Below are 57671 nucleotides of genomic sequence, written 5' to 3'. Positions count from 1 at the left end.
AACAAAGGTTCAGAGACACGCGGCCAGCGGGCCGGGCGTCGACAAGAAAAATGGGGAAAACCATGGCACGTATCCTGATCGTCGATGATTCGCCGACCGAAATGTACAAACTGACCGGCATGCTCGAAAAGCACGGCCACGAAGTGTTGAAGGCCGAGAACGGCGCCGATGGCGTGGCCCTGGCCCGCCAGGAAAAACCCGACGCGGTGCTGATGGACATCGTCATGCCCGGCCTCAACGGTTTTCAGGCGACCCGCCAATTGACCAAGGACGCTGACACAGCGCACATCCCGGTGATCATCATCACCACCAAGGATCAGGAAACCGACAAGGTCTGGGGCACACGCCAGGGCGCCAAGGACTACCTGACCAAACCGGTCGACGAAGACACCCTGATCAAGACCCTGAACAACGTACTCAAAGGCTGATTGCGCAATCATGAGCGAATCGCTGACTGCGTTCGAATTGCTCTGGCAGATCGACCAGCGCTGCCGTTTGCTGGCGGCAGACCTGCCGTCGCAAGCGGCACGCGAAGAGCGCTGGAGCGGCATCGGTTTTCGCCTCGGCGAGCACTGGTATGTGGCGCCGATGGGCGAGGTCAGCGAAGTGCTGCACGAGCCGCGCTTCACCCAATTGCCCGGGGTCAAACCGTGGGTGAAGGGCGTGGCCAATCTGCGCGGGCGGCTGCTGCCGATCATGGACCTGTGCGGTTTCTTCGGCCATGAGCTGTCGCCACTGCGCAAACAGCGGCGGGTGCTGGTGGTGGAGCATGAGGACGTGTTTGCCGGGGTGATGGTCGACGAGGTCATCGGTCTGCAGCATTTTGATCAGCACAGCTTCGAACCGCTGTCGATCAGCAAGCGCCAGGGCTCGAAGGCCGAATTCGTCAAAGGCTATTTCCGCCGCGAGCAGAACTGGCGGGTGTTCAGCCTGTTTGCCCTGGCGAAATCGCCGGTGTTCATGAGCGTCGCAATATAGCTGCAACAACACAGATCCCCTGTGGGAGCTAGCCTGCTGGCGATTCAGCCAGCGCGGTATATCAGACACACCGCGTTATCGTTCAATCGCCAGCAGGCTGGCTCCCACAGGTGCTTCGGTAGGCTTCAGACAGGCGAGGACCGATGACAACAGCAAAAACAGGCAAGTCGGCAGAAGCGTCGCGCAGCCGCGCGCAGATCATCGTGCTGTTCATCGCGCTGATCGTGTTCATCATGCTGCTGTTCGCCAACTTCGCCTACCTCAACACCCAGGCGAACTACGACAAACAGTACATCGGCCACGCCGGTGAGCTGCGCGTGCTGTCGCAACGCATCGCCAAGAACGCCACCGAAGCCGCTGCCGGCAAGGCCGCGGCGTTCAAGCTGCTCAGCGATGCGCGCAACGATTTCGCCCAGCGCTGGGGTTACCTGAAAAAAGGCGATCCGAATACCGGCCTGCCACCGGCACCGGCCACCGTGCGCCCGGAAATGCGCGCGGTGCAGCTGGACTGGGAACGCCTGCTGAAAAACACCGACGCGATTCTTTCCAGCGAACAAACCGTGCTGTCACTGCATCAGGTCGCCGCGACCCTGGCGGAAACCGTGCCGCAATTGCAGATCGAATACGAAAAGGTCGTTGAAATTCTCCTGCAACGCGGTGCGCCGGCAGCGCAAGTGGCGATGGCCCAGCGTCAGTCGCTGTTGGCCGAACGCATCCTCGGCGCTGTCAACACGGTGTTGGCCGGTGACGAAAACTCGCAGCAGGCCGCCGATGCTTTTGGTCGTGATGCAACCCGGTTCGGCCAGGTGCTCAACGGCATGCTGCAGGGCAATCCGGCGTTGAAGATCACTCAGGTCGAAGACCGCGATGCGCGTGCGCGGCTGAGTGAAATCTCCGAGCTGTTCCAGTTCGTCTCAGGCTCAGTGGATGAAATCCTCGAAACCTCACCCGAGCTGTTCAAGGTGCGCGAGTCGGCGACCAATATCTTCTCGCTGTCGCAAACCCTGCTCGACGAAGCCTCGCACCTGGCCACCCGTTTCGAAAACCTTGCCGGCGGGCGCAACACCGACACCATCGGCGGTTACGTGCTCGGCTTGCTGGCGCTGGCCTCGATCATCCTCATCGGCCTGGTGATGGTCCGCGAAACCAACCGGCAGCTGCGCGAGACCGCCGAAAAGAACGAGCGTAATCAGAACGCGATCATGCGCCTGCTCGATGAAATCGAAGACCTCGCTGACGGCGACCTCACCGTCACTGCTTCCGTGACCGAAGACTTCACCGGCACCATCGCCGACTCGATCAACTATTCCGTCGACCAGTTGCGCGATCTGGTCGCGACCATCAACCTCACCGCCGGCCAGGTCGCCGCCGCCGTGCAGGAAACCCAGGCCACTGCCATGCACCTGGCACAGGCCTCGGAGCATCAGGCCCAGCAGATCTCCGAAGCCTCGACGGCGATCAACGACATGGCGCAATCGATCGATCAGGTCTCGGCCAACGCCGCGGAGTCGTCGGCGGTTGCCGAACGCTCGGTGGAAATCGCCAACAAGGGCAACGAGGTGGTGCACAACACCATCCACGGCATGGACAACATTCGCGAACAGATTCAGGACACGGCCAAGCGCATCAAGCGTCTGGGCGAGTCGTCCCAGGAAATCGGCGACATCGTCAGCCTGATCGACGACATCGCCGACCAGACCAACATTCTTGCGCTCAACGCGGCGATTCAGGCGTCGATGGCCGGTGATGCCGGGCGCGGTTTTGCTGTGGTGGCCGATGAAGTGCAGCGCCTGGCCGAACGCTCGTCCGCCGCAACCCGGCAGATCGAAACCCTGGTGCGGGCGATCCAGACCGACACCAACGAAGCCGTGATCTCGATGGAGCAGACCACCACCGAAGTGGTGCGCGGCGCGCGACTGGCGCAGGATGCCGGTGTGGCCCTGGAAGAAATCGAAGGCGTGTCGAAAACCCTCGCGGCGCTGATCCAGAGCATTTCCAACGCGGCGCAGCAGCAGACGTCTTCGGCCGGGCAGATCTCGCTTACGATGAACGTGATCCAGCAGATCACCTCGCAGACCTCGTCTGGCTCCACCGCCACCGCCGAGAGCATCGGCAACCTGACGAAAATGGCCAGCCAGCTGCGGCGTTCGGTGTCCGGATTCACCTTGCCGGCGGCGACAGACAAAGCGTGAGTGGAGTGGTTATGGGTGTCCGGCACGACTATGTGGCCCTCGAATGGGTCAAAGGCGCGATCGCCGATACGCTGAAGCAGGCGCATCAGGCGATTGAAGCGGTGTTGGATGATCCGCAGGCTTTTCCGGGACTCGACGAGTGCCTGGACTATGTCCATCAGGTGCACGGCAGTTTGCAGATGATCGAGTTCTACGGCGCCGCGCTGCTCGCCGAAGAAATGGAGCAGCTGGTCGAAGCCCTGCAACACGACCGCGTCAATCACCGCGATGAAGCCCTGCACCTGTTGCTGCAGGCCCTCGGGCAGTTGCCGATCTACCTCGACCGTGTGCAGAACGCGCGGCGTGACCTGCCGTTGGTGGTGCTGCCGCTGATCAATGATCTGCGCAGTGCCCGTGGCGAAAGTCTGCTGTCGGAAACCAGCCTGTTCAGTCCGCAATTGCCCGAACTGGCGCCGCTCAGCGCGCCGGCGCTGGCGCAACTGGAACCGGCTGACCTGCCGAACGTGCTGCGCAAACTGCGCCAGACCCTGCAAATGGCGCTGGTCGGTTTGCTGCGCGAGCAGGATGACCCGACTCACCTCGGTTATCTGGAAAAAGTCTTCAGCCGTCTCGAGGCGCTGAGCGGCGATTCGCCGCTGAGTCCGTTGTGGCAGGTCGCTGCGGCGCTGGTCGAAGGCATGCGCGAAGGCGTCATCGCCAACAGCCCGGCACTGCGCAGCCTGTTCAAGGATGCCGACAAACAGCTCAAGCGCCTGCTCGAACAAGGCATGGCCGGGCTCAACCAGCCCGCGCCGCCGGAGCTGCTGAAAAGCCTGTTGTTCTATATTGCCAAAGCCGAACATCCCACCGGGCAGATGCTGACCATGAAAGATCACTACTCCCTGGACGACGCGCTGCCTGACAGCGCAATGGTCGATGAAGAACGCGCACGCCTGGCCGGGCCCGATCGCGATGCGATGCGCTCGGTACTCACGGCGCTGTGCGAAGAACTGGTGCGGGTCAAGGAACGCCTCGACCTGTTCGTGCGCAGCGACCGTCAGCACACAGCAGATCTGGACAGCCTGCTCGCGCCACTGCGGCAGATTGCCGACACCCTCGCGGTGCTCGGCTTCGGCCAGCCGCGCAAGGTCATCATCGACCAACTGGCGGTGGTGCTCAGCCTGGCGCAGGGCCAGCGCGAACCGAACGACGCGATCCTGATGGATGTCGCCGGCGCCTTGCTCTACGTCGAAGCGACCCTGGCGGGGATGGTCGGCACCGTTGAAACCGAAAGTGCAGAAGACGCACAGCTGCCGACCACCGACCTGACGCAGATTCACCAGATCGTGATCAAGGAAGCGCGCATCTGCCTGCAACAGGCCAAGGACATGATCGTCGACTACATCGACGCCGACTGGGATCGCCAGCAACTGCAAGCGTTGCCGGCGCTGCTGACGCAGGTGCGCGGTGCGCTGGCGATGATTGCCTTGAGCCGGGCGGCGAGTCTCATCGAGGCGTGCAACGGTTTTATCCGTGAACATCTTCTGCTCGATCCGCACGAGCCGGGTTGGCAACAACTGGACGCGCTCGCCGATGTCATCAGCAGCCTCGAATATTATCTCGAGCGCTGGGGCGACGACCCGCTGGCGCCGGGCGAACAACTGTTGGACGTGGCGCAGAAGCGCCTCGCCAGCCTCGGTTTCTTCCCCGACGATCACGCCAACGATGCGCCAGGAGAGCAGCAGGTGCCGGTGCTCGATGAGGTGCTCAGCCCCGGTGAAGCACTGGTGATGCAGGATCTGCAAACGCTGAATGATCCAGAGGTCGTGCAATCGCTGGCCGACGTTCTCGCCAGTCCGGTTTCGGTGGTCAACCCGCCGGCACGCAGCACCCCCGGTAGCCTGCTGCCGCCGCCCGCCGATGAAGACCCGGTCGATGATGAGCTGCGCGAGGTGTTCCTCGAAGAGACCGACGAAGTGCTCGCGGTCTTGCACGAATACCTGCCGCGCTGGAGCGCCGATCCACAGGATCGCGAAGCGCTGAGCGAACTGCGCCGGGCCTTTCATACGCTCAAGGGCAGCGGGCGCATGGTACGCGCGCTGATCCTCGGTGAACTGGCGTGGGCGGTGGAAAACCTGCTCAACCGAGTGCTGGAGCAAAGCGTCGAGCCGGGCTCGGTGGTGCAGCGCTTGCTCACCGACACCGTTTTGTTGCTGCCCGAGCTGATCAGCGAATTCGCCACGCAGCGCCAGCGTCAGCGCAGCGATGTCGATCAACTGGCCGCGCGTGCCCACGCGCTGGCCAAGGGCGACGAGCCGCTGGCCGCCGAAGACGTTGACGATGTCGCCGCGCTCGATCCGCTGCTGCTGGAGATTTTCCGTAAAGAAGCGGAAACCCACCTCGCCAGCCTCAACCGCTTCCTCGACCAGGCGGCCGAGCATGTGCCGCTGCCAGCCAGCGACGAATTGCAACGCGCCCTGCACACGCTCAAGGGCAGCGCGTCGATGGCCGGCGTGGTGCCGATTGCCGAACTCGCCGCGCCACTCGATCAACTGGCCCGCGAATTCAAAGCGCACCAGCTGCCGCTGGACCTCGACGAGGTCGAATTGCTGCTGGAAGCCGAAGGTCTTTTGCGCGTTGGCCTGCGCCAGCTCAAGCACGATCCGCTGGCGCCGATTGTCGGTGCGCAATCATTGATCAAACGTGCGCAAACGCTGCTCGCCGAGCGACTGGCGTCGATCCTCGATGCGCCGGACACCGGCCTGCGGGTCAAGCGTGATCCGCAATTGATCAACAACTTTCTCGCTCAGGGCATGGATATCCTGCTCGACGCCGAAAGCCTATTGCAGCGCTGGCAGCAGCATCCCGGCGAGCGCCAGGAACTCAGCGCCTTGCTCGATGAACTGACGACCCTCGGCGAAGGCGCGCATCTGGCCGATCTGCTGTCGGTCGACGTGCTCTGCGAGGCGTTGCTCGACCTGTACGGCGCCGTCGAAGAAAGCAGCCTGGCGGTCAGCGAGCGGTTTTTCCACGAAGCGCAGCAGGCCCATGAAGCGCTGATCAACATGCTCGACGAACTGGCCGCCGGCCAGGAAATCACCCCGCAGCCCGAGCGGGTGCGTGCACTGCATGAATTGCTCGATGAAAGCCTTGATCCTTCGTCCATGGGCCTGATCCGCAGCGACGGCAGCCGCACCCTGAGCATCCGCGAACTGGGCAGCGCCACCGCCGAATTGCAGCAATCTGCCGCGCCGCTGGCGGCGGACGACGAAATCGTCGAGATCTTCATAGAAGAGGCCATCGACATTCTCGACAGCGCCGGCCAGGCCTTGCAGCGCTGGCTCAGCGAACCGGATAACGGTGCACCGCTGTCGTCGTTGCAGCGCGACCTGCACACCCTCAAGGGCGGTGCGCGGATGGCCGAGGTCGAGGCGATCGGCGACCTCGCGCAAGAACTGGAAAACCTTTACGAAGGTCTGGCTGATCGGCGTTTCAGCCACAGCAGCGCGCTGGCGCAGTTGCTGCTCAACGGCCATGAGCGTCTGGCGTTGCTGGTCGAGCAACTGCAAGCCCGGCAAGCGCTGGAACCGGCGCAGGCCTTGATCGAAGCGCTGCGCCAGGCGCGCCATGGCGCGAGCTCCAGCGAAACGCCGACAGCCAGCGCCGACCCTGACAGCGGCGGCCACGATCCGGAATTGCTGGAAATCTTCCTCGAAGAAGGTTTCGACATCATCGAAAGCTCCGGCGCTGCGCTGCTGCGCTGGCAGGCCGAGCCCGGCAACCGCCAGGAAGTGGAAACCCTGTTGCGCGACCTGCACACCCTCAAGGGCGGCGCGCGGATGGTCGAGATCGGCCCGATCGGCGACCTCGCCCACGAACTCGAATACCTCTACGAAAGCCTGTCCTCCGGCGCCTTGCAGCCGTCGGCAGAGCTGTTCGCTCTGGTGCAGCGTGGCCATGACCGGCTCGCGCAAATGCTCGACGGGGTGCGCGCCGGGCAGCCATGTCCACCGGCGGACCGCTTGATCAATGCGATACAGAATTTCAGCCATCCACTGAGTGCCGAAGCGCCGCCAGTACTGCCATTGCCAGCGAAAACCGAACCGACGCCGGCGCCCGCCGAGGCCGGTGCGGACATGGTCAAGGTCTCCGCCGAACTGCTCGATGAGCTGGTGAATCTGGCCGGCGAGACTTCGATCTTCCGGGGCCGCATCGAGCAGCAGGTCAACGACGCGCAAGTCGCGCTGAACGAGATGGAAACCACCATCGAGCGCATGCGCGATCAATTGCGCCGCCTCGACACCGAAACCCAGGGGCGGATTCTCAGCCGCCAGCAAGTCGACGGCGAACGCCTCGGCTACGAAGAATTCGATCCGCTGGAAATGGATCGCCATTCACAGTTGCAGCAACTGTCGCGGGCCTTGTTCGAGTCGGCGTCCGACCTGCTCGATCTCAAGGAAACCCTCGACCGGCGCAACCACGACGCGGAGAACCTGTTGCAACAACAGGGGCGCGTCAACACTGAATTGCAGGAAGGCCTGATGCGCACGCGCATGGTGCCGTTCGAGCGCATGCTGCCGCGGCTCAAACGCATCGTCCGCCAGGTTGCCGAAGAGCTGCACAAGGACGTCGCTTTCGTGGTCGGCAACGCCGAAGGCGAGATGGATCGCAACGTGCTGGAACGCATGGCCGCGCCGCTGGAACACATGCTGCGCAACGCCGTCGACCATGGTCTGGAGTCCGCCGAAGTGCGGCTCGCGGCAGGCAAACCGGCGCAGGGGCGGATCACGCTTGACCTGTCCCGAGAAGGCGGCGACATCGTTTTCGATATTCGTGATGACGGCGCCGGGGTGCCGCTGGAAGCGGTGCGGCGCAAGGCGATCAAACGCGGACTGCTCGCCCCGGATGCGGAGATCAGCGACCGAGACGTGTTGCAGTTCATCTTGCAGCCGGGGTTTTCCACGGCGGAAAAGATCACCCAGATTTCCGGGCGCGGCGTCGGCATGGACGTGGTCCACGAAGAGGTGCGTCAGCTCGGTGGCAGCATGAGCATCGATTCGGTGGCGGGGCAGGGCGTGCATTTTCGTATCCGGCTGCCGTTCACCGTATCGGTCAACCGTGCGTTGATGGTGCAGTGCGGCGAGGATCAATACGCGATTCCGCTGCACACCATCGAAGGCATCGTGCGCGTGTTACCGAATGATCTGGAAGGGCACTTTCGTCAGGACCCGCCGCGCTATCACTACGCCGGGCAGACCTATGAACTGTGCTACCTCGGCGAGCTGCTGAAAACCGCGCCACGGCCGAAACTGCTCGGGCAGAATCTGCCGCTGCCGGTGCTGCTGGTGCACTGCAACGACCGGCGCATCGCCGTGCTGGTCGACGCGATGGCCGGCACCCGGGAAATCGTGGTGAAGAGCCTCGGCCCGCAGTTCGCCGCGTTGCAGGGCGTGTCCGGCGCGACGATTCTCGGCGATGGCCGGGTGGTGCTGATTCTCGATCTGCTCGCACCGATCCGCGCGATGCAGGCACGGGTGGCGCAGCCGCCAGCCCTGAGCGACCTCGACAGCGAACCACAGAAACCGCTGCTGGTGATGGTGGTCGACGACTCGGTGACGGTGCGCAAGGTCACCAGCCGTTTGCTCGAACGCCACGGCATGAACGTACTGACCGCCAAGGACGGCGTCGACGCCATGCTGCTGCTCGAAGAACACCTGCCTGACGTGATGCTGCTCGACATCGAAATGCCGCGCATGGACGGCTTCGAAGTCGCCACGCAAGTGCGCAGCGATGAACGCCTGCAGCACCTGCCGATCATCATGATCACCTCGCGCACCGGCCAGAAACACCGCGACCGCGCCATGGCCATCGGCGTCAACGATTACCTCGGCAAGCCGTATCAGGAATCGGTACTGCTCGAAAGCATTGCCCACTGGAGCAACAGACATGCATGAACAAGGCCACTCGCTGCGCAGCAGCCAGCTCACCGGCCTGTTGTTGCCGCTGGCGGACCGCAATCTGATCCTGCCCAACGTCGCCGTCGCCGAGCTGATCGACTACCAGGCCAGCGCCTTCGACCTCGACACGCCACCGTGGTATCTGGGGCGGGTGACCTGGCGCGAGCGGCAGATCCCGCTGATCAGTTTCGAGTCAGCGTGCGGGCAGAAAATCGTCATCGGCGAGCGCGTACGGATTGTGATCTTGAATGCGCTGGGCGGGTTGCCGGAGCTCAGGTTCATCGCATTGCTGGTGCAGGGCATCCCGCGCTCGTACAAGCTCGACAGCCAGTTGAGTTATGTCGACGTGCCGCTGTGCGGGCTGGAACGGGCGGCGGTGCAGGTCGGCGAACAGGTGGCGAAGGTCCCGGATCTGTTGGCGCTGGAGCAGTTGTTGGTGGAGGCGGGGCTGGTTCACTGATCCAGAATGGGTGATGCTCAGACGGGCCTCATCGCTGGCAAGCCAGCTCCCACAGGGTTTTGTGTGGTACACCGAATTCGGATACCACTCGGACCCTGTGGGAGCTGGCTTGCCAGCGATGGGGCCAGTTGCATCACCAAATTCTTACAGGAAATTCCTCAATTTCTTCAGTGCAATAAACACCCTTTAACCAAGCTGTTTAAAGACACTCAGTGTTACGGCTCACCAGCCTACAAATCCTTGCGCCGCTGCCTACGCATGCACCAGAATCCGCCGGCTTGTGTGCCTTGGGCTGGCTGCGTAACTTGATTCCGTCGCTGATTTCCAGCGATCGGGTTTAGCAGCCCGTGGTTAATCTAAGGGTGCACATACATCATCGTCAGGCTTCGCCTGCATTCGATGGCGGCTGTGCGCAGGGCGCTTCGGCGCGCCGGCTTCCTTAGGTTCCCCGGTCTGCTAACCTGCGTTCAGCTGCCACCCCTTCTTTTAGCAGAGAAGCGGTTCCAGCTTAATTTCGGAACCTGAAGATGATTAAGCCTACGCCTAACCCCCCGGTCACCGACCCGGCATCCCCCTACGAATCCCCCGACTCAAAGAAATTCCACGAAGCCGCCGAACGCGCGCTCGACCATTACCTCGGTCCGACCAACGCCGACCTCATGGCCACGCCCTACACCCCCAACACGCTGTACATGGCCAACCCGAATGCCGAAACCGAATCCCTGCTGGCCGACGCCAGCGAAACCCTCGGCTCGGCCACCGTCATGCTCAACAATCACGCAGCGATGGTGGAGGGTACGCACCGCAAGACCGTGCAAGGTATCGCGCAGGTGGTGATGGTGGCGGAGATGGCTGTGAATCGTGTGTTGGACAGGTTGGTGCCGACGGAGTGATCCATTGGTCACGGTTGATCGTTCCCACGCTCCGCGTGGGAATGCAGCCCGGGACGCTCCGCGTCCCAAAAAGCCGAACGCAGAGCGTCCGTTGAGGCATTACCACGCAGAGCGTGGGAACGATCATCGGCGGGCTGATCCAGAATTTGCGCTGCTTCGGCTGGCTTCTTCGCAAGCAGTGACCATTACGCTCAGCGTAATGATTCACCACCGCGCTTGATTGATGCCCCCCTCGCACACGCCTACCTTGGCTCCACGACAGCGAACCCCGTGGAGTGAGCATGACAACAATAATTTCCCCCGACTCGCGCTGGACGCGGCGGCGCGATGAGAAGCAGCGCCGGCTCGACAAGGTGCGCGGGCTGGCCGATGGTGCGGTGCTGCCCAGCGACAAGATCGTCGCCGCGCTCGAAGCGCTGATCCATCCCGGCGACCGTGTGGTGCTGGAGGGCAATAACCAGAAGCAGGCGGATTTTCTTTCCCGTTCCCTGGCCAAGGCTGACCCGGCCAAGCTTCACGACCTGCACATGATCATGCCCAGCGTCGGCCGCTCCGAGCACCTTGATCTGTTCGAACGCGGCATCGCCCGCAAGCTGGATTTCTCTTTCGCCGGCACCCAGAGCCTGCGCATCAGCCAGTTGCTTGAAGATGGCTTGCTGGAAGTCGGCGCGATCCACACCTACATCGAACTCTATGCGCGGCTGGTAGTGGACCTGATTCCCAACGTTGTGCTCTCGGCCGGGTTCATGGCCGACCGCGCCGGCAACATCTACACCGGCCCGAGCACCGAAGACACTCCGGCATTGATCGAACCGGCCGCGTTCAGCGACGGCATCGTCATCGTTCAGGTCAACCAATTGGTCGACGACGTCAGCGAACTGCCGCGCGTGGACATTCCCGCTTCGTGGGTCGATTTCGTCGTGGTGGCCGACAAGCCGTTCTACATCGAACCGTTGTTCACTCGCGACCCGCGCCACATCAAGCCTGTGCATGTGCTGATGGCGATGATGGCGATTCGCGGGATCTACGAAAAACACAACGTGCAGTCGCTCAACCACGGCATCGGTTTCAACACCGCCGCCATTGAGCTGATCCTGCCGACCTACGGCGAATCCCTCGGCCTCAAAGGCAAGATCTGCCGCAACTGGACCCTCAACCCGCACCCGACGCTGATCCCGGCGATCGAAAGCGGCTGGGTCGAAAGCGTGCATTGCTTCGGCACCGAACTGGGCATGGAAAACTACATCGCCGCCCGGCCGGACGTGTTCTTCACCGGCCGCGACGGCTCGCTGCGTTCCAACCGCATGGTCTGCCAACTCGCCGGGCAATACGCAGTGGATCTGTTTATCGGCGCGACGTTGCAGGTCGATGGCGACGGCCATTCCTCGACGGTGACCCGTGGTCGACTGGCCGGTTTCGGTGGCGCGCCGAACATGGGCCATGACCCGCGCGGCCGCCGTCACGGTACCCCAGCGTGGCTGGACATGCGTCACGGCGATGCGCCGCAACCGATGCTCGAACGCGGCAAGAAACTCGTGGTGCAAATGGTCGAGACGTTCCAGGAGGGCGGCAAACCGACCTTCGTCGAAACCCTCGACGCGGTCGAAGTGGCGAAGAAAAGCGGCATGCCGCTGGCGCCGATCATGATCTACGGCGACGACGTTACCCACCTGCTGACTGAAGAAGGCATCGCCTACCTGTACAAGGCGCGCTCGCTGGAAGAACGCCAGGCGATGATCGCCGCAGTAGCCGGTGTCACCGCGATCGGCCTGCGCCACAACCCGAAAGACACCGAACGCATGCGTCGCGAAGGCCTGATTGCCTTGCCCGAAGACCTCGGCATCCGCCGCACCGACGCCACCCGCGAACTGCTAGCGGCGAAAAGCGTGGCCGATCTGGTCGAGTGGTCCGGTGGCCTGTACAACCCGCCCGCCAAATTCAGGAGCTGGTAATGCACGCATTCAACCTGCAAGCGAAACCGCTGTCGCTGGCTGACCGCTTGGCCGATCTGGCGGTGGACGCGTTGATCGACGAAGCCGACCTGTCGCCGAAACCGGCCTTGGTCGACCGTCGCGGCAACGGCGCCCATACCGATCTGCACCTGGGCCTGATGCATGCTTCGGCGCTGGCGTTGTGGCCGGCGTTCAAGGAAATGGCCGAGGCAGCGCAAGACATTGGCGAAGTCGGTTTGCCGTTGCGCGAAGCGATTGGCCGCATCGGTCGCGAAGGTGAGCAGGCGATGCTCGCCACCACTAACGGTGTGAATACCCATCGCGGCGCAATCTGGGCGCTGGGTCTGCTGGTCACCGCCGCCGCGCTGCAACCGAGCTCCGTCGCTCTTTGTGCGGCACGCCTGGCGCTGCTCGACGACCGCTACGCACCGAAGCCGCTCAGCCACGGCGCTCAAGTCGCCCAGCGTTACGGCGCACGCGGTGCTCGCGAGGAAGCGCAACTCGGCTTCCCCTCGGTGCTGCAACGCGGCTTGCCGCAATTGAAGAACAGCCGCGCCAACGGCGTCGGCGAACAGAACGCCCGGCTCGACGCCTTGCTGGCGATCATGACCGAACTGGCCGACACCTGCGTGCTCTATCGGGCCAGCGAACAAGGCCTGCACGCCATGCAAAGCGGCGCGCAAGCGGTGCTCGACGCCGGCGGCAGTGCCAGCCTTACAGGCCGCCGCCGATTGCACGAACTGGATCAACAACTCATCGCATTGAATGCCTCGCCCGGTGGCGCCGCCGACTTGCTCGCCGCCACGCTGCTGCTCGATCGAATCGAGCGCGACGGCATTCTTCAGGGAGCGTTTTGATGGAAAGCCTATCGTTTGAATTTCCCGCCGGGCAGCCGCCACGCGGGCGTGCGCTGGTCGGGTGTGTCGGCTCAGGGGATCTGGAAGTGCTGATCGAACCGGGCCTGGCCGGCAAGTTGACGATCAACGTGCAGACCTCGGTCAACGGCGCGCAACAGCGCTGGCAGCATCTGTTTGCGCGGATGTTCGACGGCACCACGCCGCCGGCGATGGCCATCGACATCCACGATTTCGGCGCGACGCCGGGGGTGGTGCGCTTGCGTCTGGAACAGGGTTTCGAGGAGATCGGCCATGACTGACAGCGCCGCGTTGCTCAACAAACACAGCTTCGTCGAACTTGGCGCGCGGCAACGGGCGAAAGCCTTGCTCGACGCCGGGACGTTTCGTGAACTGCTCGATCCGTTTCAACGGGTCATGTCGCCGTGGCTGGAACGCCAGGGCGTGGTCCCGCAGGCCGACGACGGCGTCATCATCGCCAAGGGCAGCCTCGACGGTTTGCCCGTGGTGATTGCGGCGATCGAAGGCGCGTTTCAGGGCGGCAGCCTTGGTGAAGTCGGCGGGGCGAAAATTGCCGGCGCGCTGGAACTGGCCGCCGAGGACAACCGCAAGGGCATGCCGACCCGCGCGGTGCTGCTGCTGGAAACCGGTGGCGTGCGCTTGCAGGAAGCCAATCTCGGCCTCGCGGCGATTGCTGATATTCATGCGGCGATTGTCGATTTGCAGCAATACCAACCGGTGGTCGGCGTGGTCGCCGGTAGCGTCGGTTGCTTCGGCGGCATGTCGATTGCCGCAGCGCTGTGCAGTTATCTGCTGGTGACTCAGGAAGCACGTCTTGGCCTGAACGGCCCGCAAGTCATCGAGCAGGAAGCCGGGATCGAGGAATACGACTCGCGCGACCGGCCGTTCATCTGGAGCCTGACCGGCGGCGAGCAGCGCTTCAACAGTGCTCTGGTGGATCGTTACGTTGGTGATGACGTGGCGCGGATTCGTCAGCAGGTCGGCGAATTGCTCCAGCAAGGTTTGCCAGCTCAGCCACGCAGCCAACGCGCCGAGTGGTTCCTGCACCGTCTGGGCAGTCTGAACACTGACCAGCAAATCGAACCCTCGGTGGTTCGCGATCTGTATCAAGGAGAGCGCTCATGAGCGGTTATTCATTGCGCGGCTTGCACTGGTTCAACGCTCTGAGCGCGGGAGCTAAAAACGTCGAAGGCCTGCCGGCGTCCTTGAAAGTCGCTGACGGTGACCTCGGGCGTTTTATCGCCGTGGTCGCTGACCCGGACAATCGTTTCCCACGCGCTCGCAACGGCGAAGTCGGCTTGCTCGAAGGCTGGGGGCTGGCCAAGGCTGTGGATGACGCGATCAGCGCTGATCGCGATAACGCGCAAAAGCGCCCGATCATCGCCATCGTCGATGTGCCGAGCCAGGCCTATGGTCGGCGCGAAGAAGCGCTCGGTATTCATCAAGCGCTGGCCGGCGCGGCGGGCAGTTATGCCCGTGCGCGGCTGGCCGGGCATCCGGTGATTGCCTTGCTGGTCGGCAAGGCCATGTCCGGAGCGTTTCTGGCGCACGGTTATCAGGCCAACCGCCTGATCGCCCTGCGTGATCCCGGGGTGATGGTCCACGCGATGGGCAAGGCCTCGGCGGCGCGGGTGACGTTGCGCAGCGTTGAGGAACTGGAAGCGCTGGCCGCCAGCGTGCCGCCGATGGCCTACGACATCGACAGCTACGCCAGCCTCGGTCTGCTCTGGGAAACCCACTCGGTGCAGCAGATCGAACAGCCGACGGCAGAGGATCTGACGCAGGTTACTGAATGCCTCAAGCAAGCCATCGGCGATATCACCGGCACCGACCTGAGCAATCGCCTCGGTGCCAGCAATCGCGCGGCGTCGAGCAAGGTTCGCGAATTGCTGAGGGCGCAGTGGTGAACATGCCACTGGCCCACGATCTGCTCTGGGGCATGCCGCCAGCGCAGTTGCCGGCGGATGCGCCGCCGTGGGCGATCGAGTCGCTGGCCGCCGGGCAACCGGTGGTAGTGCGGCGCGCGCTGAGTGCTGAAGGTTTGATCGCGGTGGGCGTGCGCGGGTTGCTGCGTGAGCAGCGGCTGGCGGCGTTCATGCGCATCGATTCGATTGTGCGGCGGGTCAGTCCTGAAGCGTTGTGTCATGTCGACAGCGCGCGTGATCTGCCGGTCATGCAGGCGCTCAGGCAATTGCGGCCGATGCTCGATGACTGTGGTTGGGTATGGGGTGTCAGCGGCAGTGTCGGCTTTGAGCTGGCCAGCGGTTTTGCCGCGATGCACGCGGCCAGTGACCTCGATCTGATCCTGCGCGCACCGCAACCGATTACCCGTCATCAGGCACGCGAACTGGTCGCGTTTTTTGATCGCGCCGCGTGCCGGGTCGACATGCAGTTGCAAACCCCATTCGGCGCGGTGGCGTTGCGCGAATGGGCCAGTGCTTCGGCGCGGGTACTGCTGAAAAATGCGCGACAGGCGCAATTGGTGGTTGATCCGTGGCAGCCGCTGGAGCAGGCAGCGTGAGCAGTCTGCTGGTGTTCCCCGGCCAGGGCGCGCAGCAAACCGGCATGCTCCAGCGCTTGCCAGGGGAAGTGTTGACCGAGGCCAGCGACGTGCTCGGCGAAGATGTCTCGCGGCTCGATTCTGCCGAAGCGTTACGCACCACACGGGCGGTTCAGCTGTGCCTGCTGATCGCTGGTGTCGCGGCTTCACGGCAGTTGTTGCAGGACGGGCTGACGGCGGATTACGTCGCAGGGTTGTCCATCGGCGCCTATCCCGCAGCGGTGGTCGCCGGGGCTTTGAGCTTCAGTGACGCGTTGCATCTGGTCAGCCTGCGCGGTGAGCTGATGCAGCAGGCTTATCCACAGGGCTACGGCATGACCGCAATCATCGGCTTGCAGTTATCCGCAGTCGAAACGCTGATGGCGCGGGTGCACAGCGAGGATTCGCCGGTGTATCTGGCGAATATCAACGCCGATAATCAGGTAGTCATCGCTGGCAGTGACCGCGGCATGCAAGCGGTGGCCGAACTGGCGCGCAGTCGTGGCGCCGGTCTGGCAAAACGTCTGGCGGTAAGTGTGCCGTCGCACTGTCCGCTGCTGGACGAACCGGCGCAAACCCTCGCCGAAGCCTTTGCCAGGGTTGAATTGAGAACCCCGAAAATCGCTTACCTGAGCGGTAGCCGTGCGCGGCCTGTGACCAAGGTAGAAGCGCTGCGCGACGACCTCGCCTTCAATATGTGCCGCGTGGTGGACTGGCGCGGCACCGTGCAAAGCGCCTACGAGCGCGGCGTGCGTCTACAAATCGAACTGCCGCCCGGTGCGGTGCTGACCGGACTGGCGCGCCGGGTGTTCGAGCAGGGCACCGTCACGGCCTTCGACAGTGCCCGCCTCGACACCCTGCAAGCGCTGTTGCGAGAGGAGGGTGGCCGCCAACTCTAAAACCGCCGCGACTCAAGCTTCGAACAACAAAAACAACATTCGACGATGCACTTTGAGGACTACAACAATGATTATTTACGGTGTGGCGTTTCTCGCCTTTTGTACGCTGGTCGGTATCTGGATCGGTGAATTGCTCGGCAAGCTGATCGGCGTGCCGGCCAACGTCGGCGGTGTCGGCATTGCGATGCTGCTGCTGATCGGCCTCGGCAGTTATCTGTACAAAAGCGGCTGGCTCAAGGGCAAGACCGAGCAGGGCGTGGAGTTCTGGAGTGCGATCTACATTCCCATCGTGGTTGCCATGGCGGCGCAGCAGAACGTCTACGGCGCGCTGAAGGGCGGGCCGATGGCAATTCTCGCCGGCACGCTGGCCGTGGTGATCGCCTTTGCTCTGGTGCCTGTGCTGACGCGCATGGGCAACAAGCAACAGACGCCGATTGCTCCAGCCAAGACTGCGGGGTAATCGCCATGTACGAATCGATGATGAAAGTGATCACCGGCTACGGCCTGATCAGCGGCTTCTTGATTGTCGGCCTGACCATGTGGGTGTCCTACTGGATGTCCAACACCTTCACCAAGGGCCGCTTGCACGGCTCGGCGATTGCCATTCTGCTCGGCCTGGTGCTGTCGTATGTCGGCGGCGCGCTGACCGGCGGGCAGAAGGGCGTGGTGGATATTCCGTTGTTGTCCGGTATCGGCCTGCTCGGCGGCGCCATGCTGCGCGATTTTGCGATTGTCGCCACCGCGTTTGGTGTCAGTGTCGACGAGCTCAAACGCGCCGGGTTTGTCGGCGTGCTGGCGCTGTTTGTCGGCGTCGGCACCTCGTTTGTGGCGGGTGTGGGTGTGGCGATGGCGTTCGGTTACACCGATGCGGTCAGCCTGACCACGATTGGCGCTGGTGCCGTGACCTATATCGTCGGGCCGGTGACAGGCGCGGCGATTGGCGCCAGTTCCGAGGTGATGGCGCTGTCGATCGCGGCGGGGTTGATCAAGGCGATTCTGGTGATGGTGATGACACCGTTCGTGGCGCCGATGATCGGCCTGAACAACCCGCGGAGCGCGGTGATTTTCGGCGGGTTGATGGGCACTTCCAGTGGCGTCGCTGGCGGGTTGGCGGCGACTGATCCGAAGCTGGTGCCTTATGGTTGCCTGACGGCGGCGTTTTATACCGCGCTTGGCTGCTTGCTTGGGCCTTCGCTGTTGTTTCTGGCGATGCGTGGGTTGATGGGCTGACCGCCGAAAAGCTAACCCTCACCCTAGCCCTCCCGAAACGTCGGACCGCCCAAAGGGAGAGGGGACTGACCGAAGTGGATGCAGGAGTTTCATCGACCTGAAATTTCTGAGTCGAACTCAGGTTCTGAAAAGCCCCCGATCTGCTCCCTTCCCCCTCTACCCCTTGGGGGAGAGGGCTGGGGTGAGGGGGTAGCTCTTGATTTTGATCTTGATCTTCTGTCGATCAAACCCCGGCCTGGCGATTGGCATACATACGGCACTCCGCCAGCAACGCCAGCAGATTCGGATCCCTCTCCTTGGCCTTCAGAAACACCACCCCGATGTGCTGCTGCAACCGATACTTCTCCTGCAACGGAATCAGCTTCACCCGATTCTCGTACACCGCCGCAATCCGCCCCGGTAACAACGCATAACCGACCCCCGAGCTGACCATGCTCAGCAGGGTGAAAATGTCATTCACCTGCATCGCCACTTTCGGCTCGAACCCCGCCTGCTTGAACACCCGATTGCCATCCTGATGCGTGGCAAAGCCCTGGGTCAGGGTGATGAATGTTTCATCGCGCACCTCGGCCAGATCGACTTCACTGCGTTGAGCAAACTTCGAATCCGCCGGTGTGGCGAGGAATATGTCGTCGGAGAACAGCGCAATCTGCTCGCAGTCCGGGTCGTTGATGCTGTCGTCGAGTGACACCAGGATCGCGTCGACCTCCATGTTTTTCAGCTTGTAGAGCAGGTCGATGTTCGAGCCGAGGATCAGGTCGATGTTGAGTTCGCTGCGGCGGATTTTCAGGCCCATGATCAGCTGCGGCACGGTTTTCACCGTCAACGAATACAGCGAGCCAAGCTTGAAGCGCTCAGCGGAGAACCCGGCGGCTTCGCGGGTCAGGCGCACGCTGTCGACCACATCGTTGATCAGCTTCTGCGCGCGCTCTTCCAGCACGTAAGCACTTTCCAGCGGCGTCAGGTTGCGCCCCTCGTGTTTGAACAGCGGGCAGCGCAGGGCGTTTTCCAGCGAGTGAATCGCGCGGTGCACGCTGACGTTGCTGGTCTGCAGTTCGGCAGCGGCGCGGGCGAGGTTGCCGGTGCGCATGAAAGCGAGGAACACCTCGAGTTTTTTCAGGGTCAATTCTTCGTCGATCAGCATGGCGCGGACTCTTTTTGGTATCGACCGATTGTGCCCAATTCCCGCGCGCCGCGCAGGCGAGGTTGAACAGAAACATTGCGCTTTTACGCTCAAGGCCCGAGCCTTGCGCGCTTGCGTTAGTGACTACGAGGTATGCGACACATGTATCACGGGGAAAAACTCAACGCCTGGACCCATCTGGTCGGAGCGGTGGCGGCGTTTATTGGCGGCGTGTGGATGCTGGTGATCGCCAGTCTCGACGGCAGTCCGTGGAAGATCGTCAGTGTGGCGATCTACGCGTTCACCCTGCTGGTGCTCTACAGCGCCTCGACCGTGTACCACAGCGTGCGCGGGCGCAAAAAAGCGATCATGAAGAAGGTCGATCACTTTTCGATCTACCTGCTGATTGCCGGCAGCTACACGCCGTTTTGTCTGGTGACCCTGCGGGGGCCGTGGGGCTGGACACTGTTCGGGATCGTCTGGGGGCTGGCGCTGATCGGCATCCTGCAGGAAATCAAACCGCGCTCCGAGGCACGGATTCTGTCGATCGTGATTTACGCGGTGATGGGCTGGATCGTGCTGGTGGCGGTCAAGCCGCTGATCGCTGCGCTGGGCACGGCGGGGTTTGCCTGGCTGGCGTCGGGCGGGGTGTTGTATACGGTGGGAATTATCTTTTTTGCCCTCGATCACCGGCTGCGGCATGCCCATGGGATCTGGCATCTGTTCGTGATTGCCGGGAGCCTGCTGCATTTTGTCGCAATCTTGTTTTACGTCCTCTAGACCGAGGCGCGGCTAATCGCTGGCAAGCCAGCTCCCACAGGGTTTAGCGTTGTTCACACATGTTGTGGTTAACAAGGATCCTGTGGGAGCTGGCTTGCCAGCGATGAGGCCTTAGAAATCACCCCAAAGCTGCTGCGCCACCGCCAACGCCACCACCGGCGCGGTCTCGGTGCGCAGCACCCGCGGGCCGAGGCGGGCGGCGTGGAAGCCGTTGTCTTTGGCCTGCTCGACTTCAGCGTCGGACAAACCACCTTCCGGGCCGATCAGGAACGCCAGCGTCGCCGGTCGGGCATGGCTGACCAGCGGCTCGGCCACCGGATGCAGCACCAGTTTCAACTCGGCTTCCGTCTGTTTGATCCAGTCCGCCAGCAGGACCGGCGGATGAATCACCGGCACTCGCGAGCGCCCGCATTGTTCGCACGCGCTGATCGCTACCTGACGCCAGTGCAGCAGGCGTTTGTCGGCGCGTTCGTCCTTGAGGCGGACTTCGCAGCGGTCGCTGAAGATCGGGGTGATTTCATTCACGCCCAGTTCGGTGGCTTTCTGAATCGCCCAATCCATGCGCTCGCCCCGGGACAAGCCCTGGCCGAGGTGGATGTGCAGCGGCGACTCGACCTGACCCGGCAGTTGCTCGTCGATCTGCACGACGACGCGCTTCTTGCCGACCTCAACCAGCGATCCGCGAAACTCATGGCCGGAACCGTCGAACAACTGCACCGCATCGCCTTCGGCCATGCGCAACACGCGGCTGATGTAATGCGCCTGGGCTTCCGGCAGTTCGTGTTCGCCGGTGCTCAGCGGGGCGTCGATAAAGAAGCGGGACAGTCTCATGCGGGGTCTCTGTAAAATTTGTAAAAGTCTGGCGGCCCCATCGCTGGCAAGCCAGCTCCCACAGGTTCTGCGCAAAACCCTGTGGGAGCTGGCTTGCCAGCGATGACGGTAGTCCGGTACCGCTGAAGCTTAAGTGAAGTAGATCAGCCCGGATCGCGGAAACCGGGATGAAAGTCCTTCGGCACCGCCACGCTCACGCTGTCACGCGTGGCGATATCAATGCCTTCACTCGCCACCTCGGCCAGGAAATCGATCTGCTCCGGGGTGATCACGTACGGCGGCAGGAAATAAACCACGCTGCCCAGCGGCCGCAACAACGCGCCACGTTCCAGTGCATGCTGGAACACCTTCAAGCCGCGGCGTTCCTGCCAAGGGTAGGCCTCTTTGCTGGCTTTATCCTTGACCATCTCTATCGCCAGAACCATGCCGGTCTGGCGCACTTCGGAGACGTTCGGGTGATCGACCAGGTGCGCTGTCGACGAGGCCATGCGTTGGGCCAGTGCCTGGTTGTTTTCGATGACGTTGTCCTGTTCGAAAATATCCAGCGTCGCCAGCGCCGCCGCACAAGCGAGCGGGTTGCCGGTGTAGCTGTGCGAATGCAGGAAGGCGCGCAGAGTCGGGTAGTCATCGTAGAACGCGCTGTAGACGTCGTCGGTAGTCAGGCATGCCGCGAGCGGCAGGTAGCCGCCGGTCAGGGCTTTTGACAGGCAGAGGAAGTCCGGACGAATGCCGGCCTGTTCACAGGCGAACATCGTCCCGGTGCGACCGAAGCCGACAGCGATTTCGTCGTGAATCAGGTGCACGCCATAACGGTCGCATGCCTCGCGCAGCAATTTCAGATAAACCGGGTGATACATGCGCATGCCGCCAGCGCCCTGAATCAGCGGCTCGACGATCACCGCCGCGACGCTGTCATGATTCTCCGCCAGCGCCTGTTCCATGGCGGCGAACATGTTGCGTGAATGCGCTTCCCAGCCCATGCCGTCGGGGCGCAGGTAGCAATCCGGACTCGGCACCTTGATGGTGTCCATCAACAGGGCTTTGTAGGTCTCGGTGAACAGCGGCACGTCGCCGACCGCCATCGCCGCCATGGTTTCGCCGTGGTAGCTGTTGGTCAGGGTGACGAAGCGCTTCTTGTTTGGCTGACCGCGGTTGAGCCAGTAGTGAAAACTCATCTTCAGCGCGACTTCGATGCACGACGAGCCGTTGTCGGCGTAGAACACCCGGTTCAGGCCTTCCGGCGTCATCTTCACCAGACGCTCGGACAGCTCGATCACCGGCTGATGGCTGAAGCCGGCGAGAATCACATGCTCGAGCTGGTCGACCTGATCCTTGATGCGCTGGTTGATCCGCGGGTTGGCGTGGCCGAACACGTTAACCCACCACGAGCTGACCGCGTCGAGATAGCGCTTGCCTTCGAAGTCTTCGAGCCAGACGCCTTCGCCGCGCTTGATCGGGATCAGCGGCAGTTGTTCGTGGTCTTTCATCTGGGTGCAGGGATGCCACAACACTGCGAGATCGCGTTGCATCCACTGTTTATTCAGGCCCATTTACAGTCTCCTCGAGGCGGCTCGCGGCAGGCGCGGGCAAACAATCGCGCAAGCCTATGCAATGCATCGCGCGGGAACAACCCATTGTGTCGATTGAGCTACTTTGTATGAGCCGATAGACGCCGCTGGCGGCGTTTTGATGGCTAACGTATTCTTCGCGGTTCTTTGGGTCGTCTGACCCGCCAAACTGCTTTTTCCCACATGTTTTTCCGGAGTTCGCTGAATGTCTGTCGGTTGGCTGCGCGCCTGTGCGCTGGTGATGTTGGGGCTGTTCAGCGTTACAGCGCTGGCGAAGGATAAAACTGCAATCGTGATTGGCGGCGGCCTGTCGGGCCTGACCGCCGCTTATGAGCTGCAAAACAAGGGCTGGCAGGTCACCCTGCTCGAAGCCAAACCGAGCCTGGGCGGTCGCTCGGGCATGGCCACCAGCGAGTGGATCGGCAACGACAAAACCCAGCCGGTGCTGAACAAGTACGTGTCGACCTTCAAGCTCGGCACCACCCCGGCACCGGAATTCGTGCGCACGCCGAGCTATCTGATTGACGGCGACTATTTCTCCGCCGCTGATCTGGCCACCAAGCAACCGGCCACCGCCGATGCGCTCAAGCGCTACCAGAAAACCCTCGACGACCTGGCGCGCTCGATCGACGATCCGCAAAACCCGGCCGCGACCGCCACGCTGCATGCGCTGGACCAGATCACCGTGTCGAGCTGGCTCGACAAGCAGAACCTGCCGGCCACTGCGCGTCAGTTGATCAATCAGGACATCCGCACCCATTACGATGAGCCGTCGCGGCTGTCGCTGCTGTACTTTGCCCAGCAGAACCGCGTCTATCGCGGCGTTTCCGACCGTGACCTGCGCGCCTCGCGTCTGGTCGGCGGCAGCCAGGTGCTGGCGCAGGCCTTCGTCAAACAGATCAAGACCATCAAGACCAACTCGCCGGTCTCGGCCATCACCCAGGACAAGGAAGGCGTGACCGTCAAAGTCGGCAGCGTCGGCTATCAGGCTGACTACGTGGTGCTGGCCGTGCCATTGCGCGCACTGAACAAGATTGCCCTGACCCCGGCGCTGGATGCCCAGCATCTGGCAGCGATCAAAGGCACCAACTACGGCTGGCGCGACCAGATCATGCTGAAATTCAAGACGCCAGTGTGGGAAAGCAAGGCGCGCATGTCCGGCGAGATCTACAGCAACACCGGTCTGGGCATGCTCTGGATCGAGCCAGCGCTCAAAGGTGGCGCCAATGTGGTGATCAACCTGTCCGGCGACAATGCCCGCGTGATGCAGGCGTTCGGCGACAAGCAGATGGTCGATCAGGTGCTGATCCGTCTGCACGCGTTTTATCCACAGGCCCGTGGCTCGTTCACCGGTTACGAAATCCGCCGCTACAGCACCGACCCGTCGATGGGCGGCGCCTACCTGGCTTACGGCCCGGGGCAGATCAGCAAGTTCTGGCGTCTGTGGGAACGTCCGCTGCAACGCGTAGCGTTCGCTGGCGAACACACCGATACCTTGTACCCGGGCACTCTGGAAGGTGCACTGCGCACTGGCCAGCGTGCGGCCAGCCAGGTTGAAGATCTGGCGGCAGGCAAATCGTTCGAACCGGCCAAAGCGGTTCCGGCTGCCGCAGCAGCAGGCGCGGCGGGTGCCGTGGCGGCGAAGAAGGGCAACTTCTTCAGCAACCTGTTCGGTGGTTCGGATGACGAGAAGAAGCCAGAACCGGTGAAGGCTCCAGAACCGGCACCTGCTCCAGTTGCTCCAGCGCCAGCGCCGACCCCGGCCCCTGTGCCCGCTCCGGCGGAAGCGCCGAAACCAGCGGCCCCGGTGAAAGCCGAGCCTGCGAAGAAAGCCGCGGCCAAGCCAGCGGCGAAGAAGCCTGCGGCGAAAACTGAAACGAAAAAAACTGCGACCAAAGCGTCAGCGAAAAAGGCTGAGCCGGCGAAAAAGCCAGCGGCCAAACCCGCAGCCACACCTGCGGCAACCACCGAGACCAAAGCGCAGTAAGGCTTGACTGAATAAAAAAACGCGGCATTTATGCCGCGTTTTTTATCTGAAATGGTTCTCAAGCTTTATATAGCTGCTGGTTATAACTAGGTAAGCACCGACGGATTTGTGTCGTATAAATCACCTAATTATATTTTTTGGAAAATTAACGCTTATCTTTTTGTTGCGATACTGGTGCCGAAGAAGAATTGCTATGTTGCGGGGATGCCTTGAGCGCCTCCTGCTTCCATAATGGCCACTGCTCAACAGTGCGACGAGACTCCGCTAAATGGTTGAGGAAATCTTCTTTAGATGGTGTCATTTGGGCTTCCCTCTAGGTACTTTGACAAAAGGTTTGCAGCTATTGTTTCGCGTTCAATGTACGAGCAAGGCAGCATTTGGGTGCGTAATTTAGCATCGTGCTCACTCCAGTCAAGAGCTTGTCCGTCATCAGATTTCCTTATGACAGGATAGCCACTACCTAGGTTGGTGGAGAATAAATTAAAAAAACTCCTAGGGCCTACTCCGATGAATGGTGCAAATACCACATTGTCACTATGCTGATTTAGTGATATGGAGTCAGAGTGGAAATCCAGAGCTTTACTCTTAGGGTACGGCTCCACATATATGACTCTCTTTATTCCGGAAGCTACTATGTGTTTCGCGCAATTGTGGCATGGAAATGTTGTGCAGTATAAGTCACTGCCTGATGTGCTGATGCCGAGCCTAGCACTCGAAAGTAACGCTTCCATCTCGGCATGAACAACTCTGCCGTATTCCGTAATGTCTTTAATTTTGCTTTTTTTGATTAGTGGTCTGAGTTCTTCTCGATACTCTGAAGGAATTACGTCCAATATGCTGTCAATTATCAGTCTTTTTTGAGTTGCGTTAGAGTCCTCGCCTTTCATGTAGTCCCGGCCATCTTTTGTATCGACGATTTCTTGGGTTTTTTCATCTATTTCGGGCCAATATAATCCGCCGTGTGCTTTGGGTACGTCGTTTGCGCCAGTGGAAACTATGCACTTGTCTTTCGTCAGCACGGCCCCAACTTGACGCGATAAATCGGCTGATCTCAAAGATGCTGAGAATGCCATGAACATGGCGTATTCATCAAATGTCGGCGTTATGTAGGGCTTGCCAAAAAGCAGATCAAAAACCCTCCAAATTTGTTTTTTTAGTGAGTCTGAATTTCCGTTGTAATCAATAAAAAAGTCTGAAAGGTGATAAGTGTCTCGGGTGTGCTGGCCAAAGTCGTCTCGCTCGTCCGCGTCTCTGTCTATTAGTTTTGATGCCTGCTCTTCAGAGATGGATTTGTCTTTTGTTAGATAGTTATGTCTTCTAGTATGGTCGGCATGTACGCCAATTAAGAAAAAGCCATGTGAATAAATTTTTCGAAGTCTCTGTACTTCTGCTGGGTTTTTCAATGAGTTGATAATAAAGGATTTTCTGCGAAAGGCTTCTTGTTCTTTTCGAAGTAGATTGATTCTGGCGGCGGCCCCTAATGCCAGTATTGAGTTGTCTTTGCTGTTTTTTCGTAAATTATTTCCCTCCTCCATGTAGGAGCTGATTCTTCCATATTCATCCGTGCTGGAGGCTGGATTTCCCAGATTTGCAATTATATCAGTAGATATTTTTATACGTTCAGCGCTGTAGTTGAATTTAAGGAGGCGCTCTTCGATCAATCCTGCTACCTCGGCTAGGTTGGTGCCAATAGTGCCGACCAGACCGATCACCAGTTCAGAATCAGAATAGGAGTCATCGAGAAAGTAAGTGTCTGGCGCCTGAGAATCTGTTGAAAGCTCGGCTACAGCGGCTTCTGTTTCAGCGACGGTATTTTCGATGGCAGACGTATCTTCGTGTGCATTAATATTTAATAAGCCTTCTACTAATGTTTTTAGCTGTTCTGATGAGTTTAGGTCTCCTTGAAAATTAATATTCCCCGTAGATGGGTACCAGTTCATTATTCCTCTGCTATTAGCTCTGAACTGATGTTGATTTTGGTTGACGACTCTCCATACTCCCGCATTTTGCAGGGAAGATAGTTTTATTTTTAACTCGTCGAGTTCGCCGTCAAATCGCATCCCTTTTCCCCGTATTGATCTTTAACTGGCATCCGGACGCCTTCCTGCAAAACGTCGGCTTTGCTGGCTGAGAGAGTAGTAGAGGACTGGTAAGTGGTCTAGTCGCGGTGAGAACCCCCCGATGTTTCCTGCCCTCTTCGCTCGAAATACGGTGATTCCAAAGACTCATTCTATGCAAAACAGAGATCATTCCTATTTTTTTGAGGATGTTTCGTACGCTTGATTGAGGGGACGGAAGCTTTGCGTGTGAGATTTTTTTCTTTCTGAGGTGGGATTTTGCGTTGAGTTAATCTTTCCTTAACACGATAGCCAGAAGCTCTTGATCGTATTTCTCGATATTTCAAAGCGAAATTTTCCGCTTTAATTCGATAGATAACTCGCTAGTCTTGGTTCGCAGTTCTCACAGGATTTGGGCAATGCAGCTACGTAACTCTTCTTCGCGCTATGGTTGGGTCAGCATCGTCATGCACTGGGGCGTGGCGCTGGTGGTCTTCGGGCTGTTTGCGCTGGGTCTGTGGATGGTCGGGCTGGATTACTACAGCACCTGGCGCAAAGACGCGCCGGACCTGCACAAGAGTATCGGTCTGGTGCTGCTGGGTGTGATGGTGTTGCGGGTGCTGTGGCGCTTTATCAGTCCACCGCCGTCGACGCTGCAAAGCTACAGCCACATGACCCGCCTCGGCGCAAAATTCGGCCACGGGTTTCTGTATCTGGCGCTGTTCGCTGTGATGATTGCCGGTTACCTGATTTCCACCGCAGACGGTGTCGGGATCCCGGTGTTTGGCCTGTTTGAAGTTCCTGCACTGCTCTCCGGACTACCGGATCAGGCAGATACCGCTGGGGTGATTCATCTCTGGCTGGCGTGGGCGCTGGTAATTTTTTCCGGCCTTCATGCGTTGGCAGCATTGAAGCACCACTTTATCGATCGTGATGCGACCCTTACCCGAATGCTCGGTCGCAAAGCCTGAAATTCAACCTCGACTCAAAGGAAAAGAAAGCATGTTGAAAAAGACTCTGGCCGCTCTGGCAATCGGTTCTGCCGTGCTGTCCGCCAACGTAATGGCCGCTGACTACGTCGTCGACAAAGAAGGCCAGCACGCCTTCGTTGATTTCAAGATCAGCCACCTGGGCTACAGCTTCATCACCGGTACTTTCAAGGACATCGACGGCAAGTTCAGCTTCGACGCTGCCAAGCCTGAAGACAGCAAGATCGAATTCAACGTCAACACCGCCAGCGTGTTCACCAACCACGCCGAACGCGACAAGCACATCGCCAGCGCTGATTTCCTCAACGCCAGCAAATTCGGCAAGGCCACCTTCGTTTCCACCAGCGTCAAATCCACCGGTGCCAACACTGCTGACGTGACCGGCGACCTGACCCTGCTGGGCGTGACCAAGCCTGTCGTCGTGAAAGCGACCTTCCTGGGCGAAGGCAAGGATCCATGGGGCGGCTACCGTGCCGGCTTCGAAGGCACCACCACCATCAAGCGTTCCGATTTCGGCAAGCAGAAAGACCTCGGGCCGAAGTCCGATGCGGTCGAGCTGTATGTTTCGTTTGAAGGTGTGAAAGCGAAGTAATTTTCGCCGCCATACAAAAACGCCCCCGGTCGTAAGGCCGGGGGCGTTTTTTATTGCCTGTCACAAACACTTCACTTCACCGCAGAGCCCCTGTGGGCGCTACCCTGCTGGCGATAGCGGTGGGTCAGCCACCACAAGTTTTGAATGTGCTGTCCTCATTGCCAGCAGGCTGGCTCCCACAGGGGATGTGCATATAAGCGTCAGGACAAAAAAATGCCCCGGCTCTTTCGAACCGGGGCATTTTTCATTGCGGCTTGAACTCAGCGATTGCGGGTCAGCAGTGCTGGTTTTTCGCCACGCGGGCGGCTTGGCAGTTGATCGAGCTGCTCAGGGGTCGGAAAGCGGTCGGCTTTCGATTCCTTGTGCATGATCTTCGGCCCGGTGCTGCGCGGGTTCTGCACGGCTGGCTCGCTACGTGGCTGATCGTCACGGGCTGGACGGCGGTTGCGCGAGGACGACGAAGACTCGTCACGACGGCCCTGACCGTCACGCGGTGCGCCGTTGCGCGGGCCGCTGCGTTTGGCCGGTGGGGTGCCGGTGCTCGAACCGTTGCTGTTGCGCGGGCCGTTCTGGCGACCTTGCGACTGACCGCCGCGCGGTGCGCCGGCGCCTGCGCCTTGGGCCGGTGCGCCTGGGCGACGACCACGGCCGCCGGCCGGTGCGGCTTTCGGCACGTAATCAACGCGGTTGCCGAAGTTATCGATTTCGTCGTCGAGGAACTCGTCCGGAGCACGATCCGCCGCTGCACGCGGTGGCTGGCTCGGACGCTGTTCGCGGCTCGGCGTGCCTTCGCGCGGCTTCTGCTGGCGGGCAGGGCGCTCGCCACGTTCGCCGGCCGGTTTTTCCTTGCCCTTGTCTTTGCCTTTGTCCTTACGGCCGCCGCCGCCGCCACCGCCATTCGGGCCGTCGCCGCGCGGGCCGCGAGGGTTACGCGGGTTGCGCATGTCCGGACGCTCGCGGGCTTCCGGCTTCTCGGCTTCAATGGTGCTCGAGTCGAAGCCCATCAGGTCGCCGTCGGCGATCTTCTGCTTGGTCATGCGCTCGATGCTTTTCAGCAGTTTTTCTTCGTCCGGCGCGACCAGCGAGATCGCCTCGCCCGAACGACCGGCACGGCCGGTACGGCCGATCCGGTGCACGTAGTCTTCATCGACGTTCGGCAGCTCGAAGTTGACCACGTGAGGCAGCTGGTCGATGTCCAGGCCCCGGGCAGCGATGTCGGTGGCAACCAGAATGCGCACTTCGCCGGCCTTGAAGTCGGCCAGGGCTTTGGTGCGCGCATTCTGGCTCTTGTTACCGTGGATCGCTACAGCCGGCAGGCCGTGCTTGTCCAGGTACTCGGCCAGACGGTTGGCGCCGTGCTTGGTGCGGGTGAACACCAGCACCTGTTCCCACGCGCCGGCGGTGATCAGGTGCGCCAGCAAGGCACGCTTGTGGCTGGCCGGCAGACGGAACACGCGTTGCTCGATGCGCTCGACCGTGGTGTTCGGCGGCGTCACTTCGATGCGTTCCGGGTTGTGCAGCAGTTTGCCGGCGAGGTCGGTGATGTCCTTGGAGAAGGTCGCCGAGAACAGCAGGTTCTGACGCTTGGCCGGCAGGCGCGCGAGGACTTTCTTCACGTCATGCACAAAACCCATGTCGAGCATGCGGTCGGCTTCGTCGAGGACGAGGATTTCAACGTGGGACAGATCCACGCTGCCCTGGCCGCAGAGGTCGAGCAGACGACCCGGGCAGGCGACAAGCACGTCGACACCGCGGGACATGGCCTGAACCTGCGGGTTCATGCCGACGCCGCCGAAGATGCAGGCGCTGACGAATTTCAGGTCACGGGCGTAGATCTTGAAGCTCTCGTGAACCTGGGCCGCGAGTTCGCGGGTCGGGGTCAGGACCAGTACGCGCGGTTGGCGCGGGCCGTGGCGCTGGGATTTGTCCGGGTGACCGTTGGGAAACAACCGCTCCAGGATCGGAAGGGCGAAACCGCCGGTTTTACCGGTACCTGTCTGTGCCGCAACCATCAGGTCGCGACCTTGCAACACGGCGGGAATGGCCCGCTGTTGCACCGGAGTAGGCTCGGTATAGCCCGCATCTTCGATGGCGCGGACTAAAGCCTCGGAGAGACCGAGGGAAGCAAAGGACATGAGTAATCCTGTTTTAGTTAGGGCTTGGCCCAATGGGAGTCTTGCCTGGCGCGAATGGCGTTTAAGAGGACGCAATCCCGTCCGGTCCTGCTGCGGTTCCGAAGGCACGTCGGGAGCGCTCGCGCGGGCTGCAAAGCTGCGCTGTAGCGGGTCGGGAGGCCTGTTACGGTTCCGGGCGTCCGGGCGTGAGCCTGGCGGGAACGCCGGAGTATAACAGAGCAATCACCGCGCGCCGCTTTCCTGCTGCTCAACGGTTTTGCCGCTGACCGTCGCCGAGTTCAACAAAACACTGCCAACGGGCGCGGCACCATAGCGCGCGCTCAGCTCGGCGTAGGCTGGTTCGCGCTTGAAACGCTTGAGCTCGGCACCGAATCGCTGTACCAGCAGATCCATGCCGGCATTGCGCCGAACGGCCAAAAACTGGCTCTGGCGACTAATAACCGTGGGGTTTTCGGTGATCAGGCTGCGTATATTCAATTCATCGAGCAAATGCTGGCCGACGCGGCGATCAGTAATCAGCAGGTCGATGCGCCCACGCACCAGTTTGCCAAAGTTGGCTTCATGGGTCGGTGCCGGTTCCCGGGTAAACAGCTGCGACTGGCTGAAATCTTCGCTGTATAAATAGCCGGGCGAGGTGCCGATGGTCAGGCCTTTGAGTTCTTCGAGACGATTGAACGGGTGCGGCCGGTCATTGGCGTAGAACATCACGAACTCGACGTCCGATAATGGCTCGCTCGGATAGAGCAGGGTGCTGTCACGCTCGGCGCTGTGAAAAATATCCAGCGCGCCGTCAGCCTGACCGGTTTCCAGCATCGACAGGCAGCGTTTCCACGGCAGGAACTGCCATTCGACTTCGATGCCCAGACGCTGGAACACGATGGCCGTGGTTTCATAGTCGAGGCCGAGGTTCTTGCCGCCGTCTTCATACACGTACGGCGCCCACGGCTCGGTGACAATACGCAACTTCTCGCCCCGAGCGGCGAAGCTCAGGCAAGCAAATACCAGCACGGCGAACAACTGTGTGATCAAAGGCATGGCTGGAGATTACGACGAGAATCGCGAAAGAGCCAGAAAGCGGCCGCACAAGCTCTGTTTCGCGGCTTCAAACGCAAAAAATCGCAGCACGACAACCCAAAAAAGGCGTTGCCAAACACTGCGATCTCTTGTTCTTGCTTGTAGCTTTCAGCTCGAAGCTTGCAGCTGCTTCAGCGCGGTAACTTCAGGTTGTTCCAGATCGCCAGGCTAGGCTCGGCCTGGTTCATGGAATAGAAGTGCAGCCCCGGCGCGCCGCCCTGTAACAGGCGCTCGCACATCTCGCTGACGACTTGCTCGCCAAAGCGCTGAATGCTTTGCGTGTCATCGCCGTAGGCTTCCAGTTGCTTGCGGATCCAGCGCGGAATTTCCGCACCGCAGGCATCGGAGAAGCGCGCGAGTTTGCTGTAGTTGGTGATCGGCATGATCCCCGGCACGATCGGCAGATCCACACCCTGTGCCTGCAAACGCTCGACGAAGTAGAAGTAGCTGTCGGCGTTGAAGAAGTACTGGGTGATCGCGCTGTCGGCACCGGCACGGGCCTTGCGCACAAAGTTGGCGAGATCGTCTTCGTAGTTGCGCGCCTGCGGATGCATCTCCGGGTAGGCGGCGACTTCGATGTGGAAGTGGTCGCCGGTCTCTTCACGAATGAATTGGACCAGTTCATTGGCGTGACGCAGCTCACCGCTGGTCATGCCCATGCCGGACGGCAAATCGCCGCGCAGGGCGACGATGCGCTTGATGCCGGCAGCCTTGTACTCGTTCAGCAAGCCGCGCAGGTCGTCCTTGCTGTCGCCGACGCACGACAGGTGCGGTGCGGCCGGTACTTTGACTTCGCTTTCCAGCTGCAGCACGGTGTTGAGCGTGCGGTCACGGGTCGAACCACCCGCGCCGTAGGTGCAGGAAAAGAAGTCGGGATTGTAAGTGGCCAGCTGACGGGCAGTGGCGAGCAGTTTTTCATGCCCAGCATCGGTCTTGGTCGGGAAGAACTCGAAGCTGTAGCGACGTTCTTGGGACATCGGAGGGGACCTCCAGCTGCAAGCTGCAAGCTTCAAGCTGCAAGAGGGCGGAGTGCCGAAATCTTGTGCGTGGAGCTTGCAACCAACGGCTGCGAAATAACGATGAAGAAGCCAGCGACAGCTACAAGCCTCAAGTAAACCACCCGCTTTTACTTGCCGCTTGCAGCTTGACGCTCGCAGCTGCTCTTAGTACCGGTAGGCGTGCGGCTTGAACGGGCCTTCGACGGTGACGCCGATGTAGTCAGCCTGTTGCTTGGTCAGTTGGGTGACCACGCCGCCGAAGCCGCGGACCATTTCCAGAGCCACTTCTTCGTCGAGTTTCTTCGGCAGTACTTCCACGGTCAGACGCTCGGCTTTCTGAGCTGGCGACAGGTCGGCGTACTTCTGGCCGAACAGGAAGATCTGCGCCAGAACCTGGTTGGCGAACGAACCGTCCATGATGCGGCTCGGGTGACCGGTGGCGTTGCCCAGGTTCACCAGACGGCCTTCGGCCAGCAGGATCAGGTAGTCGTCGTTTTGTGGGTCGAAGCTGCCGGTACCGGTGCGGTGAACCTTGTGCACCTGTGGCTTCACTTCTTCCCATGCCCAGTTCTTGCGCATGAAAGCGGTGTCGATTTCGTTGTCGAAGTGACCGATGTTGCAGACCACGGCGCGCTTCTTCAGGGCCTTGAGCATGTTCGCGTCGCAAACATTGACGTTACCGGTGGTGGTCACGATCAGGTCGATCTTGCCCAGCAGCGCTTTGTCGATGCTCGCTTCGGAACCGTCGTTGATACCGTCGATGAACGGCGATACCAGCTCGAAACCGTCCATGCACGCTTGCATGGCGCAGATCGGGTCGACTTCGGAGACTTTGACGATCATGCCTTCCTGACGCAGGGACTGGGCCGAACCCTTGCCCACGTCACCGTAACCGATGACCAGCGCTTGCTTGCCGGACAGCAGGTGGTCGGTACCGCGCTTGATCGCATCGTTGAGGCTGTGACGGCAGCCGTACTTGTTGTCGTTCTTGGACTTGGTCACCGAGTCGTTGACGTTGATGGCCGGGATTTTCAGCTCGCCCTTGGCCAGCATGTCCAGCAGACGGTGTACACCGGTGGTGGTTTCTTCGGTCACGCCGTGAACGCGGTCCAGCACCTGCGGGTATTTCTTGTGCAGCAGCTCGGTCAGGTCGCCGCCGTCGTCGAGGATCATGTTGGCGTCCCATGGCTGGCCATCCTTGAGGATGGTCTGCTCCAGGCACCACTCGTACTCTTCTTCGGTTTCGCCTTTCCAGGCGAACACCGGGATACCGGCAGCCGCGATAGCGGCAGCGGCCTGGTCCTGGGTGGAGAAAATGTTGCACGACGACCAGCGAACTTCGGCACCCAGGGCAACCAGGGTTTCGATCAGCACGGCGGTCTGGATGGTCATGTGGATGCAGCCAAGGATCTTGGCGCCTTTGAGCGGCTGCTCGCTGGCGTACTTGCGACGCAGACCCATCAGGGCCGGCATTTCCGACTCGGCGATGATGGTTTCGCGACGGCCCCAGGCGGCCAGGGACATGTCGGCGACTTTGTAATCGGTAAAATCTGCAGGCGTGATAACAGCGCTCATGAAGAGCCTCCATTCGTAATGTATGCGAATGGGCGCCGTTGTGCGTTTAGTGTCCAGCCTGCGGCCGGTCAACGCCCCATCCGAGCCTGACAGGTCGAACCTGCTGCAGCGCCCCTCGGACAGGTGGCGGGAAAACGGTAACAAGTGATCATTACCGTTTTGAAACGGTGGCGATTATAGCCGTCCAGACTGATCTTCCAAAGGGTTTCTGTCGGTTGGATGAAGATCGTTAATGGCGACCATAGTCGAAGCCGCATGGAGCATGACCGCCCGGTCTGCCAAGATGGCGCCATCATTCGGCAAGAGACCAAGGAGTGAAGATGAATTTCCACACCCGCAAATGGGTAAAACCCGAAGACCTCAACCCCAACGGCACCCTGTTCGGCGGCAGTCTGCTGCGCTGGATCGACGAAGAAGCGGCGATCTACGCGATCGTCCAGCTGGGCAACCAGCGCGTGGTGACCAAGTACATTTCCGAGATCAACTTCGTCAGCGCCTCGCGCCAGGGTGACATCATCGAACTGGGCATTACCGCCACCGAGTTCGGCCGCACCTCGATCACCCTGACGTGCGAAGTGCGCAACAAGATCACCCGCAAGAGCATTCTGACCGTTGAGAAAATGGTCTTTGTGAATCTGGGTGAAGACGGCTTGCCGGCGCCGCACGGGCGGACCGAGATCAGGTATGTAAAAGATCAGTTCAAGGATGACGAGGCCGTTCAATAAGATTGGCGGCGCTTTCATCGCCAGCAGGCTGGCTCCCACAGAGGCGACAATGTGCCTGTGGGAGCCAGCCTGCCGGCGATAGCGGTGGTGCCATCAGCGAAGATTGATCTGGCCACTGAACAGCCATGAAGCGCAACGGTCGTAGCTAAATCGCCCCCCCCACGGTTGCCACGCCATGACCACGCCCACCAGCGACAAAACCCCCGACCTCTCGGCCAAAGAGCAGCACGAAGTCGAGAAAAGCCAGCCGCCTCGCGCGGCCGTCCTGCATGAAATCATCCGCACCCAAGGCGATCAGGAACTGGAACGCAGCATTGCCGCGCTCTGGTGGTCGGCGTTGGCGGCCGGGTTGACGATGGGGTTGTCGCTGATGGGCATGGGCCTGCTCAACTCGCGTCTGCCCGACGGTGACGAGTTCAAGGTGATCGCCAGCTTCGGTTATTGCGCAGGTTTTCTCGCGGTGATTCTGGCGCGCCAGCAACTGTTCACCGAAAACACCCTGACCGCGGTGTTGCCGGTGATGACCAAGCCAACCCTGCTGAATTTTGCCCGACTGATCCGGCTGTGGAGCGTGGTGCTGATCGGCAACCTGTGCGGCACGATTCTGGTGGCGTATGTGATGCTTGAGCTGCCGATTTTCGACAGCAAGACGGACCATGCCTTTCTCGAAATCGGTCGCAAGGTCATGGAAAACCACGCCAGTCAGATGTTCGCCAAAGGCATCGTCTCCGGCTGGATGATTGCCACCATGGTCTGGATGATCCCGTCCATGGAAAGCGCGAAGATGTGGATCATTATCCTCATCACCTACTTCATGGCACTGGGCGACTTCACCCACATCGTCGTAGGTTCGGCGGAGGTTTCGTACTTGGTATTTGCCGGCGAACTGCCGTGGAGTGATTTCTGGATGGTATTTGCCGGTCCGACACTGGCGGGGAATATCATCGGCGGCAGCTTCATCTTCGCGCTGATCAGCCATGCGCAAATCCGCAGCGAGAGCGGGGTGCCGAAGGAACCTGCGGATCAGGCGAAGAAAACCGATCCGCAGTCCTCCCTGAAATGATCAGTGGTGCGCTGGCTCAGGCACGGTAGCCGGCTCGTTGCGCGTTGCATGCTTGACCAGTTTGCCGATGCTCAGGCCCTGGAGAAGGATCGATGAGAGCACCACGATGTAGGTGATGCTCAGCAGCAGATCGCGCTCCGGGCCCAGCGGCAAAGCCAGCGCCAGGGCTACCGAGACGCCACCGCGCAAACCGCCCCACGTCAGGATGCGGATGGTGCCGGCCGGCACTGAGCGCCAGCGCCGCAGCAACAGAATCGCCGGGGCCACGGTGAGCAGGCGCGACAGCAGAATCGCCACCGCGAGCAAACCCGCTGCGGCCATGTGCAGCCAGTTGAACGGCAGCAGCAACAACTCCATGCCGATCAGCGCAAACAGCAAGGCGTTGAGCATGTCATCGAGCAACTCCCAGAAACCGTCGAGGTAGCGGCGGGTCATGTCGTTCATCGCCAGGTTACGGCCCAGGTTGCCGATGATCAGCCCGGCAACCACCATCGCGATCGGCGCCGAGACATGCAATTCGGTGGACATCGCTGAACCGCCAATTACCAGCGCCAGGGTCAGCATCACGGTGATCTGATGCTGCTCGACGCTTTTGATCATGCGATAGACCAGGTAACCGATCAGTCCGCCAAACAGCACACCGCCCAGCGCCTCGTGCGCAAACAGCATCGCGGTGGCGCTGATGGTCGGGGTCTCGCCCAGTTGCGCGATACCCAGCAGCACAGTGAACACCACGACCGCGGTGCCGTCATTGAACAGCGACTCACCGACGATGGTGGTTTTCAGTGGTTTCGAGGCATTGGCGGTACGCAATACGCCGAGCACTGCAATCGGGTCGGTGGGCGAAATCAGCGCGCCGAACAACAGGCAGTAGAGGAAACTCACGTGCCAGCCGAACAGGGCAAAAATGTAATAGGCGAGGCTGCCGATCACTGCAGTGGCAATCAATACACCAAAGGTCGCCAGCAGGCCGATGGGCCAGCGGTAGCTGCGCAGGTCATTAAGGTTGACGTGAAGGGCGCCGGCGAACAGCAGGAACGACAGCATCCAGTTCATCAACAGATCGCCAAAGTCGATCTGGCCGATCAGTTGCTGCACACGGTCTTCGAGGCCGGGGAAGCCGAGCACGCTGAGGCCCTGCAGGATCAGCGAGAACAGCAAGGCAGTGACCATTACGCCGATAGTCGGCGGCAGGCCGATGAAGCGGAAGTTGACGAAGGTGAGAAGGGTGGTCAAGCAGATGAAAGCGGCGACAAGTTCAAGCATCCGGGGTCCTTTGGATGAAGGGTGAATGGAGCGCGACCGGAGTTTTGGGCGCAGGGGTTTGATGGGGTGGGGTTGGCTGAGGGCACATTCGGATTTTGCGTCACGCCCGACAGCCCCTCACCCCAGCCCTCTCCCGCAGGGAGAGGGAGCCGACCGAGGTGTCTTGCGTGGAACATCGACCTGAACGACCGGGTTGATTTTGGATTCGACGAGGCTCGTTCCTGTCGCCTACGTTCCCAAGCATCCCCCAATCAGTCCCCTCTCCCTCCGGGAGAGGGCTAGGGTGAGGGCTCTATCTGGCACACCGCAATCAGTCCGACACATTGACCGCAACCGTCCGACCACGTTGCAGATAAATAAACCACAACGCCGCCAGCACCGTCAGCACACCGACCAGCGCCCCGGTCCATGGCAGGTCCGTCAGATCCGCGCCACTGGCTACCACCAGCCCGCCAATCCACGCGCCCGCCGCATTGCCCAGATTGAACGCGCTTTGGTTCAGCGTCGAACCCAGATTCGGCGCATCATGGGCCTGATCGATGATCAGCAGTTGCAGAATCGGGCACAGCGCAAAAGCGAAAATCCCCCACAACACCAGCGTGATCGCTGCTGGCACCACTGAGCGGCTGGTCTGGCTGAACGCGGCCAGAATCACCACCACCGCCAAAGCCACGCCGACCAGCGAAGGCAGCAAACGGCTGTCGGCCAGACGCCCGCCGAGCATGCTGCCACCCGTCAGACCGACGCCAAACAGCAGCAACATCACCGTGACGCCGTGGGGGCTGACGCCAGTGATGTCTTGCAGAATCGGCGCAATGTAGGTGAACACGCTGAACAGACTGGTCGAGGCCAGCACGCTCATGCCCAGCGCCAGTAGCACGTTGACCTTGCCCAGCACTCTGAACTCGCTGGCGAGGTTGGCCTTGTCCATCGCAATGTGTTTTGGCAACCACAGCCATTGCGCAAGCGCCGCGATCACGCCGATCACCGACACCGCCCAGAACGTCGAGCGCCAACCGGCGTATTGGCCGAGCGCAGTGCCCAGTGGAACGCCGAGCACGTTGGCCAGCGTCAGGCCGGTGAACATCATGGCGATAGCCTGGGCGCGCTTGTTCGGCGCGACCAGTCCGGCGGCGACCACCGAGCCGATGCCGAAGAACGCGCCGTGACACAGGGCGGTGACCACGCGCGCGGCCATCAGCGTGGCGTAATTCGGCGCGAGGGCGCACAGCACGTTGCCGAGGATGAACATCAGCGTCATTCCCAGCAAGGTTGCTTTGCGCGGCATGTTCGCGGTGCCGATTGCCAGGATCGGTGCGCCGAACACCACACCCAACGCATAACCTGTAATCAACAGACCAGCGTGGGGAATGCTCACGGCCAGGTCGCGGGCGACGTCGGGCAGCAGGCCCATGATCACGAATTCAGTGGTGCCGATGCCGAAGGCGGCGACGGCGAGGGCAAGCAAGGCGAGTGGCATGCGCAAGGTCTCTGTTAGTAGTCTTGACGCTTTGATCAGGCATACGCGGGCCGTCGCCCGATCTCGGAGAGAGCGGCGCAGGCAACATTTATTGGTATTTTTCTGTGCGCAACTGAGTGCGGCGTGGTCGCGCGCAGTATAAACAGCCATGGACACATCGCGAATCAATAATCTGACTAATTGGTTCAGCGTCAGATGCGGGGGCGAGCATGACGACAGCTCTGACGGCGTTGCTGCATGCAGCGTGGAATGTCCGGTTGTCAGCTACGCTCTGGTGCTGTGGGTGATGCAGTCGGGCTCAGTGTGATCCGTGTGGTTTGTCGGTATGCGCTACCTCAAGAACCTTTCGGCCGCGGGCGGCTCTTAGCCTTGGGCTGGCGATGTCTTTCTGCCTGCCCGCGAATTCCAAAATCAAAAAGGATGGTGTTATGACGGTAGCTCTGTGGTGTGTGTTGATCGCGATTTTCCTGCCGTACGTGTGCACGATCGTGGCGAAAGCGTCTGGCGGTTTCCGGCTGAAGGACAATTACGATCCGCGGGATTTTCTCGACAGCGTCGGCGGTGTGGCCCGACGTGCGCATGCCGCGCAACTGAACAGTTTTGAAGTGACCCCGGCATTTGCCGCCGCGGTGCTCGTTGCGCACCTGGTCGGTACGGCGCAGTTGGTAACGGTCAACGTGCTGGCGGTGCTGTTCATCACCAGTCGCTTGTTGTACATCATTTGCTACCTGGCGGACTGGGCGGCGTTGCGCTCGGTGGTGTGGTTTGTGGGGATGGGCTTGATTGCTTCGTTCTTCTTTGTGTCGATCTGATTGTCGGGTGTGTTGCTGATGGCCTCATCGCGAGCAGGCTCACTCCTACAGGGGAACGCATTCCAAATGTAGGTGTGAGCCTGCTCGCGATAGCGGTCTGACTGCCTCGGCGAATCCGAAGGTTACTTCTTCACTGTATCCGCCACCTGCGGCACTTGCGGCAACGGCGCGCCTTTCGGCCAGAGCATCCAGATCTGCCCCTGCTGTTTCATGTCGCCGGCCAATTGCCCGGCGGCATCACCGGTGCCCCAGAACAGGTCCGCGCGAACCTCGCCGGCAATCGCGCCGCCGGTATCCTGCGCGGCCACCGGGCGCACCAGCGGCGTGCCATCCGGGCGCGTAGTCGACAGCCACAACAGACTGCCCAGCGGAATCACCTTGCGATCCACTGCCGCACTGTAACCTGCGGTCAGCGGCACGTTCAGCGAGCCGCGTGGACCTTCGTTACTGTCCGGGTTGCGGGTGAAGAACACGTAACTCGGGTTGCTGGCCAGCAGTTCGGGAATCCGTGACGGATTGGCTTTGGCCCAGTTGCTGATGGCGCTCATGGTCACCTCTTCTTTCTTCAGCTCGCCCTGCTCGACCAGCCAGCGTCCGATCGGCCGGTAGGGATGGCCGTTCTGGTCGGCGTAGGCGATGCGCAGTTGTTTGCCGTCCTCGGTCTGAATCCGTCCGGAACCTTGGATTTGCAGAAATTGCAGGTTCATCGGATCAGTCAGGTAAGCCACCACCGGTGCTTTCACGCCTTTGGATTCGATGGTCGCCGCGTCGTCGTAAGGCTTGAGCACTCGCCCTTCGAGCCGGCCGCGCAGGCGCTTGCCCTTGAGCTCCGGATAAATGCTGTCCAGGGACACGATGATCATGTCTTCCGGCACGCCATAAACCGGCACGTTGACAGCCTCGGTGGGCGTCAGACTGCCGGGGTAGACCGGTTCGTAATAGCCGGTGATCAGGCCGTTGGGGTTGTCGTTTTCCGCGCGTAAGCCATACACATCGAGGTTCTGTTTGAGAAAGGCGCGAATTTCGCTGGCACTCTGCGGCACATTGGCCGCAGTTGCGCAGGTCGGGCCCCAGACCGCATCGGCTTTCAATCGGGTGCAGGCGCTGCGCCATGAGCCGAAACCGGCGACCAGATCGCTGTCGGATACGGCGGGAAGGGCTTCCCAGGTGGCGCTTGAATAAGTGGCCAGCGCATGGGTTTTTGGTTTGTCGCTGTCACCGCCGGTGCAGCCAGCGAGTGCGGCCAGCAGTGGAAGGATTGCAAGCAGTGGGTGACGCCAGGCCTGGAAACGGCGATTCATGGAGGGATTCCTGTGCCGGTTGCCCAAGTGCTCCATGCGCTCAAGCAACCCGTATTTTTAATAGGGCTATTGGTGTTTGACGGTGACGCGAGGATACTGGCCGCCGATTTCCGCGACCTGAAGCCGCCATGACTCTCAAACGAATTGCTGTTGTATTGCTGGCCTGTTTGGCCCTGTCCGCCTGTGGCGGGGTCGATCCGAATTCCCCGCTGGGCCAACGCAAGGCCGTCTTCAAACAGATGCTCAAGACCAGCGAAGACCTCGGCGGCATGTTGCGTGGGCGCATCCCGTTCGACGGGCCAAAATTTACTGACGGTGCGGTCAGGCTCGATGCCTTGTCCCATGAGCCGTGGCAGCATTTTCCGCAGGTTCGCGAAGAAGATCACACCAGCGCCAAGGACGATGTCTGGCAGAAGCAGGCACAGTTTCAGCAAATGGCCCGAGATCTTGAGGCGGCTACCGGTGAATTGGTCATCGCCAGCAAGGTTCAGCCGTACAAGGCCAGCAACCTCGGGCCGGCCGTGCAGAAAGTTGAAGATGCCTGCAGTGCTTGCCATAAGCAGTTTCGGGATCATTAACCTGCTTGGTCTGAGCTGGCCTCTTCGTCGGAACGCCGCCCGGAGCAAGCTCGCTCCCACATGGATATGTATTCCAACGTGGTAGCGAGCCTGCTCGCGAAAGCGGTTTGCCATTCGCCACGAAACCAAAGTCTTACTTGTCGATCTCTTCCAGCGCTTCCTGCAGTTCCTTGCGCGACTCGGCCAGCTTTTCCTTACGCTTGTTGATCCTCTCCGGATCGCCCTTCTTCATGGCCTTATCGAGGTCGGCCTGACGCTGGCTGACTTCATGCTTGGCCTCAAGCACCTTGTTCTCGCGCTCTTTTTTCAGTCCGGCATCGGTGCAATGCTCGGTCACTTCACGCAGGGCTGTTTCGAGACCTGCCTGCTGCTCCATGTTGCCGCGCGACTTGGCCTGTTCGATCTGGTTGATGATGCCCTGCTTCTTGGCAGCGCAACCGGTCAGCCCCGGGCCTTCTTCTTCCGCCATCGCCGGGGCGGCCAGGACGCCGCACAGAGTGAACAGGGCGAGCGGTGCGAGAAATTTCATAAAAGCTCCATGTGCATAAACAATCGGGTTGGAGGGCACTGCGCTGTTGGAGCGTCGGGCCGGCCATTGGGTTCCCGTCGAGCGGGGAAGGCATGTTCAGAAGCCGTCGATCCCGGCGGCCTGCAAGGTCTCGCTCAAGGCTAACACTTGCGGGTCGCGAAAGAAGGCGCTCAATTGCGCCGCACGGCCGGAGCCGATGCCGGGTTCTGCCTGCCATTGTTCGGTGTCGCGTTGTGCCAGCGCCTGCCAGGTATCAGCCAGTTGTGCCTGACCGGTCGGCGGCAGGCCCAGGGCTTTGAGCCACTGCACGAATGGTCGTTGGCGAGCGCTGTGAAAACTGTGGATCAGGCGGGCGCTGCTGCGTTCGCCGAAGCCGGCGATGTTAGCAAGCTCTGGCTCGTCGAGGGTCAACCAATCCAGCAGGTTGTTCAGGCGGCCTGTTTCGAAAAGTTTCTCCCAGGTGCCGCGACCGACATGCGCCATCGCCAGCCCCTGCTTGCCGCTGAGCCAGGCCAGACGCGCGAGAAACTGGCTTTCGCAGCCGGCGGTGGGTTGCCAACAGCTCAGGGCGTGGAAGTCCTGCGCATTCGGAACGGATAGCTCTGCGCGATCGGCAGCCCGCACAACCACGCTGTCGAGTCGCGGGATGGTCAGTCCGGCGAGGCTGATCGCCACTTGATCACCGGGGCGGATATCCATTTGCTGCCAGCGCTTCAATGAGCTGACGCTGACCCGCTTGATCTCGCGGTCGTCGAGCATCGTCGGGTTCAGCTCCAGCACCGGCGTGATGCGCCCGGTGCGACCTATCTTGAAATTGACCTTGCGGACGTCGGCCAAGACCTGTGCAAACGGATATTTCCAGGCGATCGCCCAGTACGGGGCGCGGGCCTGCCAGCGCTCGGCGGGTGGACGTTGACTCTGGCGCAGAACCACGCCATCGCTGGCAAACGGCAGCGGTGAGCGATACCAGTGCTCGCGCCATTTCTGCGCCTCGGTGAAGTCGGTGATGGCGTGGCTGTAAGGTTCGGTGGTGGCGAAACCCAGTGTCGCCAGCAGGGTTATTCGCTCGGGTAAATCCAGCGGACCCTGCGGCCAGTCCCACACGAACAGACCGATCCCGGCGGCTTGTTGCGCATCCAGCGATTTGCGCCCCATCAATCCGGCAACGGTAGCGCGAGCGTTGATGCTGCCGGCGCGGGCTTGTACGTGATCTTTGAGGCGCCAATAGAGTTCGCCTTGCACCAGCAGATCTTGCGGTTGGGTCAGGCGTTGCGGGATCGCCGGGATCTCGCGCGCCGAGGCTGTCCAGTCTTGCCCCGAGAGGCCGTCGCCACGGCTGATGGCTCGTTGTAACAGGCCTTGGCGATAGATCAGGGTGACCGCCACGCCGTCGATTTTTGGTTGAATCCAGACAGCCTTGCGCGACCGCAGCCAGCGTTCGACGTCTTCGGCTTGATGAAGCTTGTCCAGGCCAGTGTGAGCGACGGGATGCTGAATGGGGCCGGCGGCGCTGCGCAATGGCGCGGGCGACGAGGGCAGTTGGAAGCATTGTCGCCACGCTTTCAGGCGCAGGCGCGACTGGTCGTAAAGTTCATCGGCGATCAGCGAGCGGCCTTCGCGGTGGTAGGCGTCGTCCCATTGGTCGATCCGGGTTTGCAGGGCGGTGATTTCGCGTTGGGCTTTGGCGGGTGGCCAGTCTGGGCAGTTGGCGTGGGCGTGGAAGGTGATGAGTGTCAGCAGGAGAACCGACAGCAGGGGCAGGGTGAAGGGCATGTGAGCTTCCTTGCTCGGAGGTGATGCTTGAAGCGTAGGCGGGGATATTGGCACTGGTGCGTGGGTGTTTTGCTGCTTATTTCTGCATGGACCCAAAAGCCCCTCACCCTAGCCCTCTCCCGGAGGGAGAGGGGACTGACCGAGTGGTTCTTTCGGAGTACGCCAACCTGAACCGCCGCGGTGAACTCAGACTTGCAAGCAGAGCAAGTGAACATATTTCACGGCATGAAAAAGCCCCGCGCGGCGCGAACCGTGCGGAGCTTTTTTTGTAGCCGGGAAAGGGCTTACAGGCCGGCAGCGGAACGCAGGGCGTCGGCGCGGTCGGTTTTTTCCCAGGTGAACGTGGTGAAGCTGTCTTCGCCAACGGTCTTGGTCTGCGGCGCGCGGCCGAAGTGGCCGTAGGCTGCGGTTTCCTGATACATCGGGTGCAGCAGGTCGAGCATGGTGGTGATTGCGTATGGACGCAGGTCGAACACTTCGCGGACCAGTTTGATGATCTTGTCATCGCTGATCTTGCCGGTGCCGAAAGTGTTCAGCGAGATCGAGGTCGGCTGGGCCACACCGATCGCGTAGGACACCTGAATCTCGCAACGCTCGGCCAGGCCGGCTGCGACGATGTTCTTGGCCACATAACGGCCAGCGTAGGCAGCCGAACGGTCAACCTTCGATGGATCCTTGCCGGAGAACGCGCCACCGCCGTGACGGGCCATGCCGCCGTAGCTGTCGACGATGATCTTGCGACCGGTCAGACCGCAGTCACCTACCGGGCCGCCAATGATGAACTGGCCGGTCGGGTTGATGTGGAACTGGGTGTCCTTGCTCAGCAGTTCGGCAGGCAGTACGTGCTTGACGATCAGCTCCATCACGCCTTCGCGCAGGTCTTTGTACGACACTTCAGGGTTGTGCTGGGTCGACAGAACAACAGCGTCGATACCGACAACCTTGCCACCTTCGTAACGGCAGGTTACTTGCGACTTGGCGTCCGGACGCAGCCAAGGCAGCAGGCCCGATTTGCGCGCTTCGGCCTGACGCTGCACCAGTTGGTGCGAGAAGGTGATCGGCGCTGGCATCAATACGTCGGTTTCGTTGCTGGCGTAGCCGAACATCAGGCCTTGGTCGCCGGCGCCCTGATCTTCAGGTTTGGCACGGTCAACGCCCTGGTTGATGTCGGGGGACTGCTTGCCGATGATGTTCATCACGCCGCAGGTCGCGCCGTCGAAGCCGACTTCGGAGCTGGTGTAGCCGATGTCGCAGATCACGTCACGAACGATCTGCTCCAGGTCGACCCAGGCGCTGGTGGTCACTTCACCGGCAACGATGGCCACGCCGGTCTTGACCAGCGTTTCCACGGCCACGCGAGCGTGTTTGTCCTGGGCAATAATGGCGTCCAGCACCGCATCGGAAATCTGGTCGGCGATTTTGTCCGGATGCCCTTCGGACACGGACTCGGAGGTGAAGAGGGAGTATTCGCTCATCTCGATGTTTTCCTGAATTTACCGATGGTGAGTGTCGCCAGCCGGTCGCTGAAAATGGCGGACCTGGATCTGGAAACCATTACGTAAGCCTACATACAGGCTTTCCCCGGGAACGAGTCCCGCAGCGGTGGCCCAACGGGCCAGATCGTCCTGTTCAAACCCCAACCAGAGATCACCGCAGGCCTCCCTGGCCCAACTCTGGTTGTGGCTACATAACTCTGTCACGAGCAGGCTACCGCCCGGTTGCAGCAGGTCGGCCATGTGCCTGAGCGCATCGGCCGGGGCGGCGAAATGGTGCAACACCATGTTCAACACCACGCAATCGGCCTGAAGGCTGCTGCCGTTCAATGCATCGGCCAATTGCAGGCTGACGTTAGCCAGCTGTTCACGTTCGCAGACCTGACGCGCCAGTTCGAGCATCGCCGGGCTGTTGTCCAGCGCGGTCACGCTGGCAAAACGGCGCGCCAGTTCCGGCAGAAAAGCACCGTCGCCGGGGCCGACTTCGATGGCCGTGGCAGCACCATTGAAGTTCAGCTTGTCGAGCAAGGCCAGCACGCTATCGCGGTACTGCGGCAGGCCGGCGATCAAATCCTGCTGGGCGCGAAATTTCTCCGCGACCCGGGCGAAAAAGTCCTGACTGGCGGCGGCGCGTTGCCCGTGGACCTGTTCGATCCGCGTTTGCACGTCGTCCGGCAGCGCCAGATCGTCGACTTCCTCCAGCAATGCCGCGTGCAGCTTGCCGCCGAGCAATTCGGTATGGGGCAGGGCGCGACGATAGAAAATCGCGTTGCCTTCACGGCGGGTCGCCACCAGATCGGCCTGCGCCAGCACTTTAAGGTGGTGGCTCATGCCGGACTGACCGATGCCGAAAATCTGCGCCAGCTCCAGCACGCCGAACGAATCGTTGGCCAGCGCGCGCAAGACATTCAGCCGCAACGGATCGCCGCCGGCCTTGCACAGGGCCGCCAGCTCGTCGCAATCGTCATGGCGAATGGAAGGCACGCGTAGGTTCATAGGGCTGGCAGTCTAGAGACGGTGAGAGGGCATCGCAAGGTCAATATCAAAAAGTTTTGATATTGCTCGATAAATGGCACTTCTCATCAGGCGGTGGTCTCTACAAAACAACAGCGGAAAGGTTTCACCTGCAGAAACCGGCGCTATCGATTGGAAAAAAGCCTCCGGATCACTATCTGTCATTGCCCCGAGGCGCATGGGTGAGGGAAAATGCCCTCCTTTTTTCCGTTTCAATCTATTCACACCCAGGAGATCAGCGATGCCTAGCCGTCGTGAGCGTGCCAACGCCATTCGTGCCCTCAGCATGGATGCCGTGCAAAAAGCCAACAGCGGCCATCCCGGTGCCCCCATGGGTATGGCAGATATTGCTGAAGTGCTGTGGCGCGACTACCTCAAGCACAACCCGAGCAACCCGTCGTTCGCCGACCGTGACCGCTTCGTGCTGTCCAACGGTCACGGCTCGATGTTGATCTACTCGCTGCTGCACCTGACCGGTTACGACCTGTCGATCGACGACCTCAAGCAGTTCCGTCAACTGCACAGCCGCACCCCGGGCCACCCGGAATTCGGTTACACCCCGGGTGTTGAAACCACCACCGGCCCGCTGGGTCAGGGCCTGGCCAACGCCGTCGGTTTCGCGCTGGCAGAAAAGGTTCTGGGCGCGCAGTTCAACCGTCCTGGCCACGACATCGTCGACCACCACACCTACGTGTTCCTCGGTGATGGCTGCATGATGGAAGGCATCTCCCATGAAGTCGCATCCCTGGCCGGTACTTTGGGTCTGGGCAAGCTGATCGCCTTCTACGATGACAACGGCATCTCCATCGACGGTGAAGTCGAAGGCTGGTTCACCGATGACACGCCGAAGCGTTTCGAGTCCTACAACTGGCAAGTGATCCGCAACGTTGACGGTCACGACCCGGAAGAGATCAAGACCGCCATCGACACCGCGCGCAAGAGCCCGCTGCCGACGCTGATCTGCTGCAAGACCACCATCGGTTTCGGTTCGCCGAACAAGCAAGGCAAGGAAGACTGCCACGGCGCCCCGCTGGGTGACGCGGAAATCGCCCTGACCCGTCAGGCGCTGAACTGGAACTACGGTCCTTTCGAAATCCCGGCCGACATCTATGCCGAGTGGGATGCCAAGGAAAAAGGCCGCGCCGCCGAAGCCGAGTGGGACCAGCGTTTCGCTGCTTACTCTGCAGCGTTCCCGAGCGAAGCCAACGAGCTCATCCGTCGTCTGAGCGGCGAGCTGCCAGCCGACTTCTCGGAAAAAGCCTCGGCCTACATCGCCGAAGTCGCGGCCAAGGGCGAAACCATCGCCAGCCGCAAAGCCAGCCAGAACACCCTGAACGCGTTCGGCCCGCTGCTGCCGGAACTGCTTGGCGGTTCGGCTGACCTGGCCGGTTCCAACCTGACCCTGTGGAAAGGTTGCAAGGGCGTCAACGCTGAAGATGCCAGCGGCAACTACATGTACTACGGCGTGCGCGAATTCGGCATGACCGCGATCATGAACGGCGTGACCCTGCACGGCGGCCTGGTGCCATACGGCGCAACCTTTCTGATGTTCATGGAGTACGCCCGCAACGCGGTGCGCATGTCGGCACTGATGAAGAAGCGTGTGATCCATGTCTACACCCACGACTCCATCGGTCTGGGCGAAGACGGCCCGACACACCAGCCGATCGAGCAACTGACCAGCCTGCGCACCACGCCGAACCTCGACACCTGGCGTCCAGCCGATGCCGTGGAATCGGCAGTCGCGTGGAAAAATGCACTGGAGCGCAAGGACGGCCCATCGGCGCTGATCTTCTCGCGTCAGAACCTGCAGCACCAGGAACGCGATGCCGGCCAGATTGCCGACATCAGCCGCGGCGGCTACGTGCTGAAGGACTGCGCTGGCGAGCCTGAGCTGATCCTGATCGCCACCGGTTCGGAAGTCGGTCTGGCCGTTCAGGCCTTCGACAAACTCACCGGGCAGGGCCGCAAGGTTCGCGTGGTTTCCATGCCGTGCACCAGCGTGTTCGATGCGCAGGACGCCAGCTACAAGCAATCGGTGCTGCCGCTGCAGGTGGGCGCGCGTATCGCCATCGAAGCGGCGCACGCCGACTTCTGGTTCAAGTATGTCGGTCTGGAAGGTCGCGTGATTGGCATGACCACCTACGGCGAATCGGCTCCGGCTTCGGCACTGTTCGAGGAGTTCGGCTTCACCCTGGAAAACATTCTGGGTCAGGCGGAAGAGCTGCTGGAAGACTAAAACACAGCGCGGTGGCCTCAAGGTCACCGCAATCCCTGTGGGAGCTGGCTTGCCAGCGATAGGGTCATCAGCTTCGACATAAAAGTCGCCTGAACGGACGCTATCGCTGGCAAGCCAGCTCCCACAGGGATTGTGTTGCAACAAACATTGCGTCTGCCTGCGTACTATCGAGAACCCCATGCCTCAACCGCGTCCCTACAAAGTTGCACTCAACGGCTACGGCCGCATTGGTCGTTGCGTTTTGCGTGCGCTGTTTGAGCGAGGCGAGAAAGCCGGGTTTGAAATTGTCGCGATCAACGATCTGGCCGACATGGCCAGCATCGAATACCTGACACGCTTTGACTCCACCCACGGCCGTTTTCCCGGCGAGGTGCGCGTAGAAGGCGATTGTCTGCATATTAATGGCGACTGCGTGAAGGTCCTGCGCAGTGCCACTCCAGAAGGCATCGATTGGGCGTCGCTGGGCGTCGATCTGGTGCTCGAATGCTCCGGTGCCTATAACACCCGTGAAGACGGCCAGCGCTTTCTCGATGCGGGCGCGCCACGCGTGTTGTTCTCGCAGCCGATGGCCAGCGAGGCGGATGTCGACGCCACCATCGTTTATGGGGTCAATCAGGATTGCCTGACCGGTGACGAACGGCTGGTGTCCAACGCCTCCTGTACCACCAACTGCGGCGTGCCGCTGCTGCGTCTGCTCGACAAGGCGATCGGCCTGGATTACGTGTCGATCACCACCATTCACTCGGCGATGAACGATCAGCCAGTCATCGACGCCTATCACCACGAAGACCTGCGCCGCACCCGTTCGGCGTTCCAGTCGGTGATCCCGGTGTCCACTGGTCTGGCGCGGGGCATCGAGCGCCTGCTGCCGGAACTTGCCGGGCGAATTCAGGCCAAAGCGGTACGCGTGCCGACGGTCAATGTGTCCTGCCTCGATATCACGATGCAAACCGCCACAGCGACCGACGCCAACGAGATCAACCGGATCCTGCGCGACGCCGCCACCAGCGGCCCGCTCAAGGGGCTTCTGGCCTATACCGAGTTGCCGCACGCCAGTTGTGATTTCAACCATGACCCACATTCGGCCATTGTTGATGCCAGTCAGACCCGTGTTTCCGGCCCAAGGCTGGTAAACATCCTGGCCTGGTTCGACAACGAGTGGGGGTTTGCCAACCGAATGCTGGACGTTGCGGATCACTATCTGCAAACAGCAACTTCAAAAAAACCGTAGGAAGTGCGACCCATGACCGTGTTGAAGATGTCCGACCTCGATCTGCAAGGCAAGCGCGTATTGATCCGCGAAGACCTCAACGTCCCCGTCAAGGACGGTGTGGTCACCAGCGACGCGCGAATCCTGGCTTCGCTGCCGACCATCAAGCTGGCCCTGGAAAAAGGCGCGGCCGTAATGGTCTGCTCGCACCTGGGCCGTCCGACCGAAGGCGAGTTCTCTGCCGAGAACAGCCTCAAGCCTGTCGCCGACTACCTGAGCAAGGCCCTGGGCCGCGAAGTGCCGCTGGTGGCTGATTACCTGGGCGGTGTTGACGTCAAGGCCGGCGAAATCGTGCTGTTCGAAAATGTGCGCTTCAACAAGGGCGAGAAAAAGAACGCCGACGAACTGGCCCAGCAATACGCGGCCCTGTGCGACGTGTTCGTGATGGACGCTTTCGGTACTGCTCACCGCGCCGAGGGTTCGACTCACGGCGTGGCCAAGTTCGCCAAAGTGGCAGCCGCTGGCCCACTGCTCGCCGCTGAACTGGACGCACTGGGCAAAGCCCTCGGCGCGCCGGCCAAGCCAATGGCGGCCATCGTTGCCGGTTCCAAGGTTTCGACCAAACTCGACGTGCTGAACAGCCTGAGCCAGATCTGCGATCAACTGATCGTCGGCGGCGGCATCGCCAACACCTTCCTCGCGGCGGCCGGTCACCCGGTGGGCAAGTCGCTGTACGAACCGGATCTGCTCGACACTGCGCGCGCCATCGCCGCCAAGGTCAGCGTGCCGCTGCCGGTTGACGTGGTGGTTGCCAAGGAGTTTGCCGAAACCGCCGAAGCCACGGTCAAGCTGATCGCTGACGTCGCTGCTGACGACATGATTCTGGATATCGGCCCACAAACCGCGGCCAACTTCGCCGAGCTGCTGAAATCGTCGAAAACCATTCTGTGGAACGGCCCGGTCGGCGTATTCGAATTCGACCAGTTCGGCAACGGCACCAAAGTGCTGGCTCAAGCCATCGCCGAAAGCTCGGCGTTCTCCATCGCTGGCGGTGGCGACACCCTGGCGGCGATCGATAAATATGGCGTGGCTGAACAGATCTCCTACATTTCTACCGGTGGTGGCGCGTTCCTCGAATTCGTCGAGGGCAAGGTGTTGCCGGCCGTTGAAGTCCTGGAAAGCCGGGCCACGGCCTGAGGCCGCCCGTTTGGCCAGGCAAAGGAGTGTTCACATGGTCAAGTCGTTAGTGCTGTTGTTGCTGACCGCTACGCTGGCGGCCTGCGGGAGTAATAATCCCAAGGCCGAAGCCACGCCGGCACCGAGCGAGCCGCAGAAGGGCTGTTACCAGGCCGACTGGCAGGCCGAAACCAACCCGGTGCTGAACAAGCGTTCCGGGCCGGACGGTCTGGAGAAATACGAGACGCAAACCCCGGCCAAGGAACATGGTTGTCCTTGACGGGTCTGACTCTTAACTCAGGGCTGCCGGCGTGTGCCGTCAGTCGAGGAACACGGATGAAAGGCTTGATCGCCATTGCGGCGTTGGCATTGTTGGGCGGTTGCGCGCAGTTGAACCTGTTTCAGTCGTCCGCCCCGGCAGACAACTGGACCACCTGGACCTGCGACAGCCAGGCCAAAGTGCTGTGGCGTTACGCCGATGCCGGCCAGAAGGAAGTCGATGTGCGACTGGGCGGCGGCGATCAGGTCTATCGCCTGAAAGAAGAGCCGGGCGCCTCGGGCACGCTGTACAGCGACGGCATGCTGGCGTTCCACGTCAAGGGTGACGAAGGCCTGGTGTACTGGGTCGCCACCAATGACCTGATTGGCCGGGGTTGCAAGGCCGAATAATTGCAACACCGCAGGCCCATTGTAGGCCTTCGCCTGCTCGCGATAACGGTTCTGCAGTCAACACTGCAGCGACTGTCAGTCCGCTATCGCGAGCAGGCTCACTCCTACAAGGGAACTGTGTAGTTCTCAGAATTTTGCTTTACCGAATCACCCGACCGGGCCTCAACCCCCGATCTGCAATCACTTGAATAGCCGCCGCCGCTCCGGCAGGCTGGCACGATCAACGACCCTCAACCGGGAGAGACACACACAATGGCACTTATCAGCATGCGCCAGATGCTGGACCACGCAGCCGAGTTCGGCTACGGCGTTCCAGCCTTCAACGTCAACAACCTTGAGCAGATGCGCGCCATCATGGAAGCCGCTGACAAGACTGACTCCCCGGTGATCGTCCAGGCTTCGGCCGGCGCCCGCAAATATGCCGGCGCGCCATTCCTGCGTCACCTGATCCTGGCGGCAATCGAAGAATTCCCGCACATCCCGGTGTGCATGCACCAGGACCACGGCACCAGCCCTGACGTCTGCCAGCGTTCGATTCAACTGGGCTTCAGCTCGGTGATGATGGACGGCTCGCTCGGCGAAGACGGCAAGACCCCGACCGACTACGACTACAACGTCCGCGTCACCCAACAAACCGTCGCCATGGCCCACGCCTGCGGCGTTTCGGTAGAAGGCGAGCTGGGCTGCCTGGGTTCGCTGGAAACCGGCATGGCCGGTGAAGAAGACGGCATCGGCGCCGAAGGCGTTCTGGATCACAGCCAGATGCTGACCGACCCGGAAGAGGCCGCTGACTTCGTCAAGCGCACCCAGGTCGACGCTTTGGCCATCGCCATCGGCACCAGCCACGGCGCCTACAAGTTCACCAAGCCACCGACCGGCGACGTGCTGGCGATCGACCGCATCAAGGAAATCCACAAACGCATCCCGAACACCCACCTGGTGATGCACGGTTCCTCGTCGGTGCCACAAGAGTGGCTGGCGATCATCAACCAGTACGGCGGCGACATCAAAGAAACCTACGGCGTACCGGTTGAAGAGATCGTCGAAGGCATCAAGCACGGCGTGCGCAAGGTCAACATCGACACCGACCTGCGCCTGGCATCCACCGGCGCGATGCGTCGCCTGATGGCCACCAACCCTAGCGAATTCGACCCACGTAAATTCTTCGGCGCGACTGTTACCGCAATGCGTGACGTGTGCATCGCGCGTTATGAAGCGTTCGGTACTGCGGGTAATGCTTCGAAGATCAAACCGATCTCGCTGGAAGCGATGTACCAGCGTTATCTGAAGGGTGAGTTGAACGCCAAGGTTAACTGATCGTGAGTGTTGAACTGATTTAAAAGAAACCCGCCGTTAGGCGGGTTTTTTGTGGGCGCGATTTCTGGCGGTAACGAAGCTATCCAAAAGTCAGAGAAAATGGCGCTGCCGCGTGCTCAATGGCGTTGAACACATGGGGCGCCTGTTCGCGATAGTGGGAGTAGCGTTTGAGCACGACTTCAACTGAGGCAAGCAGACGCTGAATGCGCTCCTTGGGTTGGTCGACTTCACAGGTGTGAGCAAATTCCAGGAGACCTTGGCGCGAGGCGAATATTGACTTGTTGCCCGCCAGATCCAATGCCAGAACATCTTCTGGTATATAGGCCGTGGTGTTGACGATGTCGTAAGCCGGCGCCAGATGCGCATCGCGTTGCGTGGGTTCTGAATAGAGCAATCCGAAATTTTTCAAATGAGCGTCGCCGTTTCCGACGATGCAGCTTAGGGCGACGCTATCGAAGAGTTGATCAAGCGACGTACGCAAGTGTGTTACCGGGCAAAAAACCCGGACAGCCTTGGCGATTGCCGCATAACTCTTGCTGTACTTCTGATTAGCCGACAGCCCCATCAGCACCGCCATGTCTTCAAACCCAATCGGATTGAGCTGGTCGTCGCGGTCAAATCGACGCATGACAAACAGCTTGGCGTTGTCGGAAAGGTAAAACGGTGGAACGGGAATCCCCGCCTCTTTCGCCATGGACATGCAAAGGAATTCGTTGATCGCCAGGCCGGGGAATTCGTCACGCCCGCTTTTGATGATCAGATCCGATGTTTTGGATGTCACTCGAGGTAATCCAGCCTCTTGTCGTTCCGGTACCAGCAATTTGGGTTGAACACCTGAAATGCCTGCCCGCAGGATGTAGCGATCAAGCATGTTGGCAAAGATATCTTCCGTGCCGTCCCAAGTCAGAATCTCGTCGAGTTTTTCTCCCGGAAATTCTTTCGCCTGCAACAATGCATCAACGGCTTCAGAGCGTACGTGAACCCTGCCAATGGGCGATGTACTTCCGGAAAGCGCCAGTAGCAGCATTGGGTCAACATTCACAGTCTTTGCCAAGCGGTTGCGCAACTGCTCCAGTACGTAGCCTTCCGGCAGGTTCATTTGAAAAACAGGGTGCAACTCACGCCGACGAAACTCGTCATGCCGTACAGGCATCAAGAGGCTGATCGCCATTTGTGGCGATGCATCTTCGTGATAACGAAAAGTGTAATCCTCGGCATCGCTGAAAAGCTTGCCGCTATTACCTTCAGGGGTAGTGATATGAAGAGAGGTTATTTTCATTCGAATAAATCTCCAACCTCTTCAAGGGTTGGCATCGTCGCTGGAACAACCGAGAGTTCACAGTCCAGAGCAGCCAAAACCCGCGCATAAGCGATCATGCCGACAGAAAGGGTACCTTTCTCCACCGCGATGACTTTGTAGCGTGTCAGCCCTGCCAGCTCGGCAAGCTGAGCCTGCGTCAGGCCCCGATTCAAGCGTTTTTCGCGCAATTGCACGCCGAGGCGGCTGATCAAGAGAGAATAATCCATGTTGCGATACCGTAACATTAAGGTATCAATGTAGCGTATACAGAACATTAAAGCCATTGGGAAAAAAGCCCGCCGTGTGGCGGGTTTTTGCGCAGTTTTTATTCTTTAAGCTCAACATGATCCAGCGCCTGGTTTACCGCCAACTCACCCAGCATCACGACCTGCGCGATACCCAGCGCAGTCTTGCGGTGCGAGGTGTCGAGGGTCGCGGCGAAGTTGCTGAGCATTTCGCTGGCCGACCCCAGGGTTTCGCTGGCGTTGGCCAGTAGGGATTCGGTGTTGTACTTCGGGTTAGCGAGGTACATGGCCTCGGGTTCGTGGGCGCACGTCATGATGTGTGCGGCGGGGCTGAGGTAGTGGTCGAGGGCGCGTTCGGCGGCGTCGTTGAGTTTTTTTGAGTCGAGGGAGTCGTACGGGGATGCCGGATCGATGGCCGGCGGATGTGGTGTTGATCTGATCATGTGCTCGAAACCTGAATGGAGTCCCTCCGCTCTGGCTACTAATCAAAGTAGAGGCAACTGTGCGCAGGTTAGTAGACCGGGGTTTCGAGCAAGCCGGCGCACCCGAAGGTGCCCTGCGCACAGTTACCATCAAGCGCAGGTATGGAATACCTCACCGACAGATGCTGATGCACAAAGCTTGAAACCCCGGGCTACTAAACCCGATCACTGGAAATCAGTGACGCGAATCAAGTTACCGATGGCCCGCCAGGCGCACAAGCCGGCGGATTCTGGCGCAGTGGTAGGCAACGGCGCAAGCTGTTGTAGGCTCTCGGAGGTAGCTGCCGAAAAAACTAAACGTACTGTTGAAAAGCTGATGGTCCATTCGGAAATGCTTGAGTGTCGGCATGGAATCGCTCGTTGGAAAGTAACCCATATCGGACTTTACCGAGTAAAGTTGGATAAAAGTCGCATATGGGTGACATTTTGATTTTGAGCAACCCAGCCATCTTCGCCGAGCGCGTGCGTCAAGTGCGCAAAGCCAAGAGATACAGCCAAGCCATTTTGGCGCAGAGGGCCAAGTGCAGCCGCAAAACCATCATTGATCTTGAGGCCGGTGAAAACGTCGCGTTCTATACCGTGTTTCGAGTGATTACTGCGTTGGGCATGGCGTTGGAAATCGTCGATAACCGCATCGATCTCAAATCGTTAGCCGATCTGGTAGAGCGTGATGATTAAGGTCAAGCCCCAAGGCCGGGCAGGCGAACCGTGCAAAGGTTAGCTGTTGTTTGCCTGTAAATGCAGGTGCAGCCCCGTCTAACTGCGTAGCCTTTTAAATTTTGCAAAACCTCAGGGCTCTCAGCTCATTTATCGTGATCAATATCCAGCTTCGAAAACGTCACCTGTCCCCCCTCACTCGTATACCCCGTGTTGTCCTGCACATAAACCCCAGCCTTGAAGTACAGCGGCTTGTCCCGCCACGTCGCGCTGATCTGTGAGTCCCACTGATAGCCCGCCGCGCTGACACCCAGCGCGCCGCCGGGGCTGAGGTGTATGAGGTAGTTGAATTCGCGGTCGAGCTTGATCCCGGTGGCCAGTGTGATAACGCGGCTTTCGGCGTCATCGGGGCGCATGCGCACTTTGATTACCAGGTTGCCGGTTTCGGTTTTGGTCTTGTACTGGTATTCGAGTTTGACCATTGGCCGCTGGCTTTCGTAAGCATGGATCTGGCCGATGACGATCTTGCCGGAGCTCGGCACCTTGTTCACGATGAGGGTCGCGCGCAGCAGGTTGTCGGCGTCCGGGTAGTACCAGTTGCGCAGGGTGCCGTTGCTGAAGGTTTCACGCAGTTCGGTGCGCGGGTAGATGGCGTTTTCGGTTTTCGAGCCGGTCACCGGTGACCAGAAAAACAGGGTGCCGGTGTCGGAATGGAAGTACTGATCCTTGAAGCCGTCCACCAGTTTCGACGTTTCGACTGTGTACGGCGGGCTGCCAACGGGAACACTGAGGTTCCAGGTTGCGAGATCGATCATGACGGTTCTTCCACTCAATTCATCCGGAACGTCGGTGCCAGAAGCTCTAGCCCGCGCGTTTTCGGGCGTCTTTATAAGCGTAGCGGCAATTTTTGTTAATGCCCGTCCGGCGATTACTTGACGTCAAAGTCCTGTCGAAATGCCATCCCGCCCGGTTTTCGGGGGCTGTAGCGGTGACCGTTAGTCGGCTGAGTTGAGCATTGTCTGAATGATGGCGGGATGACAGCTTCTGCTTTCACCGATCCGCGTCTAGAGTGAAGGCTCAGTTCGTCTACGTTTTTGCCGGCAACGGTCCCGAAAAGAGAAGCAGCATGGAATGCGCGCAACCCCAGCCAGGTGAAGGCAGCTCTGTCCTTTTGATCGTTGATGATTACCCTGAAAACCTGATCAGCATGCGTGCATTGCTGCAGCGCCAGGATTGGCATGTGATCACCGCCGCCTCCGGTTTCGAGGCGCTGAATATTCTGCTCGAACAAGACGTCGACCTGGTGCTGCTGGATGTGCAGATGCCCGGTATGGACGGTTTTGAAGTGGCGCGGTTGATGCGCGGCAGCCAGCGCACACGGCTGACGCCGATCATTTTCCTCACCGCCAACGAACAATCCCAGGACGCCGTGATCAAGGGCTACGCCAGTGGCGCGGTGGATTACCTGTTCAAGCCCTTCGACCCGCAGATTCTCAAACCGAAAGTGCAGGCGCTGCTGGAGCACCAGCGCAACCGCCGTGCGTTGCAGCGTCTGAGTCATGACCTGGAAGTGGCGCGAGCCTTTAACGCCTCGGTGCTGGACAACGCGGCTGAAGGTATTCTGGTGCTCGGCGAGGACGGTTTGATCCGCTTTGCCAACCCGGCAATTTCGCGCTTGCTTAACGCGCCGGTGAAGGAACTCCAGGGCAGGGAGTTTCTCGACTATCTGCAGAAACCGCACATTGCGCTGTGGGCCGATTCCGAGTTCTATGCCGGCTATAAGCGTGGCGAAACCTTGCGACTGCACGATGCCCTGCTGCGTACGGCGCCAGGCCAGCAAGTGCCGGTTGCGTTGTCCTGCGCGGCGCTGCCGTCCGAGCAGCATGCGATGGTGGTGACCGTGCTCGACATGTCGGTGGTGCGTCACCTGCATCAGCAGCTGGAGTTTCAGGCCGTGACCGATCCGCTGACGGGACTGCTCAACCGTCGTGGTTTCTACCAGACCGTGGAAAACCTGCTGTTGCGCGGCGAGCGCAGCGACAGCAGCTGGGTGCTGTTGTATCTGGACCTCGACGGCTTCAAACGGGTCAACGACTCCCTCGGTCACGATGCCGGCGACCGGGTGCTGCGCTGGGTTTCCGAACAATTGAAAGCCTGCCTGCGGCCGTTCGACATTCTGGCGCGGATGGGCGGTGATGAATTTACCGCGCTGCTGGATCTGGAATTTCCCGAGCAGGCGGCGAAGATTGCGGAAAAACTCATCGAACGCGTGTCGATCTGTCAGCAGATCGAAGGTCTGGATATCGTCCTCGGCGCCAGCATCGGCATCGCCACGTACCCGGACTGCGGCTCGAACCTCGACGGTTTGTTGCGCGCTTCCGATATTGCGATGTATGAAGCCAAGCGCGCCGGGCGTCAGCAATATCGCTTTTACGATCATGAAATGAACGGCCGCGCGCGTTCGCGACTGATGCTTGAGGAAAGCGTACGCGCTGCGATCGAGAATCGTGATTTCAACCTGGTCTACCAGCCACAGGTGGCGATTGGCAGCGGCCGGATTCGAGGTTTCGAGGCGTTGCTGCGCTGGCAACATCCAAGCGTCGGCGATGTACCGCCGGGTCTGTTTTTACCGCTGCTGGAAGAGGCGCGGCTGATCAGTCGTCTCGGCAGCTGGATTTA

Annotated in this window: 51 protein-coding genes and 1 riboswitch (2 of these 52 running past the window's edge); of the genes, 32 read left to right on the top strand and 19 right to left on the bottom strand. The window is 60.4% G+C overall.

Features of this window, described 5'->3' with window-relative positions; genetic code table 11:
* The 16 genes from pilG to madM form a co-directional block, all read left to right on the top strand.
* Positions 1–2 carry a 2-nt sliver of a twitching motility response regulator PilG gene (gene pilG / locus ACYYKW_RS02470; protein WP_090287129.1) on the top strand. Its footprint begins 403 nt before the window's first position, so just 2 of its 405 coding nucleotides fall inside the window; the start codon falls outside the window, past its left edge; its stop codon straddles the left edge of the window (only 2 of its three bases are visible, at positions 1–2).
* 60 nt (positions 3–62) lie between these two features.
* Positions 63–428, top strand: coding sequence for a twitching motility response regulator PilH (gene pilH, locus ACYYKW_RS02465; protein ID WP_039757553.1), 366 nt, complete (start codon positions 63–65; stop codon positions 426–428).
* Positions 429–438: 10 nt separating this feature from the next.
* Positions 439–978 carry a chemotaxis protein CheW gene (locus tag ACYYKW_RS02460; protein WP_090287127.1) on the top strand — a complete coding sequence of 180 codons (540 nt, stop codon included), beginning with the start codon at positions 439–441 and terminating at the stop codon, positions 976–978.
* Between the two features lie 143 nt (positions 979–1121).
* Positions 1122–3170, top strand: coding sequence for a methyl-accepting chemotaxis protein (locus tag ACYYKW_RS02455; protein WP_090287125.1), 2049 nt, complete (start codon positions 1122–1124; stop codon positions 3168–3170).
* Between the two features lie 11 nt (positions 3171–3181).
* Complete coding sequence (locus tag ACYYKW_RS02450; RefSeq protein WP_464989328.1) at positions 3182–9103, top strand: hybrid sensor histidine kinase/response regulator; 5922 nt, start codon at positions 3182–3184, stop codon at positions 9101–9103.
* Complete coding sequence (locus tag ACYYKW_RS02445; protein WP_464989327.1) at positions 9096–9566, top strand: chemotaxis protein CheW; 471 nt, start codon at positions 9096–9098, stop codon at positions 9564–9566. Before ACYYKW_RS02450 ends, ACYYKW_RS02445 begins: the two co-directional genes overlap by 8 nt.
* A 527-nt stretch (positions 9567–10093) precedes the next feature.
* A complete protein-coding gene (locus tag ACYYKW_RS02440) occupies positions 10094–10459 on the top strand; it encodes a DUF6124 family protein (protein ID WP_464989326.1) in 366 nt (121 codons plus the stop codon).
* Between the two features lie 281 nt (positions 10460–10740).
* Positions 10741–12411, top strand: a complete 1671-nt coding sequence (gene mdcA / locus ACYYKW_RS02435; RefSeq protein ID WP_394598382.1) for a malonate decarboxylase subunit alpha — start codon at positions 10741–10743, stop codon at positions 12409–12411.
* On the top strand, positions 12411–13268 hold the full coding sequence (locus ACYYKW_RS02430; RefSeq protein ID WP_464989325.1) for a triphosphoribosyl-dephospho-CoA synthase: 858 nt from the start codon (positions 12411–12413) through the stop codon (positions 13266–13268). Before mdcA ends, ACYYKW_RS02430 begins: the two co-directional genes overlap by 1 nt.
* On the top strand, positions 13268–13567 hold the full coding sequence (locus ACYYKW_RS02425) for a malonate decarboxylase subunit delta (protein ID WP_056786420.1): 300 nt from the start codon (positions 13268–13270) through the stop codon (positions 13565–13567). Before ACYYKW_RS02430 ends, ACYYKW_RS02425 begins: the two co-directional genes overlap by 1 nt.
* Positions 13560–14411, top strand: a complete 852-nt coding sequence (locus ACYYKW_RS02420) for a biotin-independent malonate decarboxylase subunit beta (protein ID WP_464989324.1) — start codon at positions 13560–13562, stop codon at positions 14409–14411. The genes ACYYKW_RS02425 and ACYYKW_RS02420 overlap by 8 nt, the downstream gene beginning before the upstream one ends.
* Positions 14408–15193, top strand: a complete 786-nt coding sequence (gene mdcE, locus ACYYKW_RS02415) for a biotin-independent malonate decarboxylase subunit gamma (RefSeq protein ID WP_464989323.1) — start codon at positions 14408–14410, stop codon at positions 15191–15193. The genes ACYYKW_RS02420 and mdcE overlap by 4 nt, the downstream gene beginning before the upstream one ends.
* Positions 15187–15807 (top strand): malonate decarboxylase holo-ACP synthase, encoded by a 621-nt coding sequence (locus ACYYKW_RS02410; RefSeq protein ID WP_464989322.1) that lies wholly within the window; start codon positions 15187–15189, stop codon positions 15805–15807. Before mdcE ends, ACYYKW_RS02410 begins: the two co-directional genes overlap by 7 nt.
* Positions 15804–16724: a malonate decarboxylase subunit epsilon gene (gene mdcH, locus ACYYKW_RS02405; RefSeq protein WP_464989321.1), complete on the top strand. Its 921-nt coding sequence runs from the start codon at positions 15804–15806 to the stop codon at positions 16722–16724. Before ACYYKW_RS02410 ends, mdcH begins: the two co-directional genes overlap by 4 nt.
* 67 nt (positions 16725–16791) lie before the next feature.
* Entirely contained in the window at positions 16792–17184 is a 393-nt protein-coding gene (madL, locus tag ACYYKW_RS02400) for a malonate transporter subunit MadL (protein ID WP_093097491.1), read from the top strand.
* Positions 17185–17189: 5 nt separating this feature from the next.
* Positions 17190–17954: a malonate transporter subunit MadM gene (gene madM, locus ACYYKW_RS02395; protein WP_038861195.1), complete on the top strand. Its 765-nt coding sequence runs from the start codon at positions 17190–17192 to the stop codon at positions 17952–17954.
* A 223-nt stretch (positions 17955–18177) separates the two neighbouring features.
* Here the strand turns inward: madM and ACYYKW_RS02390 are convergent, their stop codons facing one another.
* Positions 18178–19098, bottom strand: coding sequence for a LysR family transcriptional regulator (locus ACYYKW_RS02390; protein ID WP_093097494.1), 921 nt, complete (start codon positions 19096–19098; stop codon positions 18178–18180).
* Between the two features lie 141 nt (positions 19099–19239).
* Between ACYYKW_RS02390 and trhA the strand changes: the two genes are divergently transcribed.
* Positions 19240–19857 carry a PAQR family membrane homeostasis protein TrhA gene (gene trhA / locus ACYYKW_RS02385; protein WP_007964065.1) on the top strand — a complete coding sequence of 206 codons (618 nt, stop codon included), beginning with the start codon at positions 19240–19242 and terminating at the stop codon, positions 19855–19857.
* 111 nt (positions 19858–19968) lie between these two features.
* Here trhA and ACYYKW_RS02380 read toward each other — a convergent pair whose 3' ends face one another.
* Positions 19969–20688, bottom strand: coding sequence for a 16S rRNA (uracil(1498)-N(3))-methyltransferase (locus ACYYKW_RS02380; protein ID WP_464989320.1), 720 nt, complete (start codon positions 20686–20688; stop codon positions 19969–19971).
* Between the two features lie 143 nt (positions 20689–20831).
* Positions 20832–22238, bottom strand: coding sequence for an adenosylmethionine--8-amino-7-oxononanoate transaminase (locus tag ACYYKW_RS02375; RefSeq protein WP_464989319.1), 1407 nt, complete (start codon positions 22236–22238; stop codon positions 20832–20834).
* A gap of 223 nt (positions 22239–22461) precedes the next feature.
* On the opposite strand from ACYYKW_RS02375, the gene ACYYKW_RS02370 reads away from it, so the two are divergent.
* Positions 22462–24243 (top strand): flavin monoamine oxidase family protein, encoded by a 1782-nt coding sequence (locus tag ACYYKW_RS02370; protein WP_464989318.1) that lies wholly within the window; start codon positions 22462–22464, stop codon positions 24241–24243.
* A gap of 287 nt (positions 24244–24530) precedes the next feature.
* On the opposite strand, the gene ACYYKW_RS02365 is transcribed toward ACYYKW_RS02370, so the two are convergent.
* The gene (locus tag ACYYKW_RS02365) at positions 24531–26303 is read right to left on the bottom strand and encodes an anti-phage dCTP deaminase (protein WP_464989317.1); all 1773 of its coding nucleotides are present in this window, start codon (positions 26301–26303) and stop codon (positions 24531–24533) included.
* 416 nt (positions 26304–26719) lie between these two features.
* Here ACYYKW_RS02365 and ACYYKW_RS02360 point away from each other — a divergent pair, with 416 nt between their 5' ends.
* Both ACYYKW_RS02360 and ACYYKW_RS02355 read left to right on the top strand, forming a co-directional pair.
* On the top strand, positions 26720–27271 hold the full coding sequence (locus tag ACYYKW_RS02360) for a cytochrome b (RefSeq protein ID WP_464989316.1): 552 nt from the start codon (positions 26720–26722) through the stop codon (positions 27269–27271).
* Between the two features lie 31 nt (positions 27272–27302).
* On the top strand, positions 27303–27881 hold the full coding sequence (locus ACYYKW_RS02355; protein ID WP_042606592.1) for a YceI family protein: 579 nt from the start codon (positions 27303–27305) through the stop codon (positions 27879–27881).
* A gap of 260 nt (positions 27882–28141) precedes the next feature.
* On the opposite strand, the gene ACYYKW_RS02350 is transcribed toward ACYYKW_RS02355, so the two are convergent.
* The 4 genes from ACYYKW_RS02350 to ahcY form a co-directional block, all read right to left on the bottom strand.
* Positions 28142–30016: a DEAD/DEAH box helicase gene (locus ACYYKW_RS02350; RefSeq protein WP_464989315.1), complete on the bottom strand. Its 1875-nt coding sequence runs from the start codon at positions 30014–30016 to the stop codon at positions 28142–28144.
* 222 nt (positions 30017–30238) lie between these two features.
* Positions 30239–31051: a substrate-binding periplasmic protein gene (locus ACYYKW_RS02345; protein WP_093097513.1), complete on the bottom strand. Its 813-nt coding sequence runs from the start codon at positions 31049–31051 to the stop codon at positions 30239–30241.
* 170 nt (positions 31052–31221) lie between these two features.
* A complete protein-coding gene (metF, locus tag ACYYKW_RS02340) occupies positions 31222–32067 on the bottom strand; it encodes a methylenetetrahydrofolate reductase [NAD(P)H] (protein ID WP_464989314.1) in 846 nt (281 codons plus the stop codon).
* 186 nt (positions 32068–32253) lie between these two features.
* Positions 32254–33663 carry an adenosylhomocysteinase gene (ahcY, locus tag ACYYKW_RS02335; protein WP_090287082.1) on the bottom strand — a complete coding sequence of 470 codons (1410 nt, stop codon included), beginning with the start codon at positions 33661–33663 and terminating at the stop codon, positions 32254–32256.
* 23 nt (positions 33664–33686) lie between these two features.
* Positions 33687–33786, bottom strand: a riboswitch (S-adenosyl-L-homocysteine riboswitch).
* A gap of 197 nt (positions 33787–33983) precedes the next feature.
* On the opposite strand from ahcY, the gene ACYYKW_RS02330 reads away from it, so the two are divergent.
* A complete protein-coding gene (locus tag ACYYKW_RS02330; protein WP_042561508.1) occupies positions 33984–34388 on the top strand; it encodes an acyl-CoA thioesterase in 405 nt (134 codons plus the stop codon).
* A 175-nt stretch (positions 34389–34563) separates the two neighbouring features.
* Complete coding sequence (locus ACYYKW_RS02325) at positions 34564–35451, top strand: formate/nitrite transporter family protein (protein WP_336356661.1); 888 nt, start codon at positions 34564–34566, stop codon at positions 35449–35451.
* Here ACYYKW_RS02325 and ACYYKW_RS02320 read toward each other — a convergent pair whose 3' ends face one another.
* Complete coding sequence (locus ACYYKW_RS02320; RefSeq protein ID WP_090287078.1) at positions 35452–36717, bottom strand: cation:proton antiporter; 1266 nt, start codon at positions 36715–36717, stop codon at positions 35452–35454.
* A gap of 310 nt (positions 36718–37027) precedes the next feature.
* Positions 37028–38197, bottom strand: coding sequence for an MFS transporter (locus tag ACYYKW_RS02315; RefSeq protein ID WP_464989313.1), 1170 nt, complete (start codon positions 38195–38197; stop codon positions 37028–37030).
* A gap of 428 nt (positions 38198–38625) precedes the next feature.
* On the opposite strand from ACYYKW_RS02315, the gene ACYYKW_RS02310 reads away from it, so the two are divergent.
* Positions 38626–39009 carry an MAPEG family protein gene (locus ACYYKW_RS02310; protein ID WP_090287073.1) on the top strand — a complete coding sequence of 128 codons (384 nt, stop codon included), beginning with the start codon at positions 38626–38628 and terminating at the stop codon, positions 39007–39009.
* A 122-nt stretch (positions 39010–39131) separates the two neighbouring features.
* Here ACYYKW_RS02310 and mltA read toward each other — a convergent pair whose 3' ends face one another.
* Positions 39132–40310 carry a murein transglycosylase A gene (gene mltA / locus ACYYKW_RS02305; protein WP_464989312.1) on the bottom strand — a complete coding sequence of 393 codons (1179 nt, stop codon included), beginning with the start codon at positions 40308–40310 and terminating at the stop codon, positions 39132–39134.
* A 128-nt stretch (positions 40311–40438) separates the two neighbouring features.
* On the opposite strand from mltA, the gene ACYYKW_RS02300 reads away from it, so the two are divergent.
* A complete protein-coding gene (locus ACYYKW_RS02300; protein ID WP_464989311.1) occupies positions 40439–40888 on the top strand; it encodes a c-type cytochrome in 450 nt (149 codons plus the stop codon).
* A 133-nt stretch (positions 40889–41021) separates the two neighbouring features.
* On the opposite strand, the gene ACYYKW_RS02295 is transcribed toward ACYYKW_RS02300, so the two are convergent.
* From ACYYKW_RS02295 to ACYYKW_RS02280, 4 genes are all read right to left on the bottom strand, one after another.
* Positions 41022–41417 (bottom strand): DUF1090 domain-containing protein, encoded by a 396-nt coding sequence (locus tag ACYYKW_RS02295; protein WP_093097522.1) that lies wholly within the window; start codon positions 41415–41417, stop codon positions 41022–41024.
* Positions 41418–41513: 96 nt separating this feature from the next.
* Positions 41514–43190, bottom strand: a complete 1677-nt coding sequence (ligB, locus tag ACYYKW_RS02290; RefSeq protein ID WP_464989310.1) for an NAD-dependent DNA ligase LigB — start codon at positions 43188–43190, stop codon at positions 41514–41516.
* 284 nt (positions 43191–43474) lie between these two features.
* Entirely contained in the window at positions 43475–44665 is a 1191-nt protein-coding gene (gene metK, locus ACYYKW_RS02285) for a methionine adenosyltransferase (RefSeq protein WP_024014624.1), read from the bottom strand.
* 18 nt (positions 44666–44683) lie between these two features.
* Positions 44684–45679, bottom strand: coding sequence for an ArsR/SmtB family transcription factor (locus ACYYKW_RS02280; protein ID WP_093097526.1), 996 nt, complete (start codon positions 45677–45679; stop codon positions 44684–44686).
* Between the two features lie 259 nt (positions 45680–45938).
* On the opposite strand from ACYYKW_RS02280, the gene tkt reads away from it, so the two are divergent.
* From tkt to fba, 6 genes are all read left to right on the top strand, one after another.
* Positions 45939–47936: a transketolase gene (tkt, locus tag ACYYKW_RS02275; RefSeq protein WP_464989309.1), complete on the top strand. Its 1998-nt coding sequence runs from the start codon at positions 45939–45941 to the stop codon at positions 47934–47936.
* Between the two features lie 178 nt (positions 47937–48114).
* Positions 48115–49167: an erythrose-4-phosphate dehydrogenase gene (gene epd / locus ACYYKW_RS02270; protein ID WP_093097532.1), complete on the top strand. Its 1053-nt coding sequence runs from the start codon at positions 48115–48117 to the stop codon at positions 49165–49167.
* Between the two features lie 12 nt (positions 49168–49179).
* Positions 49180–50343, top strand: coding sequence for a phosphoglycerate kinase (locus tag ACYYKW_RS02265; protein WP_464989308.1), 1164 nt, complete (start codon positions 49180–49182; stop codon positions 50341–50343).
* A gap of 34 nt (positions 50344–50377) precedes the next feature.
* Positions 50378–50602 carry a hypothetical protein gene (locus ACYYKW_RS02260; RefSeq protein ID WP_464989307.1) on the top strand — a complete coding sequence of 75 codons (225 nt, stop codon included), beginning with the start codon at positions 50378–50380 and terminating at the stop codon, positions 50600–50602.
* A gap of 56 nt (positions 50603–50658) precedes the next feature.
* Entirely contained in the window at positions 50659–50991 is a 333-nt protein-coding gene (locus tag ACYYKW_RS02255; RefSeq protein WP_093097536.1) for an MliC family protein, read from the top strand.
* Between the two features lie 252 nt (positions 50992–51243).
* The gene (fba, locus tag ACYYKW_RS02250; protein ID WP_008081027.1) at positions 51244–52308 is read left to right on the top strand and encodes a class II fructose-bisphosphate aldolase; all 1065 of its coding nucleotides are present in this window, start codon (positions 51244–51246) and stop codon (positions 52306–52308) included.
* Positions 52309–52387: 79 nt separating this feature from the next.
* Here fba and ACYYKW_RS02245 read toward each other — a convergent pair whose 3' ends face one another.
* The 3 genes from ACYYKW_RS02245 to ACYYKW_RS02235 form a co-directional block, all read right to left on the bottom strand.
* Entirely contained in the window at positions 52388–53587 is a 1200-nt protein-coding gene (locus ACYYKW_RS02245; protein ID WP_336356669.1) for a type II toxin-antitoxin system HipA family toxin, read from the bottom strand.
* Positions 53584–53835: a helix-turn-helix domain-containing protein gene (locus ACYYKW_RS02240; RefSeq protein ID WP_093106403.1), complete on the bottom strand. Its 252-nt coding sequence runs from the start codon at positions 53833–53835 to the stop codon at positions 53584–53586. Before ACYYKW_RS02240 ends, ACYYKW_RS02245 begins: the two co-directional genes overlap by 4 nt.
* Before the next feature lie 98 nt (positions 53836–53933).
* On the bottom strand, positions 53934–54296 hold the full coding sequence (locus ACYYKW_RS02235) for a DUF6124 family protein (protein ID WP_093097540.1): 363 nt from the start codon (positions 54294–54296) through the stop codon (positions 53934–53936).
* A 453-nt stretch (positions 54297–54749) separates the two neighbouring features.
* Here ACYYKW_RS02235 and ACYYKW_RS02230 point away from each other — a divergent pair, with 453 nt between their 5' ends.
* Entirely contained in the window at positions 54750–55013 is a 264-nt protein-coding gene (locus ACYYKW_RS02230) for a helix-turn-helix transcriptional regulator (RefSeq protein WP_231990186.1), read from the top strand.
* A gap of 125 nt (positions 55014–55138) precedes the next feature.
* Here the strand turns inward: ACYYKW_RS02230 and ACYYKW_RS02225 are convergent, their stop codons facing one another.
* The gene (locus ACYYKW_RS02225) at positions 55139–55807 is read right to left on the bottom strand and encodes a polysaccharide lyase family 7 protein (RefSeq protein WP_093097542.1); all 669 of its coding nucleotides are present in this window, start codon (positions 55805–55807) and stop codon (positions 55139–55141) included.
* A gap of 311 nt (positions 55808–56118) precedes the next feature.
* Here ACYYKW_RS02225 and ACYYKW_RS02220 point away from each other — a divergent pair, with 311 nt between their 5' ends.
* Positions 56119–57671, top strand: partial view of a putative bifunctional diguanylate cyclase/phosphodiesterase gene (locus ACYYKW_RS02220; RefSeq protein ID WP_464989306.1) — the 5' portion only. 571 nt of this gene lie beyond the right edge of the window; 1553 of the gene's 2124 nt are visible here — the first part of the coding sequence; it begins with the start codon at positions 56119–56121; its stop codon lies beyond the right edge, outside the window.

This window comes from Pseudomonas sp. 15C, from assembly GCF_055484735.1.
Note: the sequence above shows the minus strand (reverse complement) of the source record. Positions and strands in the feature narration are given on the sequence as shown.

Coding starts and splice junctions, on each gene's coding strand:
- pilH (WP_039757553.1), top strand. CDS start 63: ATGGCACGTATCCTGATCGTCGATGATTCGCCGACCGAAATGTACAAA.
- ACYYKW_RS02460 (WP_090287127.1), top strand. CDS start 439: ATGAGCGAATCGCTGACTGCGTTCGAATTGCTCTGGCAGATCGACCAG.
- ACYYKW_RS02455 (WP_090287125.1), top strand. CDS start 1,122: ATGACAACAGCAAAAACAGGCAAGTCGGCAGAAGCGTCGCGCAGCCGC.
- ACYYKW_RS02450 (WP_464989328.1), top strand. CDS start 3,182: ATGGGTGTCCGGCACGACTATGTGGCCCTCGAATGGGTCAAAGGCGCG.
- ACYYKW_RS02445 (WP_464989327.1), top strand. CDS start 9,096: ATGCATGAACAAGGCCACTCGCTGCGCAGCAGCCAGCTCACCGGCCTG.
- ACYYKW_RS02440 (WP_464989326.1), top strand. CDS start 10,094: ATGATTAAGCCTACGCCTAACCCCCCGGTCACCGACCCGGCATCCCCC.
- mdcA (WP_394598382.1), top strand. CDS start 10,741: ATGACAACAATAATTTCCCCCGACTCGCGCTGGACGCGGCGGCGCGAT.
- ACYYKW_RS02430 (WP_464989325.1), top strand. CDS start 12,411: ATGCACGCATTCAACCTGCAAGCGAAACCGCTGTCGCTGGCTGACCGC.
- ACYYKW_RS02425 (WP_056786420.1), top strand. CDS start 13,268: ATGGAAAGCCTATCGTTTGAATTTCCCGCCGGGCAGCCGCCACGCGGG.
- ACYYKW_RS02420 (WP_464989324.1), top strand. CDS start 13,560: ATGACTGACAGCGCCGCGTTGCTCAACAAACACAGCTTCGTCGAACTT.
- mdcE (WP_464989323.1), top strand. CDS start 14,408: ATGAGCGGTTATTCATTGCGCGGCTTGCACTGGTTCAACGCTCTGAGC.
- madL (WP_093097491.1), top strand. CDS start 16,792: ATGATTATTTACGGTGTGGCGTTTCTCGCCTTTTGTACGCTGGTCGGT.
- madM (WP_038861195.1), top strand. CDS start 17,190: ATGTACGAATCGATGATGAAAGTGATCACCGGCTACGGCCTGATCAGC.
- ACYYKW_RS02390 (WP_093097494.1), bottom strand. CDS start 19,098: ATGCTGATCGACGAAGAATTGACCCTGAAAAAACTCGAGGTGTTCCTC.
- trhA (WP_007964065.1), top strand. CDS start 19,240: ATGTATCACGGGGAAAAACTCAACGCCTGGACCCATCTGGTCGGAGCG.
- ACYYKW_RS02380 (WP_464989320.1), bottom strand. CDS start 20,688: ATGAGACTGTCCCGCTTCTTTATCGACGCCCCGCTGAGCACCGGCGAA.
- ACYYKW_RS02375 (WP_464989319.1), bottom strand. CDS start 22,238: ATGGGCCTGAATAAACAGTGGATGCAACGCGATCTCGCAGTGTTGTGG.
- ACYYKW_RS02370 (WP_464989318.1), top strand. CDS start 22,462: ATGTCTGTCGGTTGGCTGCGCGCCTGTGCGCTGGTGATGTTGGGGCTG.
- ACYYKW_RS02365 (WP_464989317.1), bottom strand. CDS start 26,303: ATGCGATTTGACGGCGAACTCGACGAGTTAAAAATAAAACTATCTTCC.
- ACYYKW_RS02360 (WP_464989316.1), top strand. CDS start 26,720: ATGCAGCTACGTAACTCTTCTTCGCGCTATGGTTGGGTCAGCATCGTC.
- ACYYKW_RS02355 (WP_042606592.1), top strand. CDS start 27,303: ATGTTGAAAAAGACTCTGGCCGCTCTGGCAATCGGTTCTGCCGTGCTG.
- ACYYKW_RS02350 (WP_464989315.1), bottom strand. CDS start 30,016: ATGTCCTTTGCTTCCCTCGGTCTCTCCGAGGCTTTAGTCCGCGCCATC.
- ACYYKW_RS02345 (WP_093097513.1), bottom strand. CDS start 31,051: ATGCCTTTGATCACACAGTTGTTCGCCGTGCTGGTATTTGCTTGCCTG.
- metF (WP_464989314.1), bottom strand. CDS start 32,067: ATGTCCCAAGAACGTCGCTACAGCTTCGAGTTCTTCCCGACCAAGACC.
- ahcY (WP_090287082.1), bottom strand. CDS start 33,663: ATGAGCGCTGTTATCACGCCTGCAGATTTTACCGATTACAAAGTCGCC.
- ACYYKW_RS02330 (WP_042561508.1), top strand. CDS start 33,984: ATGAATTTCCACACCCGCAAATGGGTAAAACCCGAAGACCTCAACCCC.
- ACYYKW_RS02325 (WP_336356661.1), top strand. CDS start 34,564: ATGACCACGCCCACCAGCGACAAAACCCCCGACCTCTCGGCCAAAGAG.
- ACYYKW_RS02320 (WP_090287078.1), bottom strand. CDS start 36,717: ATGCTTGAACTTGTCGCCGCTTTCATCTGCTTGACCACCCTTCTCACC.
- ACYYKW_RS02315 (WP_464989313.1), bottom strand. CDS start 38,197: ATGCCACTCGCCTTGCTTGCCCTCGCCGTCGCCGCCTTCGGCATCGGC.
- ACYYKW_RS02310 (WP_090287073.1), top strand. CDS start 38,626: ATGACGGTAGCTCTGTGGTGTGTGTTGATCGCGATTTTCCTGCCGTAC.
- mltA (WP_464989312.1), bottom strand. CDS start 40,310: ATGAATCGCCGTTTCCAGGCCTGGCGTCACCCACTGCTTGCAATCCTT.
- ACYYKW_RS02300 (WP_464989311.1), top strand. CDS start 40,439: ATGACTCTCAAACGAATTGCTGTTGTATTGCTGGCCTGTTTGGCCCTG.
- ACYYKW_RS02295 (WP_093097522.1), bottom strand. CDS start 41,417: ATGAAATTTCTCGCACCGCTCGCCCTGTTCACTCTGTGCGGCGTCCTG.
- ligB (WP_464989310.1), bottom strand. CDS start 43,190: ATGCCCTTCACCCTGCCCCTGCTGTCGGTTCTCCTGCTGACACTCATC.
- metK (WP_024014624.1), bottom strand. CDS start 44,665: ATGAGCGAATACTCCCTCTTCACCTCCGAGTCCGTGTCCGAAGGGCAT.
- ACYYKW_RS02280 (WP_093097526.1), bottom strand. CDS start 45,679: ATGAACCTACGCGTGCCTTCCATTCGCCATGACGATTGCGACGAGCTG.
- tkt (WP_464989309.1), top strand. CDS start 45,939: ATGCCTAGCCGTCGTGAGCGTGCCAACGCCATTCGTGCCCTCAGCATG.
- epd (WP_093097532.1), top strand. CDS start 48,115: ATGCCTCAACCGCGTCCCTACAAAGTTGCACTCAACGGCTACGGCCGC.
- ACYYKW_RS02265 (WP_464989308.1), top strand. CDS start 49,180: ATGACCGTGTTGAAGATGTCCGACCTCGATCTGCAAGGCAAGCGCGTA.
- ACYYKW_RS02260 (WP_464989307.1), top strand. CDS start 50,378: ATGGTCAAGTCGTTAGTGCTGTTGTTGCTGACCGCTACGCTGGCGGCC.
- ACYYKW_RS02255 (WP_093097536.1), top strand. CDS start 50,659: ATGAAAGGCTTGATCGCCATTGCGGCGTTGGCATTGTTGGGCGGTTGC.
- fba (WP_008081027.1), top strand. CDS start 51,244: ATGGCACTTATCAGCATGCGCCAGATGCTGGACCACGCAGCCGAGTTC.
- ACYYKW_RS02245 (WP_336356669.1), bottom strand. CDS start 53,587: ATGAAAATAACCTCTCTTCATATCACTACCCCTGAAGGTAATAGCGGC.
- ACYYKW_RS02240 (WP_093106403.1), bottom strand. CDS start 53,835: ATGGATTATTCTCTCTTGATCAGCCGCCTCGGCGTGCAATTGCGCGAA.
- ACYYKW_RS02235 (WP_093097540.1), bottom strand. CDS start 54,296: ATGATCAGATCAACACCACATCCGCCGGCCATCGATCCGGCATCCCCG.
- ACYYKW_RS02230 (WP_231990186.1), top strand. CDS start 54,750: ATGGGTGACATTTTGATTTTGAGCAACCCAGCCATCTTCGCCGAGCGC.
- ACYYKW_RS02225 (WP_093097542.1), bottom strand. CDS start 55,807: ATGATCGATCTCGCAACCTGGAACCTCAGTGTTCCCGTTGGCAGCCCG.